At 58.3% G+C, this 52,500-nt stretch carries 68 protein-coding genes (2 of these 68 only partly in view); 45 read left to right on the forward strand and 23 right to left on the reverse strand.

From position 1 onward, the window contains the following. A protein-coding gene (locus GF111_RS18290; protein WP_033635692.1) for a 2-hydroxycarboxylate transporter family protein crosses the window boundary here: on the forward strand, positions 1–1,012 show its 3' portion. It extends 344 nt beyond the left edge of the window; the window shows 1,012 of its 1,356 coding nt (coding positions 345–1,356); its start codon lies beyond the left edge, outside the window; it ends in the stop codon at positions 1,010–1,012. 98 nt (positions 1,013–1,110) lie between these two features. Here GF111_RS18290 and GF111_RS18295 read toward each other — a convergent pair whose 3' ends face one another. After that, positions 1,111–2,082: a patatin-like phospholipase family protein gene (locus tag GF111_RS18295; protein ID WP_147191884.1), complete on the reverse strand. Its 972-nt coding sequence runs from the start codon at positions 2,080–2,082 to the stop codon at positions 1,111–1,113. A 206-nt stretch (positions 2,083–2,288) separates the two neighbouring features. Here GF111_RS18295 and GF111_RS18300 point away from each other — a divergent pair, with 206 nt between their 5' ends. Beyond that, complete coding sequence (locus GF111_RS18300) at positions 2,289–3,233, forward strand: MBL fold metallo-hydrolase (protein ID WP_055315469.1); 945 nt, start codon at positions 2,289–2,291, stop codon at positions 3,231–3,233. A gap of 12 nt (positions 3,234–3,245) precedes the next feature. On the opposite strand, the gene GF111_RS18305 is transcribed toward GF111_RS18300, so the two are convergent. Continuing rightward, complete coding sequence (locus GF111_RS18305) at positions 3,246–4,139, reverse strand: LysR family transcriptional regulator (RefSeq protein WP_038872820.1); 894 nt, start codon at positions 4,137–4,139, stop codon at positions 3,246–3,248. 101 nt (positions 4,140–4,240) lie between these two features. Here GF111_RS18305 and GF111_RS18310 point away from each other — a divergent pair, with 101 nt between their 5' ends. From GF111_RS18310 to GF111_RS18325, 4 genes are all read left to right on the forward strand, one after another. After that, entirely contained in the window at positions 4,241–4,981 is a 741-nt protein-coding gene (locus GF111_RS18310) for an SDR family oxidoreductase (RefSeq protein ID WP_038872817.1), read from the forward strand. A 64-nt stretch (positions 4,982–5,045) separates the two neighbouring features. Continuing rightward, positions 5,046–5,240, forward strand: coding sequence for a DUF1289 domain-containing protein (locus tag GF111_RS18315; RefSeq protein WP_080491363.1), 195 nt, complete (start codon positions 5,046–5,048; stop codon positions 5,238–5,240). An 83-nt stretch (positions 5,241–5,323) separates the two neighbouring features. Beyond that, entirely contained in the window at positions 5,324–5,611 is a 288-nt protein-coding gene (locus tag GF111_RS18320) for a CopG family ribbon-helix-helix protein (protein ID WP_038872812.1), read from the forward strand. Continuing rightward, positions 5,611–5,898, forward strand: a complete 288-nt coding sequence (locus GF111_RS18325) for a type II toxin-antitoxin system RelE/ParE family toxin (RefSeq protein WP_080491362.1) — start codon at positions 5,611–5,613, stop codon at positions 5,896–5,898. The genes GF111_RS18320 and GF111_RS18325 overlap by 1 nt, the downstream gene beginning before the upstream one ends. Before the next feature lie 43 nt (positions 5,899–5,941). Here GF111_RS18325 and nrdF read toward each other — a convergent pair whose 3' ends face one another. The 5 genes from nrdF to GF111_RS18350 form a co-directional block, all read right to left on the reverse strand. Beyond that, positions 5,942–6,913 (reverse strand): class 1b ribonucleoside-diphosphate reductase subunit beta, encoded by a 972-nt coding sequence (nrdF, locus tag GF111_RS18330; protein WP_038872807.1) that lies wholly within the window; start codon positions 6,911–6,913, stop codon positions 5,942–5,944. 8 nt (positions 6,914–6,921) lie between these two features. Continuing rightward, positions 6,922–9,066, reverse strand: coding sequence for a class 1b ribonucleoside-diphosphate reductase subunit alpha (gene nrdE / locus GF111_RS18335; RefSeq protein ID WP_071605302.1), 2,145 nt, complete (start codon positions 9,064–9,066; stop codon positions 6,922–6,924). After that, positions 9,048–9,452: a class Ib ribonucleoside-diphosphate reductase assembly flavoprotein NrdI gene (gene nrdI / locus GF111_RS18340; protein WP_015378865.1), complete on the reverse strand. Its 405-nt coding sequence runs from the start codon at positions 9,450–9,452 to the stop codon at positions 9,048–9,050. The genes nrdE and nrdI overlap by 19 nt, the downstream gene beginning before the upstream one ends. 9 nt (positions 9,453–9,461) lie before the next feature. Continuing rightward, positions 9,462–9,692, reverse strand: coding sequence for a glutaredoxin-like protein NrdH (gene nrdH / locus GF111_RS18345; protein ID WP_004928934.1), 231 nt, complete (start codon positions 9,690–9,692; stop codon positions 9,462–9,464). 272 nt (positions 9,693–9,964) lie between these two features. Beyond that, positions 9,965–10,396: a carboxymuconolactone decarboxylase family protein gene (locus tag GF111_RS18350; RefSeq protein WP_015378864.1), complete on the reverse strand. Its 432-nt coding sequence runs from the start codon at positions 10,394–10,396 to the stop codon at positions 9,965–9,967. Between the two features lie 95 nt (positions 10,397–10,491). Between GF111_RS18350 and GF111_RS18355 the strand changes: the two genes are divergently transcribed. Further along, positions 10,492–11,925 (forward strand): PLP-dependent aminotransferase family protein, encoded by a 1,434-nt coding sequence (locus tag GF111_RS18355; RefSeq protein WP_147190312.1) that lies wholly within the window; start codon positions 10,492–10,494, stop codon positions 11,923–11,925. A 61-nt stretch (positions 11,926–11,986) separates the two neighbouring features. Here the strand turns inward: GF111_RS18355 and GF111_RS18360 are convergent, their stop codons facing one another. Then, the gene (locus tag GF111_RS18360; protein WP_004928950.1) at positions 11,987–12,295 is read right to left on the reverse strand and encodes a YqjD family protein; all 309 of its coding nucleotides are present in this window, start codon (positions 12,293–12,295) and stop codon (positions 11,987–11,989) included. Between the two features lie 169 nt (positions 12,296–12,464). Then, entirely contained in the window at positions 12,465–13,004 is a 540-nt protein-coding gene (locus GF111_RS18365; RefSeq protein WP_060433883.1) for a nickel/cobalt transporter, read from the reverse strand. A gap of 201 nt (positions 13,005–13,205) precedes the next feature. Here GF111_RS18365 and asr point away from each other — a divergent pair, with 201 nt between their 5' ends. Next, a complete protein-coding gene (gene asr / locus GF111_RS18370; RefSeq protein ID WP_004928953.1) occupies positions 13,206–13,556 on the forward strand; it encodes an acid resistance repetitive basic protein Asr in 351 nt (116 codons plus the stop codon). A gap of 195 nt (positions 13,557–13,751) precedes the next feature. On the opposite strand, the gene GF111_RS18375 is transcribed toward asr, so the two are convergent. Both GF111_RS18375 and GF111_RS18380 read right to left on the reverse strand, forming a co-directional pair. Next, a complete protein-coding gene (locus GF111_RS18375) occupies positions 13,752–14,132 on the reverse strand; it encodes a DUF4440 domain-containing protein (RefSeq protein WP_038872797.1) in 381 nt (126 codons plus the stop codon). After that, positions 14,129–15,511, reverse strand: coding sequence for an MFS transporter (locus GF111_RS18380; RefSeq protein WP_038872794.1), 1,383 nt, complete (start codon positions 15,509–15,511; stop codon positions 14,129–14,131). Before GF111_RS18380 ends, GF111_RS18375 begins: the two co-directional genes overlap by 4 nt. Before the next feature lie 105 nt (positions 15,512–15,616). Here GF111_RS18380 and GF111_RS18385 point away from each other — a divergent pair, with 105 nt between their 5' ends. Next, positions 15,617–16,513, forward strand: coding sequence for a LysR family transcriptional regulator (locus GF111_RS18385; protein WP_038872792.1), 897 nt, complete (start codon positions 15,617–15,619; stop codon positions 16,511–16,513). On the opposite strand, the gene GF111_RS18390 is transcribed toward GF111_RS18385, so the two are convergent. Further along, positions 16,473–17,513 carry a dienelactone hydrolase gene (locus tag GF111_RS18390; RefSeq protein ID WP_047730012.1) on the reverse strand — a complete coding sequence of 347 codons (1,041 nt, stop codon included), beginning with the start codon at positions 17,511–17,513 and terminating at the stop codon, positions 16,473–16,475. The genes GF111_RS18385 and GF111_RS18390 overlap by 41 nt on opposite strands. A 174-nt stretch (positions 17,514–17,687) precedes the next feature. On the opposite strand from GF111_RS18390, the gene GF111_RS18395 reads away from it, so the two are divergent. The 3 genes from GF111_RS18395 (at position 17,688) to GF111_RS18405 (ending at position 20,376) form a co-directional block, all read left to right on the forward strand. After that, positions 17,688–18,668: an AraC family transcriptional regulator gene (locus GF111_RS18395; RefSeq protein ID WP_223294854.1), complete on the forward strand. Its 981-nt coding sequence runs from the start codon at positions 17,688–17,690 to the stop codon at positions 18,666–18,668. Positions 18,669–18,762: 94 nt separating this feature from the next. Further along, on the forward strand, positions 18,763–19,935 hold the full coding sequence (locus tag GF111_RS18400; protein ID WP_038872787.1) for an MFS transporter: 1,173 nt from the start codon (positions 18,763–18,765) through the stop codon (positions 19,933–19,935). 102 nt (positions 19,936–20,037) lie between these two features. Beyond that, positions 20,038–20,376 carry a DUF2002 family protein gene (locus GF111_RS18405; protein ID WP_038872785.1) on the forward strand — a complete coding sequence of 113 codons (339 nt, stop codon included), beginning with the start codon at positions 20,038–20,040 and terminating at the stop codon, positions 20,374–20,376. A gap of 26 nt (positions 20,377–20,402) precedes the next feature. Here GF111_RS18405 and GF111_RS18410 read toward each other — a convergent pair whose 3' ends face one another. Continuing rightward, positions 20,403–20,849, reverse strand: coding sequence for a DUF1198 family protein (locus GF111_RS18410; protein ID WP_025303978.1), 447 nt, complete (start codon positions 20,847–20,849; stop codon positions 20,403–20,405). A 67-nt stretch (positions 20,850–20,916) separates the two neighbouring features. Continuing rightward, positions 20,917–21,252, reverse strand: coding sequence for an MbeD/MobD family mobilization/exclusion protein (locus GF111_RS18415; protein ID WP_004928976.1), 336 nt, complete (start codon positions 21,250–21,252; stop codon positions 20,917–20,919). A 184-nt stretch (positions 21,253–21,436) separates the two neighbouring features. Between GF111_RS18415 and smrA the strand changes: the two genes are divergently transcribed. Then, complete coding sequence (gene smrA, locus GF111_RS18420) at positions 21,437–22,009, forward strand: DNA endonuclease SmrA (protein WP_038872783.1); 573 nt, start codon at positions 21,437–21,439, stop codon at positions 22,007–22,009. A 50-nt stretch (positions 22,010–22,059) separates the two neighbouring features. Here the strand turns inward: smrA and GF111_RS18425 are convergent, their stop codons facing one another. Further along, the gene (locus GF111_RS18425) at positions 22,060–22,473 is read right to left on the reverse strand and encodes a DoxX family protein (protein WP_016929826.1); all 414 of its coding nucleotides are present in this window, start codon (positions 22,471–22,473) and stop codon (positions 22,060–22,062) included. Between the two features lie 192 nt (positions 22,474–22,665). Between GF111_RS18425 and GF111_RS18430 the strand changes: the two genes are divergently transcribed. Continuing rightward, the gene (locus tag GF111_RS18430; RefSeq protein ID WP_038872781.1) at positions 22,666–22,896 is read left to right on the forward strand and encodes a (4Fe-4S)-binding protein; all 231 of its coding nucleotides are present in this window, start codon (positions 22,666–22,668) and stop codon (positions 22,894–22,896) included. A 1-nt stretch (position 22,897) separates the two neighbouring features. Then, on the forward strand, positions 22,898–23,176 hold the full coding sequence (locus GF111_RS18435; RefSeq protein WP_047730014.1) for a GNAT family N-acetyltransferase: 279 nt from the start codon (positions 22,898–22,900) through the stop codon (positions 23,174–23,176). 32 nt (positions 23,177–23,208) lie between these two features. Here the strand turns inward: GF111_RS18435 and GF111_RS18440 are convergent, their stop codons facing one another. Continuing rightward, positions 23,209–23,391, reverse strand: a complete 183-nt coding sequence (locus tag GF111_RS18440) for a YodC family protein (RefSeq protein WP_061872474.1) — start codon at positions 23,389–23,391, stop codon at positions 23,209–23,211. A 120-nt stretch (positions 23,392–23,511) separates the two neighbouring features. On the opposite strand from GF111_RS18440, the gene GF111_RS18445 reads away from it, so the two are divergent. Further along, positions 23,512–24,027, forward strand: coding sequence for a DUF1543 domain-containing protein (locus tag GF111_RS18445; RefSeq protein WP_047730015.1), 516 nt, complete (start codon positions 23,512–23,514; stop codon positions 24,025–24,027). On the opposite strand, the gene GF111_RS18450 is transcribed toward GF111_RS18445, so the two are convergent. After that, positions 24,022–24,948, reverse strand: coding sequence for a LysR family transcriptional regulator (locus tag GF111_RS18450; protein ID WP_147190315.1), 927 nt, complete (start codon positions 24,946–24,948; stop codon positions 24,022–24,024). The genes GF111_RS18445 and GF111_RS18450 overlap by 6 nt on opposite strands. Before the next feature lie 85 nt (positions 24,949–25,033). Here GF111_RS18450 and GF111_RS18455 point away from each other — a divergent pair, with 85 nt between their 5' ends. Further along, positions 25,034–25,531, forward strand: a complete 498-nt coding sequence (locus tag GF111_RS18455; RefSeq protein WP_055312229.1) for a GNAT family N-acetyltransferase — start codon at positions 25,034–25,036, stop codon at positions 25,529–25,531. Positions 25,532–25,598: 67 nt separating this feature from the next. On the opposite strand, the gene GF111_RS18460 is transcribed toward GF111_RS18455, so the two are convergent. After that, a complete protein-coding gene (locus GF111_RS18460) occupies positions 25,599–26,339 on the reverse strand; it encodes a bifunctional 2-polyprenyl-6-hydroxyphenol methylase/3-demethylubiquinol 3-O-methyltransferase UbiG (protein ID WP_147190317.1) in 741 nt (246 codons plus the stop codon). Between the two features lie 100 nt (positions 26,340–26,439). Here GF111_RS18460 and GF111_RS18465 point away from each other — a divergent pair, with 100 nt between their 5' ends. The 5 genes from GF111_RS18465 to GF111_RS18485 all read left to right on the forward strand — a co-directional run bounded on the left by GF111_RS18465 (position 26,440) and on the right by GF111_RS18485 (position 30,506). Further along, entirely contained in the window at positions 26,440–26,892 is a 453-nt protein-coding gene (locus tag GF111_RS18465; RefSeq protein WP_080479026.1) for a GNAT family N-acetyltransferase, read from the forward strand. Positions 26,893–27,009: 117 nt separating this feature from the next. Further along, positions 27,010–27,426: a DUF2946 domain-containing protein gene (locus GF111_RS18470; protein ID WP_217354295.1), complete on the forward strand. Its 417-nt coding sequence runs from the start codon at positions 27,010–27,012 to the stop codon at positions 27,424–27,426. Between the two features lie 71 nt (positions 27,427–27,497). Next, positions 27,498–29,159 (forward strand): DUF2534 family protein, encoded by a 1,662-nt coding sequence (locus GF111_RS18475; protein ID WP_186766886.1) that lies wholly within the window; start codon positions 27,498–27,500, stop codon positions 29,157–29,159. A 515-nt stretch (positions 29,160–29,674) separates the two neighbouring features. Continuing rightward, on the forward strand, positions 29,675–30,322 hold the full coding sequence (locus GF111_RS18480) for a hypothetical protein (protein WP_071845367.1): 648 nt from the start codon (positions 29,675–29,677) through the stop codon (positions 30,320–30,322). After that, complete coding sequence (locus GF111_RS18485; protein ID WP_055317294.1) at positions 30,282–30,506, forward strand: hypothetical protein; 225 nt, start codon at positions 30,282–30,284, stop codon at positions 30,504–30,506. The genes GF111_RS18480 and GF111_RS18485 overlap by 41 nt, the downstream gene beginning before the upstream one ends. 446 nt (positions 30,507–30,952) lie before the next feature. Here the strand turns inward: GF111_RS18485 and GF111_RS18490 are convergent, their stop codons facing one another. Both GF111_RS18490 and GF111_RS18495 read right to left on the reverse strand, forming a co-directional pair. Further along, positions 30,953–32,020, reverse strand: coding sequence for a site-specific integrase (locus GF111_RS18490; RefSeq protein WP_047730021.1), 1,068 nt, complete (start codon positions 32,018–32,020; stop codon positions 30,953–30,955). A 3-nt stretch (positions 32,021–32,023) separates the two neighbouring features. Further along, positions 32,024–32,587: a phage repressor protein CI gene (locus GF111_RS18495; RefSeq protein ID WP_047730022.1), complete on the reverse strand. Its 564-nt coding sequence runs from the start codon at positions 32,585–32,587 to the stop codon at positions 32,024–32,026. 156 nt (positions 32,588–32,743) lie between these two features. Between GF111_RS18495 and GF111_RS18500 the strand changes: the two genes are divergently transcribed. The 7 genes from GF111_RS18500 to GF111_RS18530 all read left to right on the forward strand — a co-directional run bounded on the left by GF111_RS18500 (position 32,744) and on the right by GF111_RS18530 (position 37,103). Beyond that, the gene (locus GF111_RS18500) at positions 32,744–33,004 is read left to right on the forward strand and encodes a hypothetical protein (protein ID WP_047730856.1); all 261 of its coding nucleotides are present in this window, start codon (positions 32,744–32,746) and stop codon (positions 33,002–33,004) included. 32 nt (positions 33,005–33,036) lie between these two features. After that, positions 33,037–33,546: a phage regulatory CII family protein gene (locus GF111_RS18505; RefSeq protein ID WP_047730023.1), complete on the forward strand. Its 510-nt coding sequence runs from the start codon at positions 33,037–33,039 to the stop codon at positions 33,544–33,546. Between the two features lie 9 nt (positions 33,547–33,555). Beyond that, positions 33,556–33,759, forward strand: coding sequence for a phage filamentation protein Fil family protein (locus tag GF111_RS18510; RefSeq protein WP_047730024.1), 204 nt, complete (start codon positions 33,556–33,558; stop codon positions 33,757–33,759). 2 nt (positions 33,760–33,761) lie between these two features. Further along, a complete protein-coding gene (locus tag GF111_RS18515) occupies positions 33,762–34,181 on the forward strand; it encodes a hypothetical protein (protein WP_047730025.1) in 420 nt (139 codons plus the stop codon). A 2-nt stretch (positions 34,182–34,183) separates the two neighbouring features. Further along, positions 34,184–34,633 carry a hypothetical protein gene (locus GF111_RS18520; RefSeq protein ID WP_047730026.1) on the forward strand — a complete coding sequence of 150 codons (450 nt, stop codon included), beginning with the start codon at positions 34,184–34,186 and terminating at the stop codon, positions 34,631–34,633. 78 nt (positions 34,634–34,711) lie between these two features. Continuing rightward, the gene (locus GF111_RS18525) at positions 34,712–34,951 is read left to right on the forward strand and encodes a DUF2732 family protein (RefSeq protein WP_047730027.1); all 240 of its coding nucleotides are present in this window, start codon (positions 34,712–34,714) and stop codon (positions 34,949–34,951) included. Between the two features lie 97 nt (positions 34,952–35,048). Then, positions 35,049–37,103, forward strand: coding sequence for a replication endonuclease (locus GF111_RS18530; protein WP_224217743.1), 2,055 nt, complete (start codon positions 35,049–35,051; stop codon positions 37,101–37,103). Between the two features lie 278 nt (positions 37,104–37,381). On the opposite strand, the gene GF111_RS18535 is transcribed toward GF111_RS18530, so the two are convergent. The 3 genes from GF111_RS18535 to GF111_RS18545 are packed head-to-tail and all read right to left on the reverse strand — an operon-like array spanning position 37,382 to position 40,526. Then, entirely contained in the window at positions 37,382–37,708 is a 327-nt protein-coding gene (locus GF111_RS18535; RefSeq protein ID WP_060437276.1) for an ogr/Delta-like zinc finger family protein, read from the reverse strand. Further along, positions 37,705–38,757: a phage portal protein gene (locus tag GF111_RS18540; RefSeq protein ID WP_047730029.1), complete on the reverse strand. Its 1,053-nt coding sequence runs from the start codon at positions 38,755–38,757 to the stop codon at positions 37,705–37,707. Before GF111_RS18540 ends, GF111_RS18535 begins: the two co-directional genes overlap by 4 nt. Beyond that, on the reverse strand, positions 38,754–40,526 hold the full coding sequence (locus GF111_RS18545) for a terminase large subunit domain-containing protein (RefSeq protein ID WP_047730030.1): 1,773 nt from the start codon (positions 40,524–40,526) through the stop codon (positions 38,754–38,756). Before GF111_RS18545 ends, GF111_RS18540 begins: the two co-directional genes overlap by 4 nt. A gap of 159 nt (positions 40,527–40,685) precedes the next feature. Between GF111_RS18545 and GF111_RS18550 the strand changes: the two genes are divergently transcribed. From GF111_RS18550 to GF111_RS18630, 16 genes are all read left to right on the forward strand, one after another. Then, positions 40,686–41,483 carry a GPO family capsid scaffolding protein gene (locus GF111_RS18550; RefSeq protein ID WP_047730031.1) on the forward strand — a complete coding sequence of 266 codons (798 nt, stop codon included), beginning with the start codon at positions 40,686–40,688 and terminating at the stop codon, positions 41,481–41,483. A 55-nt stretch (positions 41,484–41,538) separates the two neighbouring features. Then, positions 41,539–42,561 carry a phage major capsid protein, P2 family gene (locus GF111_RS18555; RefSeq protein WP_047730032.1) on the forward strand — a complete coding sequence of 341 codons (1,023 nt, stop codon included), beginning with the start codon at positions 41,539–41,541 and terminating at the stop codon, positions 42,559–42,561. A 3-nt stretch (positions 42,562–42,564) separates the two neighbouring features. Then, positions 42,565–43,266: a phage terminase small subunit gene (gpM, locus tag GF111_RS18560; protein WP_047730033.1), complete on the forward strand. Its 702-nt coding sequence runs from the start codon at positions 42,565–42,567 to the stop codon at positions 43,264–43,266. Positions 43,267–43,362: 96 nt separating this feature from the next. Beyond that, positions 43,363–43,815 carry a head completion/stabilization protein gene (locus GF111_RS18565; protein WP_047730034.1) on the forward strand — a complete coding sequence of 151 codons (453 nt, stop codon included), beginning with the start codon at positions 43,363–43,365 and terminating at the stop codon, positions 43,813–43,815. Continuing rightward, positions 43,812–44,315 carry a phage tail protein gene (locus GF111_RS18570; RefSeq protein ID WP_047730035.1) on the forward strand — a complete coding sequence of 168 codons (504 nt, stop codon included), beginning with the start codon at positions 43,812–43,814 and terminating at the stop codon, positions 44,313–44,315. Before GF111_RS18565 ends, GF111_RS18570 begins: the two co-directional genes overlap by 4 nt. After that, the gene (locus tag GF111_RS18575; RefSeq protein WP_047730036.1) at positions 44,312–45,022 is read left to right on the forward strand and encodes a hypothetical protein; all 711 of its coding nucleotides are present in this window, start codon (positions 44,312–44,314) and stop codon (positions 45,020–45,022) included. The genes GF111_RS18570 and GF111_RS18575 overlap by 4 nt, the downstream gene beginning before the upstream one ends. After that, positions 45,019–46,143, forward strand: coding sequence for a DUF2586 domain-containing protein (locus tag GF111_RS18580; protein WP_047730037.1), 1,125 nt, complete (start codon positions 45,019–45,021; stop codon positions 46,141–46,143). The genes GF111_RS18575 and GF111_RS18580 overlap by 4 nt, the downstream gene beginning before the upstream one ends. Continuing rightward, positions 46,140–46,595 carry a DUF2597 family protein gene (locus GF111_RS18585; RefSeq protein ID WP_047730038.1) on the forward strand — a complete coding sequence of 152 codons (456 nt, stop codon included), beginning with the start codon at positions 46,140–46,142 and terminating at the stop codon, positions 46,593–46,595. The genes GF111_RS18580 and GF111_RS18585 overlap by 4 nt, the downstream gene beginning before the upstream one ends. Before the next feature lie 9 nt (positions 46,596–46,604). Further along, a complete protein-coding gene (locus GF111_RS18590) occupies positions 46,605–46,907 on the forward strand; it encodes a phage holin family protein (protein ID WP_047730039.1) in 303 nt (100 codons plus the stop codon). Further along, positions 46,894–47,235 (forward strand): M15 family metallopeptidase, encoded by a 342-nt coding sequence (locus GF111_RS18595; RefSeq protein WP_047730040.1) that lies wholly within the window; start codon positions 46,894–46,896, stop codon positions 47,233–47,235. Before GF111_RS18590 ends, GF111_RS18595 begins: the two co-directional genes overlap by 14 nt. Next, entirely contained in the window at positions 47,235–47,579 is a 345-nt protein-coding gene (locus GF111_RS18600; RefSeq protein ID WP_047730041.1) for a hypothetical protein, read from the forward strand. The genes GF111_RS18595 and GF111_RS18600 overlap by 1 nt, the downstream gene beginning before the upstream one ends. A gap of 147 nt (positions 47,580–47,726) precedes the next feature. Further along, positions 47,727–47,996, forward strand: coding sequence for a putative phage tail assembly chaperone (locus GF111_RS18610; RefSeq protein ID WP_047730043.1), 270 nt, complete (start codon positions 47,727–47,729; stop codon positions 47,994–47,996). Between the two features lie 187 nt (positions 47,997–48,183). Further along, positions 48,184–50,715, forward strand: coding sequence for a phage tail tape measure protein (locus GF111_RS18615; protein WP_047730044.1), 2,532 nt, complete (start codon positions 48,184–48,186; stop codon positions 50,713–50,715). Then, positions 50,715–51,062, forward strand: coding sequence for a DUF2590 family protein (locus GF111_RS18620; protein WP_047730045.1), 348 nt, complete (start codon positions 50,715–50,717; stop codon positions 51,060–51,062). The genes GF111_RS18615 and GF111_RS18620 overlap by 1 nt, the downstream gene beginning before the upstream one ends. Beyond that, positions 51,040–52,224 (forward strand): baseplate J/gp47 family protein, encoded by a 1,185-nt coding sequence (locus GF111_RS18625; RefSeq protein ID WP_047730046.1) that lies wholly within the window; start codon positions 51,040–51,042, stop codon positions 52,222–52,224. The genes GF111_RS18620 and GF111_RS18625 overlap by 23 nt, the downstream gene beginning before the upstream one ends. Further along, a protein-coding gene (locus tag GF111_RS18630; RefSeq protein ID WP_047730047.1) for a phage tail protein crosses the window boundary here: on the forward strand, positions 52,217–52,500 show its 5' portion. Its footprint extends 322 nt past the window's final position; only the first 284 of its 606 coding nucleotides appear in the window; its start codon is at positions 52,217–52,219; the stop codon falls past the right edge of the window. The genes GF111_RS18625 and GF111_RS18630 overlap by 8 nt, the downstream gene beginning before the upstream one ends.

The raw sequence follows: 52,500 nt of genomic DNA on the forward strand, positions 1-52,500 counted from the left end.
GACCACCAAGTTCTACAAATCGACCAACATTCTTTATCTCTACATCTGTTGCATCATCGTCGGCAGCATCATGAGCATGAACCGCCAGGTGCTGATCCAGGGCTTCCTGCGCATCTTCATTCCGATGCTGTGCGGCGAGATCGTCGGCATGCTGGTGGGGATGGGCGTCGGCATGGCGCTGGGCCTGGAGCCGTTCCAGATCTTCTTCTTCCTGATCCTGCCGATCATGGCCGGCGGCGTGGGTGAAGGGGCGATCCCGCTGTCGATGGGCTACGCGGCGATCCTGCACATGGAGCAGGGCGTGGCGTTGGGGCGCATTCTGCCGATCGTGATGCTCGGCAGCCTGACTGCCATCGTCATCGCCGGCCTGCTCAACCAACTGGGCAAGCGTTATCCGCACCTGACCGGCGAAGGCAGCCTGATGCCGAGCAAGCAGGGCGACAGCGACATGAACGCGGTGGAAAAAATCAGCGGCAAGGTGGACGTCAGCACCATCGCCTGCGGCGCACTGCTGGCCATCCTGCTGTATATGGTAGGCATGCTGCTGCACCGCCTGATCGGTCTGCCGGCGCCGGTGGGCATGCTGTTCGCCGCCGTGGCGGTGAAGCTGGCGCACGGGGTGTCGCCGCGCATTCAGGAAGGTTCGCAGGTGGTGTACAAATTCTTCCGCACCGCCGTGACTTATCCGATCCTGTTCGCGGTCGGCGTGGCCATCACGCCGTGGCAGGAGCTGGTGGACGCGTTCACCGTACAGAATCTGATCGTGATCGTCACAACCGTCAGCGCGCTGGTGGCGACCGGTTTCTTCGTCGGCAAGAAAATCGGCATGCACCCTATCGACGTGGCGATTGTCTCCTGTTGCCAGAGCGGGCAGGGCGGCACCGGCGACGTCGCGATCCTCACCGCCGGCAACCGCATGTCGCTGATGCCGTTCGCCCAGATCGCTACGCGTATCGGGGGCGCTATCAACGTCTCGCTGTCGCTGCTGGTGTTGGCCAAGTTCTTCGTATAACTCCTATAAATCCTTAGCGTTACTTTGCCTTTCCCCGCCCCCGCGGGGATTTTTTTTGCCCGCGCGCCGGCCGTACGCGCGGGCAGAGATAATACCGGTTACGCTGCCTGTTTCATGGCGGCGTCGTACCAGGCGAAGTAGCGCTCTACGCCGCGGCGGCCGGATTCGATCAGCGCGCGTTTCTTCTCCTCGCTGATGCCGAACTCCAGCGTGCCGACGTCGAGCGTGTCGACATACACGGTGCGCTTCCAGTCGTCGCTGTCCAGGTGCACCTTGGTTTGGATGTCCAGCATCACGTTGGCCACCGCCAGGGTGAAATCAAACAGGTTGTTGACCGGCGTGCGCGGGCCGGCCTGCCCGGCGGCCTGGGCGATTTCGCCGGCGGAGTCCAGGCGAAGGCCCAGGGTGCGGGTGTTGATGCGCTGGCTGGAACTGTCGATATAAGGCGGCGTGGCGGAAAAGTCATAGTCGAACAGCCGCACCGGGTAGTTGTCGATCATGCCGCCGTCGATGCACAGATCGCCCTGGGTATTGTTCTTGGCCACGAAGGCGAACGGGAACGACATCGAAATGCGCAGGCCGTCCGCCACTTTCATGCGCGGCGTGGTGCGATGCGAATAGACCTCGCGCTGGCCGCTGTTGAGGTTGGCGCCGATAAAGTAAATCGACTTGAACCCTTTCGCCGCCTTCATCGCTTCGAACTGCTCGAAGGTAATATCCGGCTTGCCGGTATATTGCTTGATAATATCGCGCGACCATTGATAGAAATAATCGCCGGGCGCGATGCCGTATTGATTGAACAGGCGGTAGGCGTCCTGGAGCGTACCGAAAAAGCCGCCGTTATAATCGAGGAATTTTTTAAAATCCATCGCCGACAGAATTTTGGTGACGTCCGCCGAGCTGCAGCCCAGGCCGACCAGCAGCGCGGCGATGGCGCCCGCCGAGGCGCCGGAGGTTTGCTTGATCTGCGGCATGATGCCTTTGGCTTCCAGCAATTCCAGCGCGCCGCCATAGGCGATGCCTTTTACGCCGCCGCCTTCAAAGACCAGATTTTCGAATTGATAGTTCATGATATTTCCTCACTCTTGGTTTAGGGAGTAAGGAAAATAACCAAGTGGCGAGCGAGAAAATATGGATTGGGGTTGTGTGGCTCGGCAAACAGAATTATTCATAATAAATATATTATTTATATATTTATCAAAGGCATTTATTAAACAGGCGCATCGGGCCTTTTGCGTCAATACTTAGCGCTGTCCAATTCTCGCAAGGAGTCATCATGTTCTGGAAACGTTGTCTGCTGGGCGCGGCGCTGGCCGTTATGTCATTACAGGCCGGGGCCGCCGCGCCGCAGGCCAAAACCCCGACGCCGGGATTTTACCGCATCATGCTGGGCAGCGTTGAAGTGACCGCGTTGTCCGACGGCGTCATTCGCCTGCCGGCGGACAAGCTGTTGCTGAACACCACGCCGCAGCAGATCGCCGCCGGGTTGGCCGAGCGGCATCAAAGCCTGCCGGTGGTCACCTCGGTCAATGCCTATCTGATCAATACCGGCGACAAGCTGGTGATGATCGACAGCGGTGCCGGCCAGCTGCTGGGCAACGGCCTGGGCAAGCTGGTGGATAACCTGCGCGCGGCGGGCTACCAGCCGGAGCAGGTGGATGAGATCTACCTGACCCACATGCACCCGGATCACCTCGGCGGCCTGGCGCACGACGGCAAGGCGGTATTCCCCAATGCGGTGGTGCGCGCCGCCAGCCAGGACGCGGACTTCTGGCTGAGCGCCGACCAGCTGAAAAGGGCCAATGCGGAAAATAAAAGCAACTTCGAAAGAGCCCAGGCGGCGATCAAGCCTTATCAGGCGGCCGGGCACTTTAAGCCATTCAACGGCGACGGCGAGCTTTCGCCGGGCATCGCCGCCTTTGCCGCCCACGGGCATACGCCGGGCCACAGCGTCTATCAGGTGACGAGCCAGGGCAAAAAGCTGCTGTTGCTGGGGGATCTGATCCACGTAGCGGCGGTGCAGATGCCGCATCCGAAGGTGGCTATCAGCTTTGACAGCGACGCTAAGGCGGCGGTCGCTCAACGGCTGCGGGTGTTCGGCGACAGCGCGCGGCAGAGCGAGCTGGTGGGTGGTGCGCACCTGTCGTTCCCGGGGTTGGGCTACCTGAACCGCCAGGGCGAAGGGTACAACTGGGTGCCGCTGAATTACGGCGCGCTGTAACGCACTCGGTCACTACCGATTGCGCTCGGCGAATACCCGGCTGAACCAATCGAGAAACACGCGCACCCGCGGCGACAGCTGGCGGTTGCGCGGATAAAGCAGCGAGACCGGCATCGGTGGAGAAGGCCAATCCGGCAGCAGCGGCAACAGGCTGCCGTCGGCCAGATCGCCGCGCAGGTGATAGCGCGGCACCTGAATGATGCCCAACCCGGCGCGGGCGGCGGCGACCAGGCTCTCCGCCGCGCTGACCGACACCGTCGCCGGCAGCGTGATGGGCTGCGCTTGCCCCGCCACTGTGAACGCCAGCGGCATCAGCGCACCGGTCGCCGAAGAGCGAAAGCCCACCATGCGGTGATGGCGCAGATCGTCCAGGCTTTGCGGCGTGCCGAAGCGCTGCAGGTAGGCCGGGGCGGCACAGGTCACCTCTTCCAGCTCGCCCAGGCGGCGCGCCACCATGTCGCTGTCCCGCGGTTTGCCGACGCGCACCACGCAGTCGATGCCTTCCCGCAGCGCGTCCACCAGCCGATCGCCTTCGCTCATATAGAGCTCGATATCCGGGTATTGCGCCAAAAAATCAGGCAAGTCGGGCAACAGAAAATGGCGCGCCAGCGTGCCGTGCACCTCGATGCGCAGCAGCCCGCGCGGTTTGGCGCCGGCGAACGCCATCTCCGCCTCTTCGATGTCCGCCAGAATGCTCAGACAGCGCTGATAGTAGGCTTCGCCGTCCAGCGTCGGGCTGACGTGGCGGGTGGTGCGCTGCAGCAGCCTGACCTGCAGCCGGGCTTCGAGCTGTTTGATGGCGTCGGTCACGGTGGAGCGCGGCAGGTTCAGATCCTGCGCCGCCTGGGTAAAGCTACGTTGTTCTACCACGCGGGTGAACAGGCGCATGGCGTCGATTCTGTCCATAATTGTTCGTTTATTTCGGATAGTGATAACGAAGAATAGGGGATTATTCGTCGTATCGAAAGGTGCATGATGACAACTCACTGACCCAGGAGGAGAGACTTATGCAGCACGCCACTCAACGCGTCGCCATCGTCACCGGCGCATCGCGCGGCATCGGCGCCGCCATTGCCGAGCGTCTGGCCGCCGACGGTTTTACCGTCATCATCAACTATTCAGGCAACCCGGTGCCGGCCGATGAACTGGTGCGCAAGATAGAACTGGCGGGCGGCCGCGCGCTCGGCGCCAAAGCCGACGTCAGCGATGCGGCTGCGGTTTCCCGATTGTTCGACAGCGCCGAACAGGCGTTTGGCGGTGTCGACGTGCTGGTCAACAACGCCGGGGTGATGGTGCTGGCACCGGTGGCGGACATGCGCGATGAAGACGCGGATCGCCTGATCGACATCAATCTGAAAGGCAGCTTCAACACGATGCGCGAGGCGGCGAAGCGCCTGCGCGACAGCGGCCGCATCATCAACTTCTCCTCCAGCGTGGTGGGGCTGCTGCAGCCGGGGTACGGCATGTATGCCGCCAGCAAGGCGGCGATCGAGGCGCTGACCAGCGTGCTGGCAAAAGAGCTGCGCGGCCGCAATATCACGGTGAACGCCGTTGCGCCGGGGCCGACCGCGACCGGGCTGTTCCTCGACGGTAAAACCCCGGAGCTTATCGAGCGGCTGGCGAAGATGGCGCCGCTGGAGCGCCTGGGCACGCCGGAAGATATCGCCGCGGCGGTGGCCTTCCTCGCGGGGGCCGACGGCGGCTGGATCAACGGCCAAACCCTGCGCGCCAACGGCGGCATCATCTGATTGGCGACGCGCCGCCGCAGGATCGGGTATCCTGTGGCGGCACACATCACATCAAGGGCGATTTATGGCGGGCGACAATCAGCAATTCCAGCACGGCGTGAGATCGCCCTGCGTCAGCCTGTGCCGGATCGACGACGAAACCCAGCAGTGCCGCGGATGCCGGCGCACGCGGGCGGAGATCGCCACTTGGCCGACCGCCAGTGACGCGGAGAAACGCGCTATTTGGCGGCGGCTTGAGCTGCGTCAGTGGGTGAAATAATCCCCAGCATTATTGCGATTGCGCTGCCAGACTCCATGTAGCACTATTGAGCTACATGTGATTGACCGACGTTGGGAGCGATTATGTCGACGACGACCATCCGTATTCCAGATGAGCTTAAAGCCCGAGTCGCCGCCGTCGCCGAGCAGGCTGGCGTGACGTCTCACAGCTTTATTTTGCAGGCCATAGCGGAGAAAACGCAGCAAGAAGAGTTGCGCCGCGACTTTGAGAATGAAGCGGAAAAACGCTATGCCAAGATCATTGCGACGGGAGAGACTGTCTCTTGGAAAGAGATGCGCGGTTATTTGGAAAATTACGCAGCGGGTAACACTGACGCTGTTAAACCTCCGGTTAAAAAATTGGGGCGCTGATGGCAAACGTCGAGTTGGCGCCAGAGGTCAGGGATGATATCGAACGTATTCTCGCTCATTTGGCTCCGCATGGTGCCGCGGATTCAGGGCGGCGCATTCAGGAAATCATCCAGGCGATTGCGGTATTGGAACATAACCCATTGATCGGACGAGCCCTTGGCGCAGGGCTGCGTGAATTGACTATTGGGCAGCAAGCTCGCGGTTATTTGGCGCTCTACAAATATATCCCTGATATCGATACGGCGTTTGTTCTGGCGATCCGTAGTCAGAAAGAACAAGGGTATTGAATGCACGATACCGGCCTGAAAGACCGGTATCGTTGTCATGCCGTCAGAAATCCCAGTCCTCATCCTCGGTGTTGACCGCCTTGCCGATGACGTAAGACGAACCGGAGCCGGAGAAGAAGTCGTGGTTTTCATCGGCGTTCGGCGACAATGCCGATAAGATCGCCGGGTTGACCTCCGCCATCGCCGGTGGGAACAGCGCTTCATACCCCAAATTCATCAGCGCCTTGTTGGCGTTGTAGTGCAGGAAGGTCTTCACGTCTTCCGTCCACCCGACGCCGTCGTACAGCTCCTCGGTGTAACGCACCTCGTTGTCGTACAAATCCTGCATCAGGTCGAAGGCAAAGTTTTTCACCTGCCGGCGCCGCGCGGCGTCCACTTTCTCCAGCCCTTTCTGGAACTTATAGCCGATGTAGTAACCGTGCACCGCCTCGTCGCGAATGATCAGGCGGATCAGATCGGCGGTGTTGGTCAGCTTGGCGCGGCTCGACCAGTACATCGGCAGATAAAAGCCCGAATAGAACAGGAACGACTCGAGGAACACGCTGGCGACCTTTTTCAGCAGCGGATCGTCGCTGCGGTAGTGGGCCAGAATGATGCCGGCCTTTTTCTGCAGCGCGCGGTTTTCCTCGCTCCAGCGGTAGGCGTCGTCCACGTCCGGCGTTTGGCACAGGGTGGAGAAGATTGAGCTGTACGAGCGGGCGTGTACCGCCTCCATAAAGCTGATGTTGGAGTACACCGCCTCTTCGTGCGGCGTCAGCGCATCGGCGATCAGGGCCGGCGCGCCGACGGTGTTCTGGATGGTGTCCAGCAGCGTCAGCCCGGTAAACACCCGAATGGTCAGCTGCTGCTCCTTCGGCGTCAGCGTGGCCCAGGAGGGGATATCGTTGGACAGCGGCACCTTCTCCGGCAGCCAGAAGTTGGAGGTCAGGCGGTTCCATACCTCCAGATCCTTGTCGTCTTCGATGATGTTCCAGTTGATGGCGCGTACCAGCGGCGCCGATGTTAGGGTCGTCATAAGTTGCCTCACAGCGAGCAGGACACGCAGCCCTGCACCTCGGTGCCTTCCAGCGCCATCTGGCGCAGGCGGATGTAGTAAATGGTCTTGATGCCTTTGCGCCAGGCGTAGATCTGCGCGCGGTTGATATCGCGGGTGGTGGCCGTATCGCGGAAGAACAGCGTCAGCGACAGCCCCTGATCGACGTGCTGCGTGGCGGCGGCGTAGGTATCGATGATCTTTTCCGGGCCAATCTCGTAGGCATCCTGGTAATACGCCAGGTTGTCGTTGGTCATGTAGGGCGCCGGGTAGTAAACGCGGCCGATCTTGCCTTCCTTGCGGATCTCGATGCGCGAAACGATCGGGTGGATGCTGGAGGTGGCGTTGTTGATGTACGAGATGGAACCGGTCGGCGGCACCGCCTGCAGGTTCTGATTGTACAGCCCGTGCAGCATCACCGACTGGCGCAGCGCGCGCCAGTCGTCGCGGCCAGGAATGGCGATGCCGGCGGCGGCGAACAGCTCGCGCACCCGCTCGGTCTGCGGCAGCCAGTCGCGTTCGGTGTACTTGTCGAAGTACTCGCCACTGGCATAGCGGGAGTGTTCAAAACCGTCGAAGGCGCCGCCGCGCTCGATCGCCAGCCGGTTCGAGGCGCGAATGGCGTGATAGGCCACGGTATAGAAATAGAGGTTGGTGAAGTCGATGCCTTCTTCCGAGCCGTAGAAAATGCGCTCGCGCGCCAGGTAACCGTGCAGGTTCATCTGGCCCAGGCCGATGGCGCGGGCGCTGCGGTTGCCCTCGGCGATCGACGGCACCGAGCGGATATCGCTCATGTCGGCCACCGCGGTCAGCGCGCGGATCGCGATCTCGATCGCCTTGCCGAAGTCCGGCGCGTCCATGGTTTTGGCGATGTTCAGCGAGCCGAGGTTGCAGGAGATGTCCTTGCCGATGCGATCGTAGCTCAGATCCTCGTGATACGTGCTGGCGCGGTTGACCTGCAGGATCTCCGAACACAGGTTGCTCATGTTGATGCGCCCGGCGATCGGATTTTCCCGGTTGACGGTGTCCTCGAACATCACGTACGGGTAGCCGGATTCGAACTGGATCTCCGCCAGCACCTGGAAGAACTCGCGCGCGTTGATGCGCGACTTGCGGATGCGCTTGTCGTCCACCATCTCGCGGTACTTCTCGCTGACGGCAATCTCCGAAAACGGCACGCCATACACCCGTTCGACGTCGTAGGGCGAAAACAGGTACATCTCTTCGTTGTTCTTCGCCAGCTCGAAGGTGATATCCGGGATCACCACCCCCAGCGACAGCGTTTTGATACGGATCTTCTCGTCGGCGTTTTCCCGTTTGGTGTCGAGGAAACGCAGAATGTCCGGGTGGTGGGCGTTGAGATACACCGCGCCGGCCCCCTGGCGCGCGCCGAGCTGGTTGGCGTAGGAGAAGGCGTCTTCGAGCATTTTCATGATCGGAATGACGCCCGAGGACTGGTTCTCGATGCGCTTGATTGGCGCGCCCACCTCGCGAATATTGCTCAGTAGGAAGGCCACGCCGCCGCCGCGTTTCGACAGCTGCAGCGCGGAGTTCACCGCCCGCCCGATCGATTCCATATTGTCTTCGATACGCAGCAGGAAGCAGGAGACCAGCTCGCCGCGCTGGCGTTTGCCGCAGTTGAGGAAGGTTGGGGTGGCCGGCTGGAAGCGGCCGGAAATCATCTCCTCCACCAGATCCTGCGCCAGCCCGGTGTCGCCCGCCGCAAGCCGCAGCGCCACCATGCATACCCGATCTTCGTAGCGCTCCAGATAGCGTTTGCCGTCGAAGGTTTTCAGCGTATAGCTGGTGTAGTACTTGAAGGCGCCGAGGAAGGTCTCGAAGCGGAATTTTTTGGCGTAGGCCTGCTGGAACAGCTGCTTGATAAACGGGAATTCGTACTGCGCCAGCACCTGCGGCTCGTAGTAGCCTTCCTCCACCAGATAGCGCAGCTTTTCCTCCAGGTTATGGAAGAACACGGTGTTTTGGTTGACGTGCTGCAGGAAGTAGTGCCGCGCCGCCAGCCGATCTTTATCGAACTGGATCCGGCCTTCCGCATCGTAAAGATTGAGCATCGCGTTGAGCGAATGGTAATCCAGCGCGCCCGTCTCGGGCCTGGTCAGTTCTGTCGTTGCCAAAATGCGGTTACTCCCTGTCGAACGTTTTCAACGTCTTGCGCGGTGCCGAGCAGCTCGAAGCGGTACAAAAAAGGCACCTGGCATTTTTTGGCGATGATGTCGCCGGCGATGCCGTATGCTGCGCCGAAGTTGGTGTTCCCGGCGGCGATGACGCCGCGCAGGTATGAACGGTTTTGCGGAACGTTGAGAAAGCGGATGACCTGGATCGGCACCGCGCCGACGGCGCTGCCGCCGCCATAGCTGGGCACGATCAAGATATAGGGTTGTTCCATCAGCAATTTGCTGCGGGCTCCGGCGATCGGAATGCGGATCGCCGGCAGGCCCAGTTTCTCAACGAACCGATGGGTGTTCTCCGAGCTGCTGGAGAAATAGACCAGCGGATTCATCGGCGGGCCTCAGCAGGTGAGCGCCAGCGCGCCGATCTTGTCCGGCCGGAACCCGGACCAGTGATCGTCACCGGCGATAATCACCGGAACTTGCTGATAACCTAAGGATTTAACGTGGTTCAGCGCCTGCTGATCCTGGGTGAGATCGATCACCTGATAATCAATCCCCTGTTTATCAAATGCACGATAGGTGGCGTTGCACTGGACACAGTCCGGCTTGCTGTAAATAATAATGCTCATGATTCGCATTTACCTTTAGGCTGAAGGAAAGGCGGACAAGTCAGATAACGGAGCATCGTTCCTGGCGTTTCTGACGGCGTTATCAACCGAACGACATTCCCTGCGGCTGACTCATAAAATACTATATATTGATGTTTGTTTTATCAACCACGCTATATATGGTGTTTTGTGAGGTTTTGCGTGCAGGCCGCGTCGGGGCTGGAAAAGGCGAGGGAAAAAATTTTTGCGGGTGAGAAATTCCCCCTCTCAGTGAAGAGGGGGAATCGAGCGCATTACTGACGCATGCTGACGGCCAGACGATTGAAGGCGTTCATGATGCTGATGGCGAAGGTCAGATCGGCGATCTCGGTATCGCTGAAGTGCGCTTTCAGCGCCTCGAAAGCGCTGTCCGGTGCGCCGGTGGCGGCGATCAGCGTCACCGACTCGGCCCATTCCAGCGCGGCGCGTTCGCGCTCGCTGAACTCATGGCTGACGCGCCAGCCCGCCAGCGTATCCAGCTTGGCGTGGCTGAAGCCGCTTTCGCGCAGCGCTTTGCCGTGCATATCCAGGCAGTAGGCGCAGCCGTTGATCTGCGAAACGCGCATAAACATCAACTCGATGGTCGCTTTGTCCAGGGCGCCTTTCTCCAGCGCCATCAGCGCGCTTACCATATTTTTGTACGGGGCGGGCGCCAGCTCGGCATAGTTCAAACGTTGCTTAATCATGGTCAACCTCAATCGGTAGTAACGAAATCATGGCGCTACTTTAGCGGCCTTATGGTCTATGCTATAGGGCCATAAAATGATTATTTAACCGGGCCATGATGCCATCTTTCCTGACCTCACTGCGGCTGGACAACCGGCTTGCGGAACCGCTGTACCGGCAGATTTACCTGCGGATTAAAGACGCCATCGCCCAGGGCAGCCTGGCGGCGGGCAGCCGGTTACCTTCGGTGCGCGGGTTGGCGAGCGATCTGGGCGTGGCGCGCGCCACGGTGGAAAGCGCCTACGCGCAGCTGATCGCCGAAGGTTTCTTGCAGAGCCGTGGGCAGGCGGGCACCTATGTCTCGCCGCAGCTGCCGCACGTGCCGCCGGGTGCGGTATCTGCTGCGCCGCCGTTAGCGGCGATGGCGCCCGATCCGCTGCAGCCGCAGGGCATGCTGCAGCCCTTCCAGCTGGGCGTGCCGGCGCTGGACGCGTTTCCAAGGGCGCTGTGGCAGCGCATTGTCGCCCGCCAGCTGCGCGGTTCCACGGTGGCTTCCCTGGCGCTGCCGCCGGCCGGCGGCCTGCCAGAGCTGCGTGAGGCGATCGCCCATTATCTGCATTTGTCGCGCGGTATCAGCTGCAGGCCGGAGCAGGTTTTCCTCTGCGCTGGCTATCCGGCGCTGTTGGACTGGGTGGTGGAGACGCTGTTGCACGCCGGCGACGCGGTATGGATCGAAGATCCCGGCTATCCGGTTACGCGCCCGCTGCTGCGGGCCGCCGGTGTCAGGCCGGTCGCCGTGCCGGTGGATGAACAAGGCATGGACGTGGCCGCCGGTATGCTGACGGCGCCTGAGGCGCGGCTGGCGGTGGTGACGCCGACCCATCAAAGCCCGCTCGGCGTCACGCTCAGCCTGGCGCGACGCATGGCGCTGCTCGACTGGGCGCAGCAGCGCGAAGCCTGGATCCTGGAAGATGACTACGACAGCGAGTTTCGCTATCACGGGCGGCCATTGCCGCCGCTGAAAAGCCTCGATGTTCAGGGGAGGGTGTTGTACGCCGGCACCTTCAGCAAAACGCTGTTCCCGGCGCTGCGCATGGCTTACCTGGTGGTGCCCGCCGGCCTGACGGAGGCCTTTGCACGCAGCAGCCGGCTACGTGGCTGCGGCTGTCCGCCGCTGCTGCAGGTCGGCGTGGCGGATTTTATCCGGCAAGGACATTTCTACCGCCACCTGAAACGCATGCGGCCGCTGTACCGCCAGCGGCGCGAGTGGCTGACGCAGGCGCTGGAACGGCAACTGGGGACGTGGCTGACAGCGGTGCCGCAACAGGGCGGCATTCAACTGTTGGCCCGGCTGCGTGACGGGGTGGCGGATACGCCGTTGGCGGCGCAAGCCTGGCAACAGGGGTTGGCGGCGCAGGCGTTGTCGGACTGGCGAATCGACCATCCGGCGGGGCAGGGGTTACTGCTGGGGTTCGCCAATTTCACTCGGCAAGAGGAGACGGAGCGGGCGGTGCAGGGGCTGGCGCAGCTGTTCAAACGTCTAAATTAAACGGCCCGCGATTTCCGCGGGCCAGACGCACATCTGTTTTATCTTTATGACTGCAGGGGTGTTAACGCCGGGCCAGCAGCACGCCGAGCACGATGCCGACGGCGGCACCGATCCCTACGCCCTGCCAAGGTTTGTCACGCACATAGCTGTCGGCTTGATCGACCGCGTCGCGCGCATGCTGTGTCAGACTGGTAGAGCCATTGAACCGCGCCCGGGCGTCGCGCAGTACGCCTTTCGCCTTACTGTGCAGCTCTTTCAGTTCCTCTTTGGTCTTGTCACCGGACTCACGCAACACTTCATCCAGCGTATCGGCCAACAGAGTGACGTCCTGATCGATATCGCGTTCTGTTCTTTCCGCTTTCTTAAACATTCAGCTCTCCATTTCGACACATGTCTTTTAAGTGTAGACCATGCCGAGATTTGTGTGGTCGATCACGCAAAAAAACGATGATTTCACCGGCGTTAGCAGCCGGCGGCGATAAAATCGCCGTTGGCGCTGACCGGGATCACCGAATTGAACAACACCAGCGCGAACAGGATCACGCCGCCGAGCAGCACGGCGATGCGCGGCGCCAGCGCCAGCCGCCGGCGCGCAGGATCACCATCAGGCCGAAGGCGGCGATGAAGACCGCGCTGCCTTTTTCCACCCAGTAACGGCTGAGGCTGAGATCGCCCATCGACAGGTTGAGCGCCACCGCCAGCACCACCACGAACACAATGGCGACCACGCCTTGCATCAGGCTGCCCAGCAGGGTGATCGCCCGGCTGGCGTTCAGCCGTTCGCGGTGGGTGGCCAGATAAGTGGTGATGACGAACTTGCCGTGGCCGGGGCCGATGGAGTGCAGGAAGCCGTAAGCGAAACTGGCCAGCGTCAGCATCAGCCCGCCGCTGTATTGCTGGTTGCGCTGCTGCAGCAGATAGAGCACCAGATAGCGGTGCATGTAAATCTGGAAGGTAATGCAATACTGCACGAAGTCCGCCCAGTGACGCACGAACAGATAGAGCAGCGCCAGCAACAGACCGGCGAGTGCCAGACCGGTGAGGCGGCCTGGCATGTACTTCAGCGAGGCAGTTTTCATCGCGTGAGTGAACCCTGTGCCGAGGGGGGGATTCCTTCAGCATATATCTGCCGATTCGGTTCACAAGCGCCGTTCACAAACGTTGTACATTTGGTTACTCGGCGAAACCAATCACTCACGGAAACGGCCGTTTGATTCCACTAGTATCTGTTTCAACGGCTCCACCGGAGCTTACCGAAACAACACTCTGAGGATTTAAAGATGAAAAAAGTATTAGCGCTGATCGTTGCTGCCACTATGGGTCTGTCTTCTGTTGCTTTCGCTGCTGATACTGCAGCTACTGCTCCGGCTACCACCACCGCGCCAGCTGCGACCACCACTACCGCTGCGCCAGCGGCTGCTGCTGAAAAAGCGCCAGCTAAAGCAACGCACCACAAGAAAGCTAAGCACCACAAAAAAGCGCCAGCCCAGAAAGCTCAGGCCGCTAAAAAGCACCACAAAAAAGCGCCAGCTCAGAAAGCCCAGGCTGCTAAAAAACACCACAAAAAAGCGCCAGTGCAGAAAGCTCAGGCCGCTAAAAAACACCACAAAAAAGCCGGTAAAAAAGCTTAATTAAGTGATGTTTGCGGAACCGAAAGGTTCCGCACTCTCCAGCCCGTACTCCAGACACCCGGTTCTTCCGGGTGTCTTCTTTTGAGGCGACGAACGATGATCAATCGCTATCTGTTTGAAGTCATTTTCAGTGCGGTAACCCTGTGCGGGGTGATCGTCGGTTGGGAACTGTTTTTGGCCGGCAGCTTTCTGTAATTATTGCGCTGCGGCGGTTTCGTGCAAATGCCGCCAGACGAGTACGTTGGGCTGACGTTCAAAGACCACCGTGGAATAGCGCAGCGTGGCGCTTTGCCCCGGCAGGCTCTGTTTTTCCCGGTAGCTGACTACCGCGCCCGTCGGCCATTCGGCCACCAGCTTCATCTCTTCTATCTCGATTTCCAATCCCGGTTTGGCGGCGCGATGCGCGCGGAAAAAGGCGCACAGCGCGGCAAAATCCAGCGGAGCGCCGTTCAGCGCGATCATGCTGAAATCCGGCGTAAAGCGCGCCAGCAGCGCTTGTTCCTCGCCAGCCCCTTTGCCCAGCCAGCGTTCAATGGCGATGTGGGCGTCGATCACTTCGGTAAAGTACGGGTTCATAAAGCATCCTGTTGAGCGTTGAGTTGGCGCACGATGGCGCGGTTGGCGAGGCGCAGGCACAGCAGCAGCGGGATAAATACGCTGGCGCCCGCCAGAATGAAGCAGGTGCGGTAGGCCGCCGCGGGCGGCAGCCCGGTCAGCAGCAGATTCAGCAGCAGGCTGAGCAGCGCCACGCCGAGGCAAAAACTGATCTGGCGGTTGATGTTCCACAGCGCGCTGGCGTCCGCCAGCTGAGCGTCGGGGATCTGCAGGAACGCGCTGCTCTGTGCGGTGCTGCTGCACAGGCTGCCGCCAAATCCCATCAGTGCGAAGGCGGCGATCTGCAATGCGTGCTGCCCGGCCTGATCGATCTGCGCCAGCGTCAGCATGCCGGCGCCTTGCAACAGGCAGCCGGCGATCAGCAGCGGCCGCGGGCCGAGGCGATTAAAGGTTTTGCCGGTCAGCGTGATGGCCAGGAACGACGCCAGCGCCCAGGGCAGCATCAGGCCGCCGACCTGGGCGGCGGCCATCCCCAGCTGGTTTTGCAGATACAGCATCGCCACCAGGCTGACGCCGATGAACAGGCCGGGAATGCACAAGTAAACCGCCATGGCGTTGCGCAGCAGCGGATCGCCGACCAGCCGCAGGTTCAGCAGCGGCTGCGGGGTGCACAGGCTATGGCGCAGATAGTACGCCAGCACCAGCAGGCCGGCGGCCAGCAGCGCCGCGCCGGAAGCCTGATGACCGGCCTCGCTCAGCCGGGTCAGGCCGAGCAGCAGCAGCGTCAACCCTGCGCAGGCGCTCAGCAGTCCTTTGCCGTCGAGCGGTTTACGCATCGCCGTCGACGTTTCCGCGCGCAGCCACAGGGCCGCCAGCGCCAGGGCCACGGCCGCAAGCGGCAGGTTGGCGAAAAAGACCCAGCGCCAGTCCAGCCGATCGACGAGCCAGCCACCCAGCGCCGGTGACAGCGCCGGCGCCAGCAGCCCCACCAGCATGATGGCCGCCGACAGCCCGGCGCGTTCATGGCTGCGGTACAGCTGGTAGGTCAGCGTTTGGCCGATGGGGATCAGCAAGCCGCCGCCCATGCCCTGCAGGGTGCGCCAGCCGATCAGCGCGCCGATGCTGTCGGCGTTGCCCGCGCCGAGGGTCGCCAGCATGAACAGCGCCAGCGACAGCAGGAACACCCGCCGCCCGCCGATGCGCTGCGCTAGCCAGGCGCTGAGGGGGATCACCAGCGTCAGGCCGAGAATATAGCCGTTGCTAACCCACGCCAGTTGGCTGACCGACGCCCGCATCGCCTGGCCGATGGCGGGGTAGGCGACGTTGGCGATAAACATATTGATCAGATCGACGAAAAAGCCGAGCAGATAGACGATTGCCACTTTGCTGCGATAAGACATGGTGCCTCCGGTTGAAGGCGAGCAGTGTATCGGGGGGAAAAGTGCGGATAAATCGGCGGCGGGCGATTACACTGTCAAAATTATTTTGACAATAAGGGCGGCGAAATGCTGAATTTGCAGCGCCTGGCGATCTTCGCGGCGGTGGTGGAAGCGGGCAGCTTTACCGCGGCGGCGGCGGCGCTGGGGCAAACCAAGGCGGTGGTGAGTTTTAACGTCAAACAGCTGGAGAATGAGCTGGGGGTGTCACTGCTGGCGCGCAGCACCCGGCGGCTGTCGCTGACCGACGCCGGCGAACGCTTTTACCAGCGCAGCCTGCAGCTGCTGCAGGAGGCGGAAAACGTGCTGGACGACGTGCGCCGCGATCATCACGGGCTGAGCGGCGTGCTGCGCATCACCAGCACGCCGGAGTACGGCGCGCAGGTGGTGGTGCCGGCGCTGGCGGCTTTTTCGCGGCAGCATCCGCGGCTGCGCATCCAGCATGTCTCTTCTTCTTATCATGCCGATCTGATCTCGGAGCGCTTTGACGTGGCGATCCGCCTGGGCCAGCTGGCGGATTCCAGCCACCGCGCGGCGTTGATCGACAGCTTCGCCATTTTTCCGGTGGCGGCGCCGGGTTATCTGGCCGACCGGCCGATTCATTCGCTGACGGATCTGGCGCAGGCGCAGTGGATCGCCCACAGCCGGCTCAGTTCACCGCTCAGCTGGCTGGTGGCCACGCCGCAGCGCGAAGCGGTGCTGTTCAAGGTCGCGGATGCTGCCACGCTCACCGGTGACAGCGCCGCGGCATTGCTGGCGTTCGCCCTGCATGGCACCGGGGTGGCGCTGCTGCCGGCGTGGCTGGCACAGCCCGAAATCGACGCCGGCCGGCTGCAGCGGTTGCTGCCGGATCACCGTTTCCCCGAGCAGAGCATCTATGCGCTCTACCCGAACACCCGCCATGTGCCGGAAAAGGTGCGGGCGTTTATCGATTTTCTGCGCGCGCGGGTAGCCAGGGGCGAATGAACGGCAATATTGCCGCCACCGTTTGCTGATGTACCCATGCACGTTGGGCAGGCGTGGTTGCGCATAGTACCTCTGCTTCCTGTTCTTCAGAGGCCAAAATTTTGCGGCCGTTGGGTTGGCAAATGGGTAAGAAATCGAAATGATTGCCGCGGGTTAATCGCTGTGCGCGGATAGGCTGTTCAGCGCCGTTAGCTGCCAGCGACGCCCCACCCAAACGCGAGCCTTTCTCGCTTGGCAGATAGTTTTGCGGTTCGATAATCAACAAGGGTGCGTTTAGGTGATGCAAACTCTCCGGCCGCAGATAGGGCACCATGCCGGGATCGAGGGCGACGGCAAAGCGGATGCGCGGGTCGGTATAATCGGCATCGAACCGATCGGCGGTGACCTGCGTCAGGTCAACCCTGGCCTGGGTATAGAACCGGCAATTGGGTGACTGCGGCCGTTGCCGACAACCGGCGATGAAATCTGCCAGTCTGACTCTGCCGCCGATGGCCGCGATGGCGCTGTAACCGCCCTTGGAGTGGCCGACAACGCCGATGACGTGAGGGTTGACGAGAGCAGCCCAGCGAGGGGAGGCGCCGATCGCGTCAATCAGCGCGGAGATATCTTCGGTTTGCCGCCAAAGATTGATGGACTGCGCCGGGACTGAGTCGCCGGTGGTACTGCCGGGTGAGTTGGCGGCAATCACCACCACGCCCTGGCTAACCAGCGCTGCCGCCAGCCAGGCCTGGCTGGTATTGTTCCCTCCGCTGCCGTGACTGAACACCACCAAGGGAAAGGTGCCCTTGGCCGGTGGTGCGTCAATTTGGCCGGCAATACCGGTGAATACCGGATTGGCACCGACGTTTTGTCGTGGGCCTTCGGCCTCGGTGGGATAATAAATACGGCTGGCGAGCGTGCGCGAATCCCGGGAAAACGCTTCATCATGAATGGCGATCTGATAAGGCGATGCGCTGGCCGTCGTGCACAACAGCAGCCACAGAGACAGTAACTTTTTCATCTTCACATCCTCATTACGACAAAAGCGCAAAGGTGACATCGGCTGTGCCTCTCCGCGACCTCGATCGCGATTAAGGTCGTTAAATTATTGTTTTAACAGACTTCACGCCATACACTTTTCCGCTTCGTCTCTTTGGATAAGGCGTAATGAATGCCGCTCATTCCCGTTACCTTTTTGTTCAGCCTGCTGTGCTGCGGGCTGTTGCTTCGCCTTGGCCGGCCCAGCGCCCGGCGTTGGGTTTTCCAGCTGTTACTGCTGCTGTGCGCATGGCAAAGCCTGCTGGTGGGGTTGCGTTACGGTTACGACTTAACGCAGTTCAATCGGTTGCAGCCAATTGGCGCCGTCATGATCCCGGTGCTGGTCTGGCTGGCCTTCCGGGTGAGCACGCAGGGGCGATTGCGGCTTGCCGATGTCTGGCATTTTGCGCCCTTATGCCTGACGCTGTTGGCCAGCTGGTATGCGCCAGTTTGGTTGGATGCGTTGATTATTGCCGCCGATGCGGGTTACGGTGTGGCCTTGTGGTGTGCACTGCGCGGCGGTGAGAATAGTTTGAAGCAGGTGGCGTTGGCGGAAAGCTGGCTCTGCTGCCGTCTGTGGCGTGGGTTAGCCATTTTATTGTTCACCGTCGCGATAGCGGAGCTGATCATTACCCTCGATTTTGCCTGGTTTGGCGGGCGACATGCCGGCCTGTTGGTGACGGTCGACACTCTGCTGCTTACGTTGGGCGTGTACCAGGTCTTGTCCCGCACCCGGCCGGCGGAGCAACCGGTCGAGGAAACGCCGGAGCCTGTTAAAGTCGTCGCAGTGAATGATGACCAGATCCACCACTGGTTTGTTCAGGTGCAACAGCGATTGCTGAAAGACGATCTTTATTTGCAACCGGAGCTGAATTTGGCGCTGTTGGCGCGCAAAAGTGGATTGCCGGCGCGCCGGGTGTCGCAGGCCATCAATCAGCATGCCGGGATGAATGTCTCGCAATACGTGAACCAATTGCGCATCGGTGAGGCGGCGCGAAGGCTGCTTGTCGGCGACCGCCCGATAACCGAAATCATGCATGAGTCGGGATTTACCACCAAGTCGAATTTTAACCGCGAATTCTTGCGCGTATATGGTGCCAATCCCAGCGAATGGCGCAGGCAGCAAAGACTTAGTTAAATAATAATTCGTTATAACTCTCTCATTTATCATCAGATCCCATCGGGGTATGCTGGCAATCTCTGTCTACCCCGTCCGATGCGAGCCACCTTCGATGACCGCAGAAAATAACCTCCAGCTGAACCGACGCATTCTGTCCGTGGTGATGTTCACCTTCGTCTGCTACCTGACCATCGGCCTGCCGCTGGCGGTGCTGCCGGGATTTGTGCATGACCATCTGGGTTACAACTCGGTGCTGGCGGGCCTTATCATCAGCGCGCAGTACTTCGCCACGCTGTTCAGCCGCCCACACGCCGGGCGCTATGCCGATCAGCTGGGGCCGAAGAAGGTGGTGCTGTTCGGCCTGGCGTGCTGCGGTGCCAGCGGCCTGTTTTACGCGCTGGCGTTCGGCGTTGACGATTACCCGTGGCTCAGCCTGCTGTTGCTGTGCGTGGGGAGGGTGTTTCTCGGCGTCGGCGAAAGCTTCGCCAGCACCGGTTCCACGCTGTGGGGTATCGGCCGGGTCGGAGCGATGCACACCGCGCGGGTGATTTCCTGGAACGGCGTTGCCACTTACGGGGCGATGGCGGCCGGGGCGCCGCTCGGCGTGTACCTGAATCAGCAGTGGGGGTTGGCCGGGGTGGCGGGGCTGATCGTACTGGCGGTCGCGGTGGCGCTGCTGTTGGCGAGCGGCAAGCCGGACGTTTCGATCGCCGCCGGGCAGCGCATCGCCTTTCGCGCGGTGTTCGGTCGCATTTGGGCCTATGGTCTCGGGCTGGCGATGGGCACCGTCGGCTTCGGCGTGATCGCCACGTTCATCACGCTTTACTATGCCGACAAAGGTTGGAGCGGCGCGGCGTTTTCGCTGACGCTGTTCAGCTGCGCCTTCGTCGGCATCCGCCTGATCTTCAGCAATGTCATCAACCGCCACGGCGGTCTGAAGGTGACGCTGGCGTCGTTTCTGGTCGAGATCGTCGGGCTGCTGTTGATCTGGCAGGCCGGTGAGCCCTGGATGGTGCAAACCGGCGCGTTGCTGGCCGGCGCCGGTTTCTCGCTGGTGTTCCCGGCGCTGGGCGTCGAGGCGGTGAAACAGGTGCCGCCGCAGAATCAGGGCACGGCGCTCGGCACCTATTCGGCGTTCCTCGACCTGGCGCTGGGCATCACCGGCCCGCTGGCCGGGCTGCTGATTGGGCAAGCGGGCGTGCGGTCGATCTATCTGGCGGCGGCGCTGCTGGTGGCGCTCGGGGTGTTGCTCACTCTGCGCCTGCTGCAGCGCAGCCGGCGCTGATTCAGGAATAGTCCGAAACCCGGATTCCTCCCCAGAAAATCATTGTTTCGGTGAATGATTACGGTAAGGTCGCTCAGCGGTCCAGAATGAGAGGAGGAATCGATGTATTTACGGCCGGATGAAGTGGCTAAAGTGTTGGAGAATACCGGCTTTGAGCGTGATTATGTCACCGATCAGGCCTATGGCTACCGCAAGGGTGCGCACTACGTGTATGTGAATCGCGAAGCGCGGATGGGCAGAACCGCGTTGGTGATCCACCCGGCGTTGAAAGAGAGAAGCGTGCATTTCGCCACGCCAACCTCCCCGGTGCGCACCAGCGAGCAGTATCTGGAATTTCCCCTGGATTTAAGCGGCGACGCCCCGAACCTGCGTTACGGCATCGCACACGGCTTCAGCTCGCGCGAAGCGCTGTCGCGCTACCTCTTCAGCATGTTCCTGTAATCGGTCCCCCGCCTTGGGGGACGCGATCAGCCGTGGGCCAACGCTTCGCGGTTGAAACGCTCGTTGTAGGCGCGACGGAACTGCGCCAGTTCAAACGCATCGATATCCAGCTCGGCGAAGTAAAACAGCGCCGCTTCGGTGTGCTCGGCGTGCAGCTCCGGCGACAGCCCGGCGCGCAGCAGCACGTCGCGCCACAGGGCAATCTGTTCGTCGTCCGCCTGTTTGATGAACGTCAGGTAGATGAACAGCAGATAAGCCGCCTGGTGCATCTCTTCGGTGTAGCCGTTGTTCAGCATACGGATAAAGGTCTGGCTTTGGCGGCCGCCCATTTCCTGGATCATCGATTCGATCAGCATCGGTTTGACCCTCAGCAGATGGGCCAGCGAATCGATGGCTTTGCGGGTGTCGGACGTCAGGATGCGGTAACCGATAATGAATACGACGATCAGGGCGGCGAGGATGATCCAGGTCATTTAGGCTTTATTACACTCTCAATACGCCAGAAGAGGGGCGGGAGGCGCTGTGCGACAGCGCCCGCTATCAATGCTGTTCGCCGCTGAAATTACCGACCGCGCTCTGTTGGCGCAGGTGGTGATTGAAAGTGGCCGCGTCTTTGGCCAGCGCGTCCAGATGAGCGCCGAGCATTTTGATCTGCTTCACCAGCGCATGCTGTTCCGGTACCGAGCTGGCGGTGCTCAGCTTGCGCGCCAGTTGTTCATTCTGCGCCCGCAGCGCGGCTTCGCGCTGTTTGGCTTCTTCCAGCAGTTGCTGCAGCGCCTGGTAGCTCTGCTGCCATTCGCGGTGTTGCCGTTCGAAGCTGCTCTGCAACTCATTCATCGCATTTTGAAACTGGATTTCCAGCTCGCGCATTGTCATGGGCTCGATCCTTTGCGGCACTCAATGATGGCTTAGCAGTATAGCGAAAACTGTTCGCAAGCTCACCCGTTGACGACGAATGAGACAAATGCCGCTGACAATTCCCGGCTTGCAACCGTGGCAAGGCGTCTTACAATCGACCCCATTCCCGGCCGTAAAGGCTGCCGTTCAAGAGAGGTGGAAGATGAGCGAGCAGGAAAAAGACTTTTTTGAACAGGCGATGGCGGACGTGGTGCCGCTGGCGAGCGGACGGCAGACGCTGTACCTCAAGCCGCAGGAGGCGGTGGACAAAAGCGCGCGGCGCGAAGCGCAGCGGCTGATGCAGGAAAACTTCCTCAGCACCGATTTTCTCGAGGTGATCCCCTGCGAACAGCCGCTGGAGTTCAAAGGGGAAGGCATTCAACAGGGCGTGTTGGACAAGCTGCGTAACGGGCGTTATCCGCCGCAGGCGTCGCTGAACCTGCTGCGTCAGTCGGTCGAAGCCAGCCGGCAGGCGCTGTTTCGCTTTATCGTGCAGGCGGAGGCGCAAAACCTGCGTTCGCTGCTGATCGTGCACGGCCGCGGGCGGCAGAACGAAAGCCATCCGAATATCGTGCGCAGTTACGTCGCCAAATGGCTGGCGCAGTTTGAACAGGTACAGGCGTTTTGCCGCGCCTTACCGCGCGACGGCGGCGAGGGTGCCTGCTATGTCACGCTGCGTAAATCGGCGCAGGCCAAGGCGGAAAACTTTGAGCGCCACGCCAAGCGCAGCCGTTGAAGGGATAGCCGAAATAAAATGGCCGGCGAATATCGCCGGCCATCGATGAATTATTTATTAAATATTTTATAGTCCAGCGAATAACGGCCGGCGCCGGTTACCGCCAGCAACAGCAATCCGCCAATGATGCTGATGTTTTTAAAGAAGTTGATTTCGTTGCCCATCATTTCCATGCCGGTCATTTTCCAGAACGGATGGCCGATAAACGCGGTGCCCAACACATACAGGGCGAAAATGACCGCGATAGGGCGAGTAAACAGACCGAGAATAAGCGCGATGCCGAAAATAAACTCCACCACCACGGCAACGATCGCCGCTAAATAAGGCATCGGCGTGCCGTAGCCTTCCATTGCCGTGACGGTCGCACCGAAGTTGACCAGTTTCATCCAGCCGAAAATGATAAACAGAACCATCAGTAATATGCGGGACAGCAGAATTACGCCGTCTTTTGAGCTATCACCCATTTCGAACTCCTTAGCCACTGTCGGAATGATGTTGTCTTACTGAATAAAGATTAGAACAATTTACGTTTTTTTCTAGCGGCGACGGGCGGTTGCGCCACTTTTTTCGTTGGGTGAGACGCGTGGTGAAGCCGGCGGTATTGCCTATACTTGAGCCTGGAGCAAAAACAATAAAACAGGCAATGTGAGGCCAAAATGGATGAGGAATTGACCGCCGCCGGTTACCGCCGTTATTCCGGCGACAAGATTGACGTTTATTTTAACAGCGCGATATGCCGCCATTCCGCCAACTGCGTGCGTGGCAACGCGGCTATTTTTACCCTGAACCGCCGCCCGTGGATTATGCCGGACAATGCCGATACGGCGGAGGTGAAACGCGTTATCGACACCTGCCCCAGCGGCGCACTTAAATATAGGGAGAAATAATATGGAACATAAAATACTGGCAGACGACAAGCGTTTTTATATCAATGACGAGCAGGGCAAGCTGATCGCCGAGATCTCTTTCGTGCCGAGCGGCGACAAGCTGACCATTATCGATCACACCTGGGTGGATGAGTCATTGAAGGGGCAGGGCGTCGGCAAAAAGCTGGTGGCGCTGGTGGTAGAGAAGATGCGCGCGGAGCAGCGTAAAATCATTCCGCTGTGCCCGTTCGCCAAGCATGAGTTTGATACCACGCCGGCCTATCAGGACATTCGCGCCTGAGGCGATAACGGGGCGCGGTGCGCCCCGGTTATTCAGCAGACGCCGAAATCGCCGTCTTCGTGGTACAGCGCCACATCGCTGGCCTGCACCTCTGTGCGCTGCTCTGTGCCCAGTTCATTCCAGCTGCAAACCAGGGTTTCGCCGTCGATCGCCACCACGGTCATCTTTGGGCCGCCGGTGGTGCGTTGAACAAAATCACCGATATTGAATGCCATGCGTTCCTCCACAACAGATTAAACCTCACCTATTGATAACACAGAATGGCGCTGCCGTTGGCATGAGTCTCGTTATGTATTATTTTATATAGCGATTATCACCAAGGAGAGCAGAATAACATGCCGGGATTATTGATGTTTTATGTGGGCGGTACGGCGCCGGGCGCCAATATTGAGCTGCACGACGTACAGTTCGCGGCGGCGGATCGACCGGAAGAGGCGTATCCGCTGCTGCGTGAAAAGTGGTTCGGTGATAAGCGCAAGGTGCATGTCGACGGCTATGCGCGCATCGACTGGGCGGACGGTTACGACGTGAGCCTGGAGCCTGCGCCGTTCGCCGGTGAAGAGAAGCTGTTTTTCGTCAACGTGGGCGGCTACCGCAGCGATGAGCTGGCGGAATTGCACCAGTTCGGCCTGTTTGTGGCGCGTTCCGCCGACGAGGCGAAGGACAAAGCCAAACGGGTGCTGCTGACGGACAGCGCACAGCAGCACAAGGATGACCTGACCGAGGTGGACGACTGCCTGCTGCTGCAGGCGCTGCAGGGTTACCACGTGCATCTTAGGGCCAACCCGCACGGCAAACCGGCCCGGCCGCTGTGGCAGGGGTATCTGCCGATCGGCGAACCCGCGCTATAACGCCGCCAGCGTCTGCAGCTGTTGCCGCAACCAGCGACAGGCCTCCGGCCGGCCGTTCTTGCGGTGCAGGTAGATTTTGATCTGATACGGCGGCACCGGAAACGGCAGGGGGTGAATATCCAGCGCCGCTGCCTGCCGCAATTTTTGCGCGGCGTAGCGCGGCATGCTCATCACCAGTTCGCTGTCGGCGACGATGAACGGCGCTCCCAACAGCGAAGGCGTGCGGATGGCGATATCGCGCTGCAGCCCCAGCTTATCGAGCTGGTAGTCAATGACGCCGCGCTGTTCGTTCCACGGCGTCACCACCAGATGGCGCGCCCGCAGATAGTTTTCCAGCGTCAGTTCGCCGTATTTTACGCTGAAGGCGGGTGAACAAATCGCCACATACTCATCCTCCAGCCAGCTCACCTCATCGATCTCCGGGTAGCTTTCGCCGTCGGTTTCGGTAAAGCCCAGCGCGAAGTCGATGCGCCCCGCCAACAGATCGTTCAATGCCACCTTGCGCTCGGAATAGCGCAGCTGGAACGACAGCCTGGGCGCCAGGCGCTGCATTTGCGCCATCAGCGCGGGAAACACCGCGAAGGCGGTGTAATCGGTAATGGCGAAGGTGAAGCTCTCCCGGCTTTCGGCGGGAACGAAACGCGGGCGCGGATGCAGCCCTTTGGCCAGCAGCGCCAGACTTTCGCTGACGGTCGGGGCCAGGCTGTCGGCATACACCGTCGGGTGCATGTCGTTGCCGACCCGGTAGAACAGCTCGTCCGCCAGCGCCTTGCGCAGCCGGATCAGCGCGTGGCTCAGCGCCGACGCGCTTATGGCCAGCTCCGCCGCGGCGCGCGTCACCGATCGCAGCCGATAGACCGCTTCGAACACCAGCAGCAGGTTGAGATCGAGACGCTTCAAATCCAGATGCATGATATTCATTACCTGTTGATGAAAATGCAGTTCATACAGTATTTGAGGCGCGATATGCTGGCAAGCACAGTCATCAACACACTCAGGATTTGCCATGAACATTGAGATTTACCCGGCGCAAAAAAGCGACGCCAAACTGATTCTGGATATGATTATCGAGCTGGCGGTGTACGAAAAGGCGCGCGAGCAGGTGCTGGCCAGCGTGGAAGATATCGAACGCAGCCTGTTTGGGCCGGGCGCCTGTTCCGAAGCGCTGATTTGTACGGTGAACGGCGAGCCGGCGGGTTATGCGGTGTTCTTTATGAGTTACTCCACCTGGCTGGGTAAAAACGGCATCTATCTGGAAGACCTGTACGTGGCGCCGAAGCATCGCGGCGCGGGCGCCGGTAAAAAGCTGCTGCGGCACATCGCCCAGCTGGCGTGCGAACGGCAGTGCGGCCGCCTGGAGTGGAGCGTGCTGGACTGGAACCAACCGGCCATCGATTTCTACCTCAGCATCGGCGCGCAGCCGCAGGGCGAGTGGGTGCGCTATCGTATGGAGGGCGAGGCGTTGACGCACTTCGCGGCGCACGGGGCGGCGCTGCCGGCATAATAGCCGTTGGGGGGAGGCAGCCTCCCCAACTGTGGTGATGTGAATAGTTTACTGCGGGTGGTTCAGATCAGGAGCATGCGGGTTTGCGGGCGGCGAGAATGAAGATCATCGGGCGCTCCTGTTCTTCGTCCAGCGCCGGATTAGCGGCGATTTGCTGCGCGCTGGGGCCCCATTCGTTCAAATGCTGGATGATAAACCCTTGCTGCGCCAGCGGGTTGATATAGCTGCCGAGCGTGCGGTGCTGCTTGATGACACCTTCCGCCAGCCAGTTGGAAACGCGCTGGCCTTCTCGTTGGTAGCCGTTTACCGGCCAGGATTTCTGCCCGTTGCCGTCGGTCAGCCAGCCCTGCTGCGCCGGGGCGGTGTAGATCGGGTGCTCGGCGGTGAAGATGAACTGCCCGCCGGGTTTCAGCGCGGCGTAAACCGTGGTGAACAGGGCGGCCAGATCCTCGAGGTAGTGCAGGGTCAGCGAGCTGTAGACCAGATCGTAACTTTCCGGCGGCAGCTGCAGCTGCGCCAAATCCTGCCGACGGTACTCGATGCCCGCGTCGGCGGTCATCTCCCGCGCCTTGGCCAGCATTTTTTCCGAGACGTCCAGCCCCAGCACGTCGGCGGCGCCCTGTTCGCGCGCGCTGCGGCAAAACCAGCCGTAGCCGTAGCCGAGATCGACCACGCTTTTGCCCTGTAAATCCGGCAGGATGCGGCGAATGGCGGGCCATTCCGGCGCGCCGTCCAGGCCGTGCTGCGAGCGGCTGAGCTGCGCATAGCCGTCGAAAAAGGCCTGATTGTCATAGATGTTTTGCGTCATGATGACTCCTTGTGGTGAATGACGGCGGCGGAATGCTGCTGCCATACCGTGCATAGTGCTGCATAATTCTACGCTGACAACATGAATAACGGGAATGACGATGGACATGATTTCGGTGCGGCAAGTGCCCGAACTGGCGCCGCGCGCCATTGCGTATTTTCAGCGGCACTGGGCCACTGCAGAGACGCTGATGATGTATGAAGACGCCATCAACCGCAGCCTCGGCGCCGCCAACCCGCTGCCGCAGTGGTACCTGCTGGTGGAAAATGACCGGATCCTCGGCTGTGCGGGGCTGATCACCAACGACTTTATCAGCCGTGGGGAGTTGTATCCCTGGCTGTGTGCGCTCTACGTAGAGGAAGCGCAGCGCGGCCGGGGCTACGGCGCCAAACTGATTGAGCATGTGGCGGCGGAAACCCGCCGGCTGGGCTTCCCGCAGCTGCACCTGTGCACCGATCTGGAAGGCTATTACGAGCGCAACGGCTTCGTTTATAACGGGCTCGGGTATCACCCCTGGGGCGAAGCCTCGCGGGTCTATTCGCGGGTACTGTGATCGCCTTCGCCGGGGGCGCGTAAGACAAACCTGACTTTTCTTTTCGTTCACCTCATCGCGCATCGCGGGTTACACTGGCCGCTTGTTCGCCACCGACCAGGTTAATTCGCCGCCGCGATGAGAGTGCCACGCCAGCTACAGCAACGCTTTACCGCCTGCATCGCCATTATGGCGGTGCTGTTGCTGTTTGTTGCGCCGGTGGTGTCGAAATCGCTGATGCACCACCCGATGATGGGCGGCATGGCGCAGTCGGCAGCCGCCATGCCGCACGACATGCACGCGATGGCGATGCCCGCCGCCGAGCATGCCGGTTACCCCGGCATCGATTCGGCGGAGATGATTTTCTGCGGCTATTGCGAGCTGCTGATCCACGTGCCGCTGCTGCTGTGGACATTCGTCCCGCTGCTGTGGCTGATGGCGCGCATCGCGCGCCTGCCTTGCGCGCCGCGCATCGTTTCTCCGCCCATTCGGCGCCTTACTCTGCGGCCGAGCCCGCGCGGGCCACCCGGCCAACCGTTTTTCCCTATTGCTTGATCATGGGTAACGCCGTCCGTATCGCTGCGGACGGTTTGCCTGCGCGCACAGTTTGAAAAACGAGAAAGGCCATGTCTTCAATAACCAAAACTCCACCTGCCGCATCGCCGCGTGGCGCGATGCTGAACCTGATCAGACGGCTGCATTTTTATATCGGCCTGCTGGTCGCTCCTTTTATTCTGGTCGCTGCATTGACCGGCACGCTGTATGTGTTGACGCCGCAGCTTGAAGAGGCGCTGTATCGCGATGCGCTTTTCACCGAACCGCACGGGCAGGCGAGATCGCTGGCTGACCAGATCGCCGCCGCCCGCCGTGCGGTGGGTGACGAGGCACGCATTTACGCCGTGCGCCCGGCACCCGGCGCAATGGACACCACGCGCGTACAGTTCGCGAGTGCCGATCTGGGCGCTTCCGAGTCACGTGCGCTGTTTGTCGATCCGTATACCCTGGCGATCAAGGGCGATATGACGGTGTACGGCACCTCCGGCGTACTGCCGCTGCGCACCTGGCTGGACAAGCTGCACAGCAGCCTGCTGCTTGGCGATCTGGGCCGCAACTACAGCGAGCTGGCGGCCTCCTGGCTGTGGGTGGCCGCGCTGGGCGGCGTGGCGCTGTGGCTGGCGACGCGGCCGAAGCGCAAGCTGAACAGGGTGAAAGGGGGCTTCGCCGCTAACCGCCATTGGCATATCACGCTGGGCGTGGCGCTGCTGGCCGGGCTGCTGTTCTTCTCGGCCACCGGGCTGACCTGGTCGCAGTGGGCCGGCGGCAACATCGACGCGCTGCGGGCCAACCTGGGCTGGCTGACGCCGCAGGTCAACACCAGCCTGCAGGCCGATGCGCCGCAGACGCCGGCCGATCCGCACGCCGAGCACCGCGGGATGATGCCGGGCATGAAGATGGGGCCTGCCGCGCAGAGCAATGCGCTGAACGGCGACTGGGATCGGGCGCTACACGCTGCGCGCGCCGCCGGGATCGACGCCGCCAAGGTTGAGCTGCGCCAGCCGAAAGGCGAGGGCAAAGCTTGGACGGTAACCGAAGTGGATCGCAGCTGGCCAACGCAGGTGGACGCGGTTGCCATCGCGCCGCAAAGCTTCGCCGTCGTCGACCAGGTGCGGTTCGACACCTTCCCGCTCATCGCCAAGCTGACCCGCTGGGGCATCGACGCCCACATGGGCATTCTCTTTGGCTTGCCGAATCAGCTGCTGCTGGCGGCGTTCGGCCTTGGGCTGTGCTTGATGATCGCGTTGGGTTACCGCATGTGGTGGATCCGCCGCCCGGCGGCGGGGGCGCAGCATCCGGTGCAGACGCTGGTCGCCGCCTGGCTGGCGCTTTCCCTGCCGGCGCGTGCCGGCACGCTGCTGGTAGCAGCGGCGCTGGGTTATTGCCTGCCGGTAATGGGCGTGAGCCTCGCGGCGTTGCTGCTGGTGGACGTATGGCGCTGGCGCGGCCAGCGGCAAAGCCACTGGGACGAAACGCCGGAAGCGGCCGCCCGCCGCGCCGAGGTGCGCAAGTTCCGCGCGGCGGTGGCGACAGTGGCGGTGGCGGTCGGCTGCGTGATGGGCCGAGCGATCCTCGGCGGCACCGTCGAACAGTTTCAGCTGCCGATCGGTGACTGGAGCGCACAGATGGTGATCATGCAGAGCCTGATGGTGCTGCTGTATACGCTGGTGTTCACCCTGCTGCTTTCCATTCCGCTGTGGTATTTCTTCCTGGGGGAAAAAGAGGGGCGGTGAGGTAGCGTCCGGCATGCCTGCGGGCATGCCGGATATTTGGGAATGGGGCTTAAGCACGTATCAGCTCACCAAAGGGTAATCTCCACTGAAAGGAAGCGAACGATGGCGTTTGAACAACGAAGGGACAAGGCGATAACCGTGTGGAAATTGAACAGAAAAGAAAGCGAACACTAGAGAATACCAGCCCACATACGGGGCGCCAGTGCGCCATTCTGAGCCGCTTTTCAGGCCGGTGAAAATCCTCACTCGAATAAATTCGTTCACCGCAGCAGCGTGCTGCCAGCGCGATATAAATTTATATAACTCAATGTATTGTCATCGAAATGGCACTGCGCTGCATCTACCTACGCAATTTGGTTCAGAAAGTTTTTTCAGTTCTGATTTCCTACATCCCCCCCGGGCCGTGCCACGCCTGGGACTTTGGCGTAGTCCCAAACTGAAAAATGCGTGAATTGGTAATCGCTCCCTGGTTTGGTTATTCTCTGAGCTGGACACATTTTGCTTAAGGAAAGTGAATGGACGCAAAGCAAATTGCACATGGAATTTTGGATGGAATTTCGACCATTCCGAGCGGGATGTATCATGGTGTCGTTCGCACTTGGCAAGGAGCTGGATTGGCTGGTAGCAACCTTAAGACTAGAAACCAAGAAGAAACAGAACGTTTCGCCCGTATGGTCAAGTCGATGGGTAACAGTGAAGAACCCTTACGACGCCTGATTACTATTGTGATCACTGATTTCTATCAGAAATTAGACGCTAGCGGCAAAGAGTCCATCAATAATAAACTAGCCTATGGTGCCGGTCGTCTTGGTGGACGAACTGGGGGCCAATTTGCATTGGCGCAATTTGCGGCTCACATGATGCTAAGGAAAGCGACCTCCGCATTAGCGTATAAACAATTTGTACGCTTTGGCGCTTCGTTCACTCTCAACCTTGTAATGTTACAGGGACTTATCGAAGAGGCAGCCCAAGCATCCCGACGAATGCAAGTTAAGTTTCCTCAAACATACCGGAAGGTGTCGGCGTTAAATTTAGATATGGCATATTTCTTGGTTGAGGAGCAACTAGAGCCGTATCTCCAATTCATTAACAGCCACCCTATGCTTTGTAAAGGTATTCAGAATGAACTCTGCAAAATCCTCTCTAACCAGAAAACTCACTAAGTATATAGGGTTAGGTGCTTCGCATGCTTTGGAAGCGATAGTAACCGGCGTTTGCGCGATTGCTGCTTTCATGTCGCTGTTCTTACTTGATGGGGCAGTGATGAAGGTTGCTGGCTTTGTTGGGTTCTTCGTTGCCGGCTATCTAATCACCCTGGCGATTGCATGGCTGCGTGGGGAGCGATAACAAAGTGGCGACGTAATTTTCTTGTCGCCATTACAAAGATTCCACTGTGCCAATTATTTCACCTACTGCATTCTCAAGGCTTTCGGGGGGCTATTTTTTTTACTGGCTCTGTGCGGAGCATCCTGGGAAACTGTGTCGTTAGTGGGTTGGTAGCCCGATTAGGCAGGCATATTCTTAACCACCGATTCAATTCCCCACAGGTTCGAGCGGACGCTTCTTCTCCGGATTTTACTGGGTGTTCTCGGATAAAAACAAAAAAGCCCGCAACCGAAGTTGTGGGCTTTTTCGCTATTATCGCCGGGTCTATCTGGTTCACTGGCGACGTATTTGGTGGAGCTGGGGGGATTTGAACCCCCGTCCGAAATTACTACATGGCATTTCAGGGGGTTGGATATCAATGATTTGCTATGTTATTCAAATGGTTAGTTTGTATTTATTAGTATCGGTTAGTATCTGTTTGTATTCTCTGCCGCCACTTTGCCGCCACCTTTAGGGTGCCAGTTAAGGCCGGCCAGTGGGTTTTTAGTTGCGGCATCTTCAAGGTGATCTGGAGCGAAATGTGCGTATACCATCGTCATCTTTATATCGGCATGTCCGAGGATATTTCTCAATACCAGGATGTTTCCGCCGTTCATCATAAAGTGGCTGGCAAAGGTATGGCGTAACACATGGGTGCATTGCCCCTCTGGCAATTCAATACCTGCCCTTTTCAATGCTCTTTCGAACGCTTTACGGCATGGGCTGAATAACCGGCCACGCTTTTTTGGTATTTCTTCATATAGCGCCTGGGAAATTGGAACGGTTCTATTTTTCTTGCCTTTGGTTTTCGTATAAGTGATTCGATATTTGGTTACCTGGTGGCCGCTCAATCCCTCGGCTTCGCTCCAGCGTGCACCAGTTGCCAGGCAAATTCTCGCAACTGTGATCAGGTCAGGGTTCAATGATTCCTCGCAGGCGTCCAGCAAGCGCTTGATCTCGATTGGGGCTAAGAACGAAAGTTCGCTTTCAGCAATCTTGAACGCAGGCAGGCCGGCTAATGGATTTGGAGCATGCCAGTGCCCCATTTTTTTCAAGGTTCCAAACACCGCTGAAAGGTTGCTTTGTTCTAGATTAACCGTTCTGGGCTTTACCTTTGGTAGCAAGGTGCCGTCTGTTAGTTTCACCAGGCCATTTAACCGCCTTTCCCGATATGACGTGAAATCAGCGGCGCTAAACTCACCAGCAACAGGATCGCCAAGCCCGTCGCAGATAATTTTAAGTTTGGCAGACATGCGACGCGGATCAGCCAATGTTTGGCCATAGAGCGAGTGCCAAAGGCTTATCAGTTCAGAAAGACGGCGGCGGTCTACTTTTTCGCCAAGCCAAGGCTTGTTGTCCACTTCCTCCATCGTGAAGTTTTCAAAGGCGACTGCTTCGCCTTTGGTGGCAAATTGTTTTCGTACCCTTTTGCCTGTTCGCCCATTGGGGTAACACTCACACAACCACTTGCCGGTAGCTAACTTCCTGATCGTCACGAATCATTCCTTCCTGAATACACCGACCACCCGCGCAATGATTTTTATCTCATCGATGCCGCAGTCAAAAGGTACACCGCCGCCGATAACCTTAACTCTCTTAATTGGGATGAAAGCTAATTCTCTAATGTTGTGCTTCCCCTCAACTTCAACTAGCCAGCGACCATCAACCAGATCCGTAAAGCCTTTATCAACAAAAAATGCCTCGTTTTCCGTGCGGATTACATACGGCTCTTTCAGGTTGTTAGGTAGAAAAACCTTATCAAACATCAAGCTACCGGAGTTTTTCAAAGAACCATCTTTGAGAAGGTAACTATTCAGTGTCGCAATATCACTTTGAGAGTGCTCGAAAATGCGACCTTTTCCCGTTGCCAGCCATTGCAATGATGCATTGGTTTCCAGGGCGCATTGAATAATCAACTCTGCCGGGAACGTATCTCGTTTAATCCAGGTAGCAAGGGTGCTGGACGAAATTTCGAAGTGGCGGCACAGGTCGTTTTTAAACCTAAATCCGTAAGCCTCCATCAGTCTATCTATGGAGGCCGCGCCATCAGTTGCCATTTTCATATGCTCTCACCTGAGAATAAAATCGTTGACATTTCGCATTTGAGTGCATATAAAGTGATTGATCTCAAATGCGAGCGAATGCGATTTCCTGCTAAGAAATGCAAACAGATACGAACAGATACTAACAAACACGAGATAAACCGGAGATTTTGCCTTATGGCTGCAACCATTTCAATCAACATTCCTCGCGATTGGGTATACCCGGAAGAGTTCGCCAAGCTGGAAGGTATGTCGATCCACACCGTCTACAAATGGAAAGAGCAAAGCAAGCTGGAGATCCTCCCCCAAAAAATCGCACCAGGTAAAAAGAAAGCTGGCGGGCGCATTCGCATCAAGTACGCAAAGTACAAAGCCCAGCAAGCCCGTGAAATTCTTGGGCATTCAAACTTCTCAATTAACGTTGTTGGCGTTCATTAGTTCCATATTGCGAACTTTTTGGGGATGTGAACATGTTTGATTTTGAAAGCTCCATACATAAGCACCTTGATAGTGCTTGCCGCCGGTTTGCCCTGGAGCACAATCTAGCGGAGCTGGCCCCGGCGCTGAATGTCTCGCCGCAGGTGCTGCGCAATAAGCTGAACCCGGAGCAGCCGCACGAGCTGACGCTTTCCCAGCTGGTTACACTCACCGCGATCACTGACGACGCGGCAATCCTTGATGGCCTGTTGGCGCAACTTAATTGCTTGCCGGCGGTGCCAACCAACGAGGCAAAGCCCAACAGCTTGCCTACTCACACGTTAAGCGCCACTGCGGCGATCGGCGCTATCGCCGGCGAAACCGCATCCAATGCGCCTATGACGCAATCCCGTAAAAACGCCATTCTCGACCGTGCCAACCAGGCAATTCGTGATCTGTCGCTGATCGTCGTGTCGGTAGAAGCGCGTTTCCAATCTACGCCAGTGCTGGCCGCTGCTGTTGATGTGTTCAACACCTGCGCGCCGGCGTTCGGCATGAGCTGAGGTAACTACATGAAAGCTTTTGCGCAATACCTGAAACGACAATCACCGGCCCCGCAGCTGGCCAGCTTTGGCCACGGTTGGATTGAGCTGCCGAACGGCCAGCGCTGGCAGCCATGCGCCAGCCGAGTGGTGTTTTCAGGGGATTCCGTTGCACCAGGTAAGCAGGCCAAGCGCCGCCCCTGGTGGTTCCGCTTGATGGGTATGAGGGGGTAACGATGGCGGATAACAACTATTGGTTGGCCAAAATCCGCGCCCAGGTTTGCCCCGAACATTCAGAGGCCGCCGACTTTTGGAATGGCCTATCACCAGAGTGGCGCGGCGTAGTGATCCACGCTGCGGCGCTGGAAGGGAGGGAGGAGTTAAAAGCCAGTTTGAGCAATTGCCTTTGGCGCGAGCTGTTCGAGCGGCTACCCCCTCAAGCAATCATGCAGATTCGTGCCGGCATCCAAAAGGCGCGGAATGTGTTTGGTGGGTTTGGATCTCTGCGTGAATCGGACTTTCAGCGGAAGGGAACGCGCCGAAATTTGAAGGAGCATCACCCGGTGCGCAAGCAAGTGGAAATGGTGGCAGCGCCGCACATTATCAGGATGTTAGAGCAACAAGAAAGCCTGCAAGGCCAGGCAGAGGAAAGGTAAACATGAAAGTGATCGCAGTTGAAAAGCAGGGGCTTATGGACGATTTGGCCGCTTGGGGAGTAGCGCCGAACTATGCCCGCTTTTTCCTGGCCAAATGCCAAGAAGTTGATGGCCTTGTTGCCCTGGAGCCGTTTGTTTTCAATGACTCCATGCATTTGACCAGCCCTTACCAGTGGTTTGCCTCCAATGCGGCGTTTTGGTGCCGCGCATACCGTGAAGCTGGCACCGCTGAAGAACAGGCGGAAACCCTGGCATCTATCCGCGCCCTCTTCTATGTGGCGGGGATGTTGGGCCAGGGCAGCATTACCGCGCTGATCCTCCAATGGTGGTCGGCAACCTATGAGCTGCACCGCCTGCCAGCGCCGAACGTTTCCCCTGCTGACTCGCTGATTTTTCGGGATGGCAGCGCGTCACGCTTTATCGATACAACCGCCGGCCAGCGCCGACACTAAAACCCACTAATCACAAATGCCCCACGGCTTCCACCTGGTAGCCGGGGGATTCTTTTTGCCCAAATCGGAGAAAACACCATGCCAACTATCGGCCAAGACATTAGCAACCGCGCCGCGCGTGCCTCCCTTAAACATGCGCTCGACCTGGCGCGCCGCGAAGCCCAGGCGGATGCCGCCGTGAAGTTTTCCAGCCACTTAGACCGTATGGCCACCGCGATGGCCAACCAAGAGTTATCCGCCGTTGAGATCGTGGATCTGCTGCGCCAGGACGCTGAGAAATGGAAAAACGAGGGGCTTTCATGTGCTGGGTACTGCTGATCGGCGTCTTTTTCGCCGTCTGGGTGTGGATGGGGCGCGCGGCTGACAAAAAGGCGGCGCAGCGCCCTGAAAATCAAAATTACGATTAGGGAAGAGTGTGAGTCTGCATCTACAGCAGGAAAGAAACGGCGATTACCACGCTGCCACCCGTTGGCAGCGTGAGCAATTCGCGCCTGGTGCGCCGGATGATATAAGCATCACTGAGCGCCAATTGTGGCAGTTGGATAAAACCGATCACAAGTGGCGCAGTCAGTACCTGGGCGAAATGCCCGATTACCTGGCGGGCTACTTTGGCCGCCGGTATGAGCAGCTTTTCAAAAAGGGCGAGGACGGCCGACGCCGCGCCAATGCATTTTTGCGCACCACGGTGGGCGAAAATATATTGCCGCGTCTACAGCAAGTTACCCAGCGATACGAAACCCGCTTCCATACAGCGGGTTTTATGCCTTTCCCCTTCAATGACGATCTAGCCCGCTTGCCGACCCTGGGCCGCGATGACCTGCGCAACCTGGCGCACCGCGTGGCCGATTTTCTGGCGGCCAGCTTTTCCGACTATATCGACCGCAAATTTACCGGCCAGGCCACCACGGATAAAGAAATGCGCGCCCGCACCTGGGCCGCCTATCGCAACCTTGCGGGGCTGTGCCGACAGGTGGGCACTGAGCCGCCTTACTGGCGGCAGGCAACTGGGCGCGGCATCAAATTGGCGCAAATGGAATCCGGCTTATTGCGGATGATGGCCCCGGAGTGGTGGCGCGCGCGGTTGAAGCGTCGCCGTGATCTGATGCGTGAACACCTGGCCATTGCAGTGGGCCAGGTGCAAAAAGCTGCGTCGGCCTATGTCAGCCGTTCAACCCTGGGCGAGTGGATAGAGCAGAAGAAACGCAACCGCGAATTTTTCAATTCGTTTGAGCTGGAAAACGAGGACGGCGATCGGGTGTCGCTGGCCGACATGGTAAACGGCAGCAATGCCAACCCTGCAATTCGGAGGTGTGAACTTATGGTAAGAATGCGCGGCTTTGAAGATCTGGCCGCTGAAATGGGGTGTGTGGGCGAGTTCTACACCATAACGGCCCCGTCAAAGTATCACGCGGTGCATAGCGCCGGCGGTTTTGTGTCGCAGTGGAACGGCGCAAGCCCGCAGGAAACGCAAAAATACCTGTGCGGCGTTTGGGCTAAGGCCCGCGCGGCGATCGCACGCGCCGGCATTCACGTTTTCGGTTTCCGCGTGGTGGAGCCGCACCACGATGGCACCCCGCACTGGCACATGCTGTTATTCATGCTGCCGGGCGACGTTGACCAGGTGCGCGATATTCTTTGCTATCACGCTCGCCGGGCAGAGTCCGAGGAGTTGCAGACCGCCAAGGCGCTGAAAGCACGTTTCCACGTTGAGCCGATCGATCCGGCAAAGGGGAGCGCTACGGGTTACATCGCCAAATACATTTCCAAAAACATCGACGGTTACGCCCTGGACGGTGAGGCCGACGACGAAACCGGCGAGAACCTGAAAGACATGGCCAAGGCGGTAAGCGCCTGGGCAAGTCGCTGGCGCATCCGCCAGTTTCAGCAGATCGGTGGCGCGCCGGTGACCGTTTGGCGTGAACTGCGCCGACTGCCTGGCGATGGGCAGATCATTCCCGATCAGGATATGGACAACGTGCGTTTTGCCGCCGACGTGGGGAATTGGTCGGCCTATACCGAGTTTCAGGGCGGGCCGCTGGTCGCCCGCAAAGATTTAACCGTGCGCCTGGCCTATGAGGTCACCGAGCGCGGCAACGTCTACGCGGAAGACGTGCAGCGCGTCACGGGTGTTTATTCTCCTCGCTTGGGGGAGGAGTCGGCGGTTTGTACGCGGTTGGTGAAGTGGGCGATCGTGCCTAAGTTGGCCGAAAGCGAAGCGGAGGCCGGTTTACCTGGCGGCAACGCCGCCCCTTGGAGTTCTGTCAATAACTGTACGCCAGAGGAATGGCGGCGATTATCGAGGGAGTTACAACGACGTGGTTTTGCCGGCGATCAGTATGAGATAGACATACTCACCAGGGGCAGCGCCCTGCGGATATACGGCGACCGAATGTTAAAAATGCGCAATGGACGCCTGGAGGAAACGGCCAGCGATCCGGCGTGTGAGTTGTGGCCAGGCTGGAATGGGTAGTTACAGAATTATTCATTTTGCTAAATAATATGTATACTGTACGAATATACAGTATCATTTTGCTAAACGAACAACAAGAAGGGGGAGCCGTGAGCGATTTTTTCTTTGAATCACTGGCTTTACAGCGCATTGAACTTGTGGCGCGCTTAGTCGCTAACGGACGTTGCAGCAGCGACGATCGGGAGTTGGCTTTATCATGGATTTCTGAGATGACTACTACACTGGCCGCAGACGTTGACCGGCAGATACAAAAACGCCCCCAGGGTGGAGGCGTTAATTCAGGCGGCGGAGGCGGCACCCTGCAATAAATCGAGCATCATTTGCCGTTGTTGTTGGCTCATGCCTTCAACAACGGTTTTCAGCAATTTATCCCCTGTTTTCGCGCTAGGGCTAATCGTGTGGGAAAAGGTTAAATTCATGACAAAAGTATGCCCACACTCCACATCAGCGCAGGCGCAATAAATATCTGCAATCTGCCGGTGTTTCCGGTTGGTCTTGCGAATCACAGCCTTTGAGCCGCACTCCGGGCATTCAATTTTCAGGACTCTCATATTCCGCTCTCCAGCTGTTAAAACATGCCGGGATTTTAGCCTTTTTTGCCTCATGCTGCATCCTTATCTGTTGTTTCAGAAGCAAAAGTTAGATACAGGTGCGGAGGGATTTCAGGATCGTTCTTGATGGCCATTGCCATTCGGCGCCCGATTGGGTACACCTCGCTTTTTTTATACGTCCGATCCACCTTTTCGGGGTCGCCTAATCCCGCTGTGTTCTGCGGAACGATGCCTGCCAATCCGGCAGGGAAGCGATGCGCGTTTAAAATGTCCTGGGCGCTGATGTTCTTGACGCTGGCGAATTCATCCTTTGCGGATATATCGCCCATCTCAATAAATTTGATGGCGTCGCCGTCACCGCCTGGAATGTTCACCAGGATCGTGGAGAAGTTGCCGATGCCTTTGCTGTCGCGCAACTGCCGTTCGATTTCTTCCTCCATTTCATCCGTCATGCTGGGATCTCGGGTGTAAAGAATGCCACCGGTATGCGCCCCATTATGGTAATAACGGCGGCGAAAAATGACCGCTTCACTGTTAAGCAACGCCGAGTGAACACCACCGATGTAATCGGGCAAGCCGTAAATATGCTGCTGCGGGTCATACATCTTGATGAAGATAATATCTTCCTCGGGGTACACCTGCGGTTCCCCTTCTTGCAGTACGACATAATCGCCAGGAATATCGTGCCCATCCTCCTGAGTTCTGCGCCGGCGCAAGTAGAGGCCGGGCAGGGGGTCAAGCCCAATTACATCCCCCCATCCGTTGCGCACTTTGGCTAACGCAATATCGCCGAAGGTCAAATAATCAAAAATTGCTGCCTCCAGCTGGTCATAGGTAAGGCCGCCGCCCTGGTAATCAGACAACACCATGTTTTTGCGGGCGTGAATAATGCCGCCATGCTGGCCGTTGAGATTGATAAGCTGCGCCAGGGCTAACCGGTCGATAGGCTGCGTGTAGTGATCGGCGGCTTTGTCATACCAGATATTCCGGTAATCCGTTCCCGTGGTTAAAACTGGTTCGGGCTTATCAAATGAGATGATGCTCATTTTTTTTGACTGTGGGCCGCGGTGCTCGCGTTTCACATACTTTTTCTTTTTCGTCATGCTGCTTTTTTCACTCCCCATCGGGATTTGGGTTTGTTCTCGTAGTTAAGGGGTTCGTTATGTAGGGCGTGCGTGATCGCCCAAAACGCCTCGGCGTGGCCAGTGTCTTGGCTACGGTCAGCAACAAACGTCATTGCATTACCGCTTTGGGTGGTTGTACGGCGCACCGCCATAAAGCTGGCGGCGATCTCTTTCAGGTTTTTGTCCCATTCGATGCGCTGGCTTTCCACCACATCAGCCGCTTTTAAAACCAGCTGATTTTTCGTGTTCACGTCATAACGGATAGGCACCGCCACACGCATGGCAAAGTGCTGGATGTTGTCGAATACACCGCTCCCAATGCCGGTAACGTCTACCCCCAGGTAGGTGAAGTTGTATTTTTTAAATAGCTGCTCAATCTGCCTTGCCTGGTAACGGAAATTGATGCCCTTCCAGTAAATCACCTTCAATACGCGGAATTTCTCCACGGCAAACATGGGGGGAGCGACAATCACAAAGCACGACAAATCACCGCTGCGGGCGGGGTCAAAACCTCCCCAAACGGGGCGATCGCCAAATGGGCGCAAGGCGTCCGGGTTGTGATCTTGCCAGGTGTCCACCTCAACGCCGCAGGCTTCCAGGTCGGCGAAGCTAAAAACGGAGTCCTTGCTATCAACAAAGACGCACATATAGAGCATGTTGAATGTGGCCGTGTTGTAGCGGTTGCGCAGTTTTTCAATATTGGCCAGGTTGAAGCCGCCGGCGATCGCGTCTTCCATCGTAATGATGTAGCGCCATTGGCCATCAGGGCACACCCGGCCACCGTCGCGCAGTTCATCGAAATCAGGGAATTTAACCGCCGTGCGCTTTTTGCTGCCCTGTTTCCATTCGTCCCCCATCCAAAATGGGTATGCCTGGTGCGTTTTGGCCGATGGTGTAGAAAAGTAGGTTGTGCGCCATTTGTCATGGGTGGCCATTGCGCTGGCCACCTCGTTAAGGTGGGCGAAGTTCGGCACCCAAAAATACTCGTCGCAATACAGGTGCCCGCTGTATGACTGCGCCGTGTTCTTGTTTGTTGAGAGGAAGCGCAGCTCTGCGCCGTTGCTCAGTCGGATAGGGTTCCCGGTCAGGGTGATGCCGAAATATTGCTCTGCAATGTTGACGATATAAGACCGAAATACATCCGCCTGCGCCTTTGACGCGGAAAGGAATATTTGCGGATCGCCCGTCATTACTGCATTTTCAAGCGCCTCATACGCGAAATACCAGGTTGCCCCGATCTGCCGGCTTTTAAGGATGTTTCGCACCTGCTGGCCAATATTCTGGCGCAGGTGCTTTTGGTAGGCGAAAAGGTGTTCTTCTGCCCAGGTATCGAAATCTTCCTGCGTCAGCGTAGAAATATCATTTTTCTTATATTTCCGTTTGCCTTTGCGTCCTTCCTCGTCGTTTGCGTGTTCGCCTGCCGGTTCTCCGCCCTGGCTGCCTGCCATCTTCTCCTTATGCTTATTGCGCTGTGCCCGTAGCTTTGTGGCATGGGCGATAAGCAAGTCCATTTCTTTCAGGTCGAGATCGCTTTTATTATCACGCCCGGCAAGTAGCTGATAGCGCCTTTCGATCGCGTCTTCTGTGCTCTCAACACTCAGCAGATCCGGCCAGCCATATTTTTCAGCCCAATAGTAAACGATCCGCCCATTAGGCAGATTTAATTCGGATGCAATTTCCTTAGGCGTATAGCGGCGCAGGTAAAGAGCGCGCGCAACGCCTTTTAATTCTTCAGAGTATTTAGCCATGCGGTTAATTATGCCGTGGCTGTAATAAAAAATGACGGCGCAGATTCGTGAATGTTCGATAAAGGGCTATAACCGAATTATCCAGAATAATGCAGGGTGCGCCGGTGTGTTTAATTGGCAATAATTGATTTGCAGCGTCAGGGGGGAATCAGGAGGGATATGTCTCATTTAAAAACTGACTGGCTGTGTGTTGCTACCGAAGGGGATACCGTTGATGGGCGGATATTAGAAAGACAATGGATTGTCGATATGGGGGAAACCTACGACATAAACCACTATGCCGCACTGATCTGGCCTGAGCATGAGTGTGACGCCGGTAATTTTGGCGAAGTCCTGGATGCGTTTTGGCAGGATGGGAATGATGGTTTAGCCCGGCTATTTGTCAGTATCTGCCCAAATAGACGTTTGCTTTATGCGAATGAGGAAGGGCAATTACTTTATTTCTCTGTTGAGCCAGAACTTAACTGGCGCGGTGGGGAACGTACTTACCTCAAGGGGCTGGCTGTAACGGATACCCCAGCCAGTATTGGCACCACACGCCTGCGTTTTAGTCGGCGCAATTTAACTAAGAAGGGATATTACAGTTATGTAATTTCCCATGATGGAAAAATTAAGCAGGAAGGAAAGATGAAAAATTGGCAAAAGCTGTTTGGTATTAAACCGAAGTTTGAGGAAGAAACCCCACAAGACGATTCGGCGCAAAACGACGATAAATTGCAGGCGTTGGCAAATGCGTTGAACGATCTGGAGGCGCGTGTAGCCACCATTGAAAATCAGCTTAATTCCGTGAAGGAAGACGTGGACACCATTACAGAAGTGGTAGACACGGAAGAGTTTTCAGCTATTCGCGATAACGCGAAAGAAATTGTTAACCGTTTCAATTCCCTGGGTAATGGCGGTAAACGTAATCCAGGCCGTAAACTTCCGTCTAAGGCCGGCAAGTTCAATTACCTGTAATTCTCGCACACATATAACGAGCTATTAATTAATCGCATTGCTGCGAGGGAGTTTTATGTATCTTAATAATGAAGCACGGGATTTACTGGATAAATATTCGGCTGGTATGGCGGCGCATTATGGTGCCCGCGATACCTCCCGTTATTTCTCCATGAATAACCCGCAGGAAATTGCGCTACGCCTGGCGATGCTGGAGTCTGTCGAATTCCTGAACATGCTTAGCTGCATGGACGTTGACCAACTGAGTGGCCAAGTGATTTCGGTGGGTGCTTCCGGTTTGCATACGGGCCGCAGTGAGAACGGGCGTTTTCACAAGCGTGTTGGCGTAGACGGTAATACCTACGATCTGGTTGAGACCGACAGCAGCGCGGATCTGCGCTGGGATCTGCTCTCTGTTTGGGCCAATGCCGGCCAGGAAGAAAACGAGTTCTTTAACCTCGTACAGACGTTTTCTACCCAGGCTTTCGCGCTGGATATGCTGCGCATTGGTTTTAACGGTAAAACCCGCGCCAAGACTACCGACCCCGAAAAGAATCCAAACGGTGAAGACGTAAACATCGGCTGGCATGAGCGCATGAAATCGATGCTGGGCGGTAGACAAATCATGACTGATCCGGTGGTGCTGGATGCGGCCGGCGATTACAAGTCCTTGGATTCAATGGCGCAAGATTTGATTAACGCCAAGATCCCGGAGCAATACCGCAATGACCCGCGCTTAGTTGTGCTTGTCGGTGCCGATTTGGTCGCTGCTGAACAGTACCGCCTGTATCAGGCCGCCGATCGCCCAACCGAAAAAATCGCCGCTCAAATGTTGGGTTCAACAATTGCCGGGCGCACGGCCATTATTCCGCCATTTATGCCGGGTAAGCGCATGGTCGTTACGCCGCTGAAAAACCTGCATATCTATACCCAGCGCAACACCCGTATGCGCAAAGCGGAGTTTGTGGAAGACCGTAAACAGTTCGAAAGCAAATACTTGCGTAATGAAGGTTATGCGGTGGAAGTGCCGGAGCTGTACGCGGCTATCGATGAATCCGCTGTAACGATCGGCAAGGTTAACGAACCTCTGGAGGGCTGATAAATGGCACTTTCTCCCGCCCAGCGCCATAACCAGCGCATTGAGATGGAGCAAAAGCTAAAGCAGAGCCAGGCGCTTGAAAGCACGGAAAGCCTGCACCTGATGATCAGGGCGCTGGAAGCCGATGTTGAGCATGTTCGAAGCCTGCCTTTGATTGCCGATCGTGTTGAGTTTAAGCGCGACGTGTTGTTGCCGCGCTGGATGCCAACGGTGGAAGCCTATTTGGCCAGTGGCCAGGTTTATGCAAACCCTGTTTTGGCGTGGTGCGTGATCTGGTTATTCGATGTGGGCGACCTGGATAAGGCGTTGGATCTGGCTGACATTGCGATCGGGCAGCACCAGGCCACGCCGGAGCAGTTGCGTAGCAATTTCCCCACGTTTGTGGCGGATACCATGCTGGCATGGGCGCAAGAGTCGGCGGGGCGCGGGGAAAGTGTTGAGCCGTATTTCTCTCGAACGTTTGAGCGTGTGGCGAACACCTGGCGCTTGCATGAGCAAGTAACGGCGAAATGGTACAAGTTCGCGGGGCTGGAAATGCTGCGCGGTGACGGCGGGCAAAAAGCGGCGTCGGGTGTGGATGATGTTCAAACGCTGGAAAAAGCCGATCAGCTGCTGGCTACCGCTGAATCGCATTACTACAAAATCGGCGTCAGGACTGCGCGGCAGAACATTGCGGCGCGGATGCGAAAACTGACGCAGGGTTAAAGACTACCGCAAGCCAGGCGGGCGCGGTGGAGGGCAGGCCACGAAAGTGAATCTGCGCCGTGGAAACCGGTCAGCCCGCCCTTTTACGGGGAATTTATGTTTAGCGGAAAGCCGATTGATTACCAGGATGAGCCGCTCAAAAACGCCGGATTTTGGCCGGACTTGAACCTGAAAGATTTCCAGGCGCAGCGGTCATTACCGCCCGATATTGACGCCAACACTATCGCGCAAGCGCTGCTGGCGGCAGTGACGGAAGTTAACGCGGAGCTGGAAACTGTAGAGGCGCGGTGGAGGATGAAAGGTTATCTGGCGGCGGCTGATGTTCCAGGGGTAAGCCTGGGCGACCTTAACGGCCTGTGTGCGCAGTACCTAAAAGCGGTATTCGCCAGGGCGAAAGCCGATCTGTTGGGGGAGTTCGCCACGATTGGGCGTCGTGATAGCCACCCTGGGCAGGAAAGCACGGAAACCCGCGCGGGATTGTTGGCGGAGGCGTCTGTAGTGATCCGCCGCATGAAAGGGTTGAAGCGGGCAACGGTGAAAAAGGTATGAGCAAGTTAGAGACGCTAACCGCGTTCCTCCAGGCCAATTTGCCGGCGCGTGTGGCTAACCTGGGTTTTAGCAGCGACATGGAAGAGGTGAGCTTTATCAACGCACAGAAGGATTTGGGGCTGAACCAATACCAAATGGCGGTGATGGAGTACGAAGCGGTGTTGTCCTGGGGGCGCTTCCCGTATCGCCAATTTGACCCGCGCAACCTGTGCGCGCTGTTGCTGGCCTGGCTGATTGAGAACGCCGATCAGGGGCTGATTGAGCAGGGATTTGAACCGGTGTTGCCGGATCTGGCGATCGTGGTCACGGACGATAAAACCGCGTTGGTGGAAATCGCGCTCAAGATGGCGGAGCCGCTCACGCTGACCCAGGACGAGGAAGGGCTAATCCCTTTCGACGGCAAGCGCTGGCGGTTGGCCGACCCGGAAATCTGGTGGGCCCTGGAAGGGCGCGTGTATGGCGTGGGCAGTACCGGCGCGCCGATCGGTGAAGCGCGGTGATTATCAACGGCGAGCTGAGCCGCCCGCAGCTGCGGGAGCTGCGCAAAGAATTGGCCAAGCTGGAAATGCCCCAGGCCAAACGCCAGCGCCTGCTATGGCGCATGGCCAAATACGGGGTGATAGCCGCGGCTAAGCGCAACGTGCGCAACCAGCAGCAGCCGGACGGCACGCCCTGGGAAGGGAGGAAGACCCGGCGACGCGGCAAGATGCTGCGCAATATGCCCAATTTGCTGCATATCCGCGACATGCCAGAGCGGGAGGCCGTGAGGCTTTACCTCCAGGGCGGTGGATACCGCAACGGCAATAAGGCCGTGCCGGCGGGCGTGGTGGGGTTTTCGCAATCGGCAGGTATGCGGGTTTCCATCAAGCGGGAACAGGTGGCCGGCAGGAAAGCCGACACCGAGCGGCAAGCCACGCTGCGCCAGGCTAAGAAGCTGCGCCAGCTGGGTTATCAGGTGAGGCGCGGGAAGCGCTGGCGAAAGCCGCCGCTCAAGGAAATTGTGGGAAATATGTCATTCGCGCAGGCCGGCTTGCTGATCCGTAAGTTGAGCGGCAAGGCGGCCAAAACGGCCTGGACGGTCGATTTACCGTCCCGCCCGTTCCTGGGCATGAGTGACGCGGATTTTAACAAAGCGTTAGCGCGTCAACTCCAGGCAATTGGGTTTGGCTGGAATGTGAAAGCGCAAGACATTAAGGGGAAACAATGAGTTGGCCAACGATTCAGGTTAACCAGGTAAACCGGCACCAGGGCGAAACCAAAGAGATCGAGCGGGTATTGCTGTTTGTCGGGGCCGGTAAAACCAATATCGGCAAAACGCTGCCGGTGAACACGCAAACCGATCTGGATGTGCTGTTGGGCGTGGGGGATTCGGTGCTGAAAAGCAACCTCCAGGCCGCCAAGCTGAACGCCGGGCAAAACTGGTTCGCGTATGTGCATGTGCTGGCGGAAGCCGACGCCGGCAAGAACTGGCCGGCGGCGGTACTGAGCGCGCAGCGTGTGGCGAGTGTGGAGGGCATCGTTAACCTGGTGCCGGCAACGCTCGATGTAGTGAAGCAGGCGCAGAGCCTGCGGGCGGAGATTATCGCCAAGTTTGGCCGCTGGCAGTGGTTCATTCTGTCGGTGGAATCGCTGCAAAAGGGAGAGGGTTGGGCCGAGTATGTGGGCCGCATCAACGACCTGCAAAAAGGCGTTGCCGAGCCGGCGATCCAGTTGGTGCCGCGTCTGTGGGGCAATGAGCCGGGCGTTTTGGCGGGCCGACTGTGTAACCGCGCTGTGACGATCGCCGATAGCCCGGCCCGTGTGGCTACTGGGGCGCTGGTCGAAATGGGCAGCACGTCCACACCGGTGGACGGTTCCGGGGAAGTGTTGGAGCTGGCGACGCTCCAGGCGTTGGAGGCAAACCGCTTTAGCGTGCCGATGTGGTATCCCGATTACGACGGCCTTTACTGGTCTGACGGGCGCACCCTGGATGTGGAGAGCGGCGATTTCCAGGCGATTGAAAGCCTGCGTGTGGTGGATAAGGCGGCGCGCCGTGTGCGACTGCTGGCAATTCCTAAGATTGCCGATCGGTCACTGAACAGCACGCCAACCAGCATTGCGGCGCACCAACAGTATTTTGCCAAGACGCTGCGAGAAATGGCGCGCAGTACGCAGATTAACGGCGTGACGTTCCCCGGCGAAGTCAAAGCGCCGCTAGAGGGGGATGTGCAAATTACCTGGCGCACCTCCACCAAGGTGGAAATTTACCTGGTGATCCGTACCTACGAATGCCCGAAAGGCATCACGGTTAGCCTGATGTTGGATAACTCGCTGGAGGGCGCGGCATGACAAAACGAATTTCTGGCCAGTCGGTTGATTTCAATATGGACGGTGATTTAGTCCATGCGGAAAAAGTGAGCCTGAGCATTACCGACAACACCGCCGCAGCCCAAACGGGTGGCGTGCCCGATGGCTGGGTTTCCGGCGACGTGGCCGCCGAGGGGGAAATGGAGCTAAGCACCAAATCCCTGGCGCAGGTGACTGCCAAAGCGCGGGCCGCCGGCAGCTGGCGCGGCATCCCGCCGATTGATCTGATGTGGTACGCCAAGGCCGGCGGGGAGGAGCTGAAAGTGGAGGCGTTCGGCTGCAAGCTGATTTTGAGTGACATTCTGGATGTTGATCCGAAGGGCGGAAGCATCATGACGCACAAGATTAAGTTTGTGGTGACGGACGCGGATTTTGTGCGCCTGGGCGGCATTCCTTACCTGGAAGCGGAAGTGACGCAGAACCTGATCGGGTAAGGGATAGAGATGCAGGAGCATGAGAAAAATATTCTCTGGTTGTTGATGTTGGGGGCGGTGATCGCCGTGGGGCAAGTCCTGAGCAGCGAGGAACCCATTACCCTGCGGTTGTTTGTCGGACGCATCGTGTTGGGATCGGCCACCTCGATGGCGGCGGGAGCCGCGCTTATCTGGGTGCCGGGGCTGTCGCCGCTGGCGATAGTGGGATTAGGGGCCGCGCTGGGCATCGCCGGCCACCAGGCTGTTGAGCTGTGGTTACGCCGTAAGGGAAGTAATCTTTTGAAAGGGAAAGGAAAATATGACTCTGAGTGAAAAACAGCAGCTGTTTACCGCCTTGATCGGCCAGTTGATCACCTGGGCCGGCGATCATGGCTACCGGCTGACGTTCGGCGAAGCCTACCGCACGCCTGAGCAGGCCGCGCGCAACGCCAAGACCGGCGCAGGCATCGCCAATAGCCTGCATACGCAACGCCTGGCGGTGGACTTCAACCTGTTTATTAACGGCGTTTACCAGACCCAAACCGAGGCATATAAACCGCTCGGCGAGTATTGGGAAAGCCTGGGTGGTGCCTGGGGTGGCCGATTCAAAGACCGTCCGGACGGCAACCATTTTAGCCTGGCGCACGATGGGCGGCGCTGATGGCCAAGGGGGCATGGTTGGGCCTGCTGGCCCTGGTGGCCAGCTTTGCCGGCGGCTGGCAGGCCAATGGCTGGCATCGGGATAGCCTGGAGTTGGCCGTAAACCGGGCCGCGCAGCGGGCTGGGGAGGAATCCCGCCAGGCATCGGAGGACGTGGCCAGCCGTTCGGCCCGGCAGTTGGAAAGCAAGCTGGAGGCGTTGCGCGATGCTCAACCGAAAGAGATCCGCACCGAAGTGGTTAAGCCGGTATTTACCCGCGTTTGTGTGTCTGATGAGCTTGTCAGGATGTACAACGAGGCCGCAGATAAAGCCGAACGTGCCATTTCAGGAAAGTTTGCTCGTTAAATGCCCGGAGCAATTACCCAGGATAAACGGGGTAACCGGTAAAGACGTTAGCGAGCCGTTATTAACCTATTTAGATATTTATCCGCTGTGCGCCGCGCGGCATAACCAATTAGTAGACGAAATAAATCAACGTAAGGAATTACAGCAATGAGCAAAGCAGAAAATAAAATTACTTTGACTATCCAGGGCAAAGACGTGGCTTTTGAGCCAAACACCACGGCCTATAACAGCCTGATTAACGATATGGCGATGGATAATAAAGTCGCCCCGCATGTGACCTATTTGCGCCGTATCGTTGCGGCGGAAAGTAAAACCGACCTGGACGATCTGCTTAAACTGCCGGGTGCACCATTGCAAATCGCGGAAGCGGTGAATGCGAAATATGCGCCGAAACTGGAAATTGAAGTAAAAAACTAACCAACCGGCTGCGGGCTATTGATAACAATTTCATTGAACAAGCGCTAACGCTGCGGCGTTATTACTTGCCGGCTGAAAATGATAGCTCTGAGAACTTAGCCCGCGCCATTTGGCTGGATAACCGGCATTGGGAAAATATGCGCGTGGCCACCGCAAACGGCATTTCTTTGGCATTTAAAGGCGAATAATGAAACAGCTAGATTTTACCCTGAGCCTGATCGACAAACTGACGCGGCCCCTGAAACAGGCCCAGGCATCGGTTACCGGTTTCGCGGAAAAATCGCAAGCGGCCTTTGGCAAGATTGCCGTGGGTGGTGCCGGGTTGGTCGGCGTTGGGTTGTCGATTAAGGGAGCGTTAGGCCCAGCTATCGAGATCACCGACGCGCTGAACGCGGCGGCCACGAAAGGGATTGATGACAGCACCTTGCAGAAGGTGGCGGGCGATGCGCTGGCCTTTGCCGCCAAATATGGCAAGTCGTCGGTGGACTTTATCACGTCTACCGAAGCGATCCGCAGCCAGGTGGGATTGCTGACCAACCAGGAGTTGCCGGCGTTTGCCGTAGCAACCAACACCCTGGCAGCGGCCACGAAAGCCAGCGGCGCAGAGGCGGCGGAGTACATGGGCAGCATGTACAACAAATTCAGCAGCTACGCCGAGAAGATGGGCCGCGTGAATTTCGCCGAGCAACTCGCCGGCAAAACGGCCTACATGGTCAAAGCCTTTGGCACCAACATGGGGGCGATCTCTGACCTGATGGAGGGCGCCAGGGGCGTGGGGGCAAATTACGGCGTCGGCATTGATGAGCAGTTAGCCGTGATGGGGCAACTTGAGCGCACGTTAGGATCGGAAGCCAGCAGCGTTTACGAGTCGTTTTACCAGACGGCCCAGGACGGGGCCAAAAAGCTGGGGATGAGCTTTGTTAACGCGGCGGGCGGCATGGCCAGCTTGCCGGAAATGCTGGAGAAATTACAGGCGCGCTACGGCAAAAGCATAGAGGGGAACCTCAAGGCGCAAGCCGCGCTGGATGATGCTTTTGGCGATTCGTCGGTACTGATTAAGCAGCTTTACGGCAATGTGGATCTGCTGAAACGGCACATTACCGAGCTGGGCAGCAATGACGGGATGAAGCGCGCCACGGAAATGGCGGAGCGCATGGCCAATCCGTGGGAACGGCTTACCGCGATCTGGTATTCCATCCGGGCGGCGATGGGGTTAACGCTGTTGCCGGTGCTCTATCCGCTGATTAACAAAATGGCGGACGCGGGGCAAACCCTGGTGCGCTGGTTGAAGCTGTTCCCCAACCTGGCGCGGGCCATTGGCCTGGCGGTGCTGGCGTTCCTGAGCCTGGCGGCGGCGGGGGCGATAGCTAACCTGGCGATCGGCGTCCACATGTTCCTGATGCTGGGGTTACGCAACCTGCTGGGGCCGGTGGCCAAATTGCTGGGCCTCAATCGCCTGGCCATGCTGGCCGGCGGCGCGGCCACGGCGGTGTTTAACCGTGGTCTGGTGATGCTGCGTGCGGGCCTGCTGGCGGCGTCGATTGCCGCCCGCACCGGTGCGGTGTCGTTCCTGCTGATGAGCTGGCCGATCGCGCTGTTGGTGGCCGCTATCGGTGCCGTGGTGGCGGCGGTGTGGATGTTCTGGAAGCCGATTAAGGCGTTTGTGTCCGGGTTTATTGCCGGCTTTAAAGAGGCCGCCGGCGCGCTGTCACCCTTTGCCGGCGCGTTTGACCTGGTGAAGCGGGCGGCGGCTGGGGTATGGGATGCGATTAAGACGCTGTTTGGCTGGTTCGTTAACCTGCTAACCCCTGTCCAGAGCACGGCGGCGGAGCTGCAAGCCGTCACCACTGCCGGCCAGCTGTGTGGCCAGATCGTTGCCGGCGCGATCGGCTTGCTGCTGTCGCCGATTGAGCTGGTGATCAAGACGGTCGGGCACTTGTTCGATGCGTTCGGCATCGTTAAGCAAGGCTGGCTGGACGTGGTGGCCGCGTTTGATCCGTCCTCGCCGATTGAATCATTTATGACGATTGGCCGTGTGGTATCGGGCGTATTTACCAAGCTGTGGGGCGTGTTCCGGTCTGCGTTTGCCGACACCTACAACTGGATCATCGACAAAATCAACATGTTGCCGGGCGTCAGTATTGACCCCATGCATGTGGATGTGGTGCCGACGGTGACTGAACCCCAGGGAATGGTAAACATGCCGCCGGTGACGGTGCCGGCGATTGATGCGGGCGCGTTGCCCACTGGCCTGGCTACGTTGGAGGGTAGCAGCGCATTGCCGGCAGCGGCCCAGGCTGCGGCAGTGGCCCCGGTGGCTGTGCCACAACCTGCGCCGGCGCTGATGCCGGCGGCGGGGGCACGCAAAACGCTGATTGAGGATGTGAGCGATCCTATCGTGGTGCCCAGGGCGATGCAGGGAACGGCGGCGACGCCCGCGCCGGCGGTGCCGGTGGTGAAGGTGCCGCAGCCCCCGGCGCAGCAGGTGCAGGTGCTGGCCCAGGTGCAGACCGAGAAAAGCGCGCCGCCACCGCCCGCGCCGGATAAGTTGCTAAGCGGCGGCAGGTTAAAAGGAATTGGCCCCGGTGGGATTAATAAGGAAATTAACAATAATTCCCGAACCATTACCGACAACCGCAAAAATATTGAGAACGTCCATATTAACGTTAAGCAAGGTATGACGCCTGAGCAGCTAATGGAATGGCAGGAATTAAGTTAATGAGTGAACCCCTTTATATTGACCTGCTAATTGAAAATGGCGATTTCTCGCTAAATACAGGCCGGGAGCCGGTGTTATGTCATAACCGGGTAAGTATTGGGCAAGATTGTGTCCATGCCATTTTAGAAAGTGGATTGGTCACGCAATTAGTGGCGGAAAGAAGTCCAACGCTCCGCGCTGACGTCATTATGCAAATGGTGTTATTGCTGGAAGACGATACACGAATTATTCCGGGCACGGTCGTGATTAGCGAGGAAACGTTAAAGCGGTTGTGGGTGACCGCAGAAACTTATGATTTCGGCAAAGTGGAGGCCAGCGTTAATTATGACAATGAAACCGCAGGTTGATTACGAGAAAGCATTAACAGAAAGCGGAATGCCCATTACCACGGAGCAAGTTAATTCCAAATTTAACGAGCTGGTGACCGCCGAAGGGTTAATTACCAATACGTCCAAAATGTCACCGTTTTGGCGACTTATCCAGGCGATTATTACCGCCCCGGTGATGTGGTTAAAGGATGTTCTGGTGTCGGTCGTCATGGCCAACATGTATTTGGCCACCGCCGGCGGCACCTGGCTGGAAATGTTCGCCTGGGGCGTCAACGTGAAGCGCAAGCCGGCGACGGCAGCCGAGGGCGTTTTTCGGTTCGACAAGGAAAACGCCAGTGTCATGGTCACGATCCCCGCCGGCACGGTGGTGCAAACCGAGCGGCTTAACGGCCATGTTTACAGCGTGGCGGTGGTGAAGGAAACCACGCTGGCCGCCGGCACCGCCGGCGGGCTGGTGCCGGTGAAAGCGACCGAGCCAGGCGGCGCGCATAACCTTGCCCCCGGTTACTACCGGATTTTACCCCAGGCGGTGCCGGGCATTGTGCGGGTGGAAAACGAGGAGGGCTGGTTACTGGCCCCTGGCGCTGACCAGGAATCCGACGACGATTTACGGGACAGGGCGCGCAACCAATACAACCTGGCGGGCAACTATCACACGGATGCGGTTTACCGCAGCATGATCGCCAGCGTCGCCGGGCTGAGTATCGACCGAATTTTTTTCCAGCACGACGCCCCGCGCGGGCCAGGAACGGCAAATGCCTATCTGCTGCTGGATTCCGGCGTGGCCTCGCAGCCGTTTATTAACGCGGTCAATGATTACATCACGAACAAAGGGAACCACGGCCACGGCGATGATATGCAGTGTTTCGCCATGCCGGAAACCCAACACAACCTGGCCGTAACGCTGTTTGTGGAGAACAAAGCCAACTTTACGGCGGATGCGCTGGCCGCGCTGACGCGAAACAGCGAAACCCTGATCCGCTGCGCGTTCCGGCAAAACGCCGAGTACGACGTAAAGAAAACCTGGCCTTATGCGCGCTTCTCGTTTTCGAACCTGGCCAGGGAGTTACACCGCGCTTTCCCCGAGCTGGAATCTATCGCGTTTTCCCTGGGCGATATTGTTAGCGAGCTGAACGTGCCGCGTTTGAAAACCTTGAAACTGGAGGTTGCCGATGCCTGATTTTAAAGAACGCCTGGCGGGGATGCTGTTGCCGTCCTGGATGAATCGCGGGGAGCCGGCCAAGCTGCTGCGCGCCTGCCGCCATTTCTGGTTGTGGGTGTATGGCTGGCTGACCTGGCCGCTGAAACAGCTGGATGCGGCCACCTGTGCGGTGCCGTTGCTCCAGGTGCTGGCGTACCAGCGCGATATTACCCGCTTCAACGGGGAGCCGCTGGAGCTGTTCCGCAAGCGCGTGCAGTACGCCTTTATCAACGCCCGCGATGCGGGATCGGTGGC

The organism is Serratia sp. HRI (genome assembly GCF_010119335.3).
In the GTDB taxonomy this organism is placed as follows: domain Bacteria; phylum Pseudomonadota; class Gammaproteobacteria; order Enterobacterales; family Enterobacteriaceae; genus Serratia; species Serratia nevei.

What these genes read in the sequence shown, in the direction of transcription:
- GF111_RS18295 (WP_147191884.1), bottom strand. Translation starts at nt 2,082, where the DNA reads ATGAACTATCAATTCGAAAATCTGGTCTTTGAAGGCGGCGGCGTAAAA.
- GF111_RS18550 (WP_047730031.1), top strand. Translation starts at nt 40,686, where the DNA reads ATGTCTCATTTAAAAACTGACTGGCTGTGTGTTGCTACCGAAGGGGAT.
- GF111_RS18300 (WP_055315469.1), top strand. Translation starts at nt 2,289, where the DNA reads ATGTTCTGGAAACGTTGTCTGCTGGGCGCGGCGCTGGCCGTTATGTCA.
- GF111_RS18315 (WP_080491363.1), top strand. Translation starts at nt 5,046, where the DNA reads ATGGCGGGCGACAATCAGCAATTCCAGCACGGCGTGAGATCGCCCTGC.
- GF111_RS18555 (WP_047730032.1), top strand. Translation starts at nt 41,539, where the DNA reads ATGTATCTTAATAATGAAGCACGGGATTTACTGGATAAATATTCGGCT.
- GF111_RS18415 (WP_004928976.1), bottom strand. Translation starts at nt 21,252, where the DNA reads ATGACAATGCGCGAGCTGGAAATCCAGTTTCAAAATGCGATGAATGAG.
- GF111_RS18570 (WP_047730035.1), top strand. Translation starts at nt 43,812, where the DNA reads ATGAGCAAGTTAGAGACGCTAACCGCGTTCCTCCAGGCCAATTTGCCG.
- GF111_RS18380 (WP_038872794.1), bottom strand. Translation starts at nt 15,511, where the DNA reads ATGTCTTATCGCAGCAAAGTGGCAATCGTCTATCTGCTCGGCTTTTTC.
- GF111_RS18465 (WP_080479026.1), top strand. Translation starts at nt 26,440, where the DNA reads ATGGACATGATTTCGGTGCGGCAAGTGCCCGAACTGGCGCCGCGCGCC.
- nrdI (WP_015378865.1), bottom strand. Translation starts at nt 9,452, where the DNA reads ATGAATCCGCTGGTCTATTTCTCCAGCAGCTCGGAGAACACCCATCGG.
- GF111_RS18350 (WP_015378864.1), bottom strand. Translation starts at nt 10,396, where the DNA reads ATGATTAAGCAACGTTTGAACTATGCCGAGCTGGCGCCCGCCCCGTAC.
- asr (WP_004928953.1), top strand. Translation starts at nt 13,206, where the DNA reads ATGAAAAAAGTATTAGCGCTGATCGTTGCTGCCACTATGGGTCTGTCT.
- GF111_RS18320 (WP_038872812.1), top strand. Translation starts at nt 5,324, where the DNA reads ATGTCGACGACGACCATCCGTATTCCAGATGAGCTTAAAGCCCGAGTC.
- GF111_RS18510 (WP_047730024.1), top strand. Translation starts at nt 33,556, where the DNA reads ATGAAAGCTTTTGCGCAATACCTGAAACGACAATCACCGGCCCCGCAG.
- GF111_RS18305 (WP_038872820.1), bottom strand. Translation starts at nt 4,139, where the DNA reads ATGGACAGAATCGACGCCATGCGCCTGTTCACCCGCGTGGTAGAACAA.
- GF111_RS18460 (WP_147190317.1), bottom strand. Translation starts at nt 26,339, where the DNA reads ATGACGCAAAACATCTATGACAATCAGGCCTTTTTCGACGGCTATGCG.
- GF111_RS18310 (WP_038872817.1), top strand. Translation starts at nt 4,241, where the DNA reads ATGCAGCACGCCACTCAACGCGTCGCCATCGTCACCGGCGCATCGCGC.
- GF111_RS18625 (WP_047730046.1), top strand. Translation starts at nt 51,040, where the DNA reads ATGACAATGAAACCGCAGGTTGATTACGAGAAAGCATTAACAGAAAGC.
- GF111_RS18430 (WP_038872781.1), top strand. Translation starts at nt 22,666, where the DNA reads ATGGATGAGGAATTGACCGCCGCCGGTTACCGCCGTTATTCCGGCGAC.
- GF111_RS18540 (WP_047730029.1), bottom strand. Translation starts at nt 38,757, where the DNA reads ATGACGAAAAAGAAAAAGTATGTGAAACGCGAGCACCGCGGCCCACAG.
- GF111_RS18410 (WP_025303978.1), bottom strand. Translation starts at nt 20,849, where the DNA reads ATGACCTGGATCATCCTCGCCGCCCTGATCGTCGTATTCATTATCGGT.
- GF111_RS18355 (WP_147190312.1), top strand. Translation starts at nt 10,492, where the DNA reads ATGATGCCATCTTTCCTGACCTCACTGCGGCTGGACAACCGGCTTGCG.
- gpM (WP_047730033.1), top strand. Translation starts at nt 42,565, where the DNA reads ATGGCACTTTCTCCCGCCCAGCGCCATAACCAGCGCATTGAGATGGAG.
- GF111_RS18375 (WP_038872797.1), bottom strand. Translation starts at nt 14,132, where the DNA reads ATGAACCCGTACTTTACCGAAGTGATCGACGCCCACATCGCCATTGAA.
- GF111_RS18365 (WP_060433883.1), bottom strand. Translation starts at nt 13,004, where the DNA reads ATGAAAACTGCCTCGCTGAAGTACATGCCAGGCCGCCTCACCGGTCTG.
- GF111_RS18590 (WP_047730039.1), top strand. Translation starts at nt 46,605, where the DNA reads ATGCAGGAGCATGAGAAAAATATTCTCTGGTTGTTGATGTTGGGGGCG.
- GF111_RS18565 (WP_047730034.1), top strand. Translation starts at nt 43,363, where the DNA reads ATGTTTAGCGGAAAGCCGATTGATTACCAGGATGAGCCGCTCAAAAAC.
- GF111_RS18500 (WP_047730856.1), top strand. Translation starts at nt 32,744, where the DNA reads ATGGCTGCAACCATTTCAATCAACATTCCTCGCGATTGGGTATACCCG.
- GF111_RS18475 (WP_186766886.1), top strand. Translation starts at nt 27,498, where the DNA reads ATGTCTTCAATAACCAAAACTCCACCTGCCGCATCGCCGCGTGGCGCG.
- GF111_RS18440 (WP_061872474.1), bottom strand. Translation starts at nt 23,391, where the DNA reads ATGGCATTCAATATCGGTGATTTTGTTCAACGCACCACCGGCGGCCCA.
- GF111_RS18480 (WP_071845367.1), top strand. Translation starts at nt 29,675, where the DNA reads ATGGACGCAAAGCAAATTGCACATGGAATTTTGGATGGAATTTCGACC.
- GF111_RS18470 (WP_217354295.1), top strand. Translation starts at nt 27,010, where the DNA reads ATGAGAGTGCCACGCCAGCTACAGCAACGCTTTACCGCCTGCATCGCC.
- GF111_RS18435 (WP_047730014.1), top strand. Translation starts at nt 22,898, where the DNA reads ATGGAACATAAAATACTGGCAGACGACAAGCGTTTTTATATCAATGAC.
- GF111_RS18580 (WP_047730037.1), top strand. Translation starts at nt 45,019, where the DNA reads ATGAGTTGGCCAACGATTCAGGTTAACCAGGTAAACCGGCACCAGGGC.
- GF111_RS18390 (WP_047730012.1), bottom strand. Translation starts at nt 17,513, where the DNA reads ATGAAAAAGTTACTGTCTCTGTGGCTGCTGTTGTGCACGACGGCCAGC.
- GF111_RS18425 (WP_016929826.1), bottom strand. Translation starts at nt 22,473, where the DNA reads ATGGGTGATAGCTCAAAAGACGGCGTAATTCTGCTGTCCCGCATATTA.
- GF111_RS18455 (WP_055312229.1), top strand. Translation starts at nt 25,034, where the DNA reads ATGAACATTGAGATTTACCCGGCGCAAAAAAGCGACGCCAAACTGATT.
- nrdH (WP_004928934.1), bottom strand. Translation starts at nt 9,692, where the DNA reads ATGAGCATTATTATTTACAGCAAGCCGGACTGTGTCCAGTGCAACGCC.
- GF111_RS18615 (WP_047730044.1), top strand. Translation starts at nt 48,184, where the DNA reads ATGAAACAGCTAGATTTTACCCTGAGCCTGATCGACAAACTGACGCGG.
- GF111_RS18620 (WP_047730045.1), top strand. Translation starts at nt 50,715, where the DNA reads ATGAGTGAACCCCTTTATATTGACCTGCTAATTGAAAATGGCGATTTC.
- GF111_RS18360 (WP_004928950.1), bottom strand. Translation starts at nt 12,295, where the DNA reads ATGTTTAAGAAAGCGGAAAGAACAGAACGCGATATCGATCAGGACGTC.
- GF111_RS18525 (WP_047730027.1), top strand. Translation starts at nt 34,712, where the DNA reads ATGCCAACTATCGGCCAAGACATTAGCAACCGCGCCGCGCGTGCCTCC.
- GF111_RS18445 (WP_047730015.1), top strand. Translation starts at nt 23,512, where the DNA reads ATGCCGGGATTATTGATGTTTTATGTGGGCGGTACGGCGCCGGGCGCC.
- GF111_RS18585 (WP_047730038.1), top strand. Translation starts at nt 46,140, where the DNA reads ATGACAAAACGAATTTCTGGCCAGTCGGTTGATTTCAATATGGACGGT.
- GF111_RS18400 (WP_038872787.1), top strand. Translation starts at nt 18,763, where the DNA reads ATGACCGCAGAAAATAACCTCCAGCTGAACCGACGCATTCTGTCCGTG.
- GF111_RS18600 (WP_047730041.1), top strand. Translation starts at nt 47,235, where the DNA reads ATGGCCAAGGGGGCATGGTTGGGCCTGCTGGCCCTGGTGGCCAGCTTT.
- GF111_RS18495 (WP_047730022.1), bottom strand. Translation starts at nt 32,587, where the DNA reads ATGAAAATGGCAACTGATGGCGCGGCCTCCATAGATAGACTGATGGAG.
- GF111_RS18325 (WP_080491362.1), top strand. Translation starts at nt 5,611, where the DNA reads ATGGCAAACGTCGAGTTGGCGCCAGAGGTCAGGGATGATATCGAACGT.
- GF111_RS18485 (WP_055317294.1), top strand. Translation starts at nt 30,282, where the DNA reads ATGAACTCTGCAAAATCCTCTCTAACCAGAAAACTCACTAAGTATATA.
- GF111_RS18610 (WP_047730043.1), top strand. Translation starts at nt 47,727, where the DNA reads ATGAGCAAAGCAGAAAATAAAATTACTTTGACTATCCAGGGCAAAGAC.
- GF111_RS18520 (WP_047730026.1), top strand. Translation starts at nt 34,184, where the DNA reads ATGAAAGTGATCGCAGTTGAAAAGCAGGGGCTTATGGACGATTTGGCC.
- GF111_RS18450 (WP_147190315.1), bottom strand. Translation starts at nt 24,948, where the DNA reads ATGAATATCATGCATCTGGATTTGAAGCGTCTCGATCTCAACCTGCTG.
- smrA (WP_038872783.1), top strand. Translation starts at nt 21,437, where the DNA reads ATGAGCGAGCAGGAAAAAGACTTTTTTGAACAGGCGATGGCGGACGTG.
- GF111_RS18405 (WP_038872785.1), top strand. Translation starts at nt 20,038, where the DNA reads ATGTATTTACGGCCGGATGAAGTGGCTAAAGTGTTGGAGAATACCGGC.
- GF111_RS18505 (WP_047730023.1), top strand. Translation starts at nt 33,037, where the DNA reads ATGTTTGATTTTGAAAGCTCCATACATAAGCACCTTGATAGTGCTTGC.
- GF111_RS18595 (WP_047730040.1), top strand. Translation starts at nt 46,894, where the DNA reads ATGACTCTGAGTGAAAAACAGCAGCTGTTTACCGCCTTGATCGGCCAG.
- GF111_RS18515 (WP_047730025.1), top strand. Translation starts at nt 33,762, where the DNA reads ATGGCGGATAACAACTATTGGTTGGCCAAAATCCGCGCCCAGGTTTGC.
- GF111_RS18535 (WP_060437276.1), bottom strand. Translation starts at nt 37,708, where the DNA reads ATGAGGCAAAAAAGGCTAAAATCCCGGCATGTTTTAACAGCTGGAGAG.
- GF111_RS18385 (WP_038872792.1), top strand. Translation starts at nt 15,617, where the DNA reads ATGCTGAATTTGCAGCGCCTGGCGATCTTCGCGGCGGTGGTGGAAGCG.
- GF111_RS18545 (WP_047730030.1), bottom strand. Translation starts at nt 40,526, where the DNA reads ATGGCTAAATACTCTGAAGAATTAAAAGGCGTTGCGCGCGCTCTTTAC.
- nrdF (WP_038872807.1), bottom strand. Translation starts at nt 6,913, where the DNA reads ATGACGACCCTAACATCGGCGCCGCTGGTACGCGCCATCAACTGGAAC.